Source organism: Qipengyuania marisflavi (assembly GCF_005884405.1).
In the GTDB taxonomy this organism is placed as follows: domain Bacteria; phylum Pseudomonadota; class Alphaproteobacteria; order Sphingomonadales; family Sphingomonadaceae; genus Qipengyuania; species Qipengyuania marisflavi.
Window position 1 is genome coordinate 1 of record NZ_VCAO01000011.1, and the last position, 46,309, is coordinate 46,309.

Consider the following 46,309-nt stretch of genomic DNA (forward strand, 5'->3'; position numbering starts at 1 on the left):
AAATCTCCCTCTCCTCCTTGAGGATCCGGTTCTCCAGGCGCAGACGTTCATTCTCACGGGCCAGATCCGCCTGCGGCGCGGCTACCAGATCAGTGGGCCGATATTGCGCGACCCACTTGCCCAGCGTCGACAATCCCACCCCTAAATCTGACGCAACACGCCGACGCGACAGCCCGCTGGCCAGCGCAATCCGCACCGCTTCCCGCTTGAACTCTTCTGTATGCTTCATCATCTCGTCGGCCTCCTTGATAGAGTGTTAAACTCTCAAGTGACCGGCACAAAACCGTTACAAGTCCACAATGGTGGCGTCCCACGGCGAACAACTACTTTGACCGAGTGGCTAAGGCCCGCACGCTCGAAGCGCTCGATGCCGCCGGCGGTCCCGAACTGGTCAGTCGCTATGCAGCCTCCAAGAAAACCGAACTGGCGAGCGCAGCCGAGCGCATCTTCTCGGGCAACTTCATTGGCGAGCCCGAGGTCAAGGAACGGGCGCAGGCCTGGGTGCCTTCGATCATGCGTTTCGCCGGTGCCGAGCAGGTCGCACCGGTTGCCGCTGAAGGTGACGAGCCGGTCAGCGACGACGCGACTGACGAAATTGCCGAGCAGGCTGCCTGACCCCTCCTGACAGGTCCAGGTCACTCGGCGGGCGGTCCGTCCCAATCGGGACGGGCCGCTTTTTCCATGTCAGAGCTTGGGATGGATGTAGCCAAACAACTATTAGGTAGTGAGCCACGAATAGCTGCCCGCGCAATCGATCATTGCTTTTGTGAAGCCTTGTCCAAGACGGCTAATAACGGGTTCAGATATCCGACTGACTTCATCTGCATGGCTCGCTTCGCATACCCTGATGACCAGACAGCAGACGTTGTCGTAGCACGTGAGAGCCTGGTTAAGCTGTCCACTGCTTGGGACTGTCACACAACCTTGCGTTCTGCTAATCTCGCGTCCAGTTTGCTCGAATGAAGCTGGCGGAAAATCAATATATAATCGAGCAGATGACGGCACTTCTTGAGGAAGTCGATGCCCTCGCTGAAACGGATTTTTCTGGGATCGGCATAATCGTGTCGGCGTCACCAGAGTCTTTGCCGCTCATCGCGTTGCGCCCGACAAGCAAGCTATTGGACGATGCTGCAACTGCAACGGCATTGGCTCGTATCTCGCACCCTTGGCATGAGCTTCACGACGGCTTTCATGTTTTGACACCAGAACTTAAGATTGAGAAAGTCGCCCAATATTTCTCGCCACCGATCGTGCCTTCGGCGCGCATCGATCGCCGAAAGCGCTTCGGGGGACGGTATCTCGCCGCATTATTTGGCTCGATGCTCCCTGGCGTACAGGTGACTGGTATCTCAAGTCGCGATTTCGGCCTGGCAGTTTTTCAAAGGGGAGAAGAGAAGGTCTATCGCGCAGCGCGCGAAGTGCCACTCCGAGCAGAGAGGGCGCCCCGATGATCTTTGCCATGAGTCGAAATTTGGTTATTAGCATTCTGGTGCTGTTAGTCGTGTTGACCTGCGTTGGTCTTCTGCAGTTCGGCTATGCAGAAACTCCCCGCGATCTTCTCGAATGGTCGTCTAAGATTGCACTGGTCATGAGCGGTGCTCTTGTCCTTCTCAGCATCCGGCCAGTCCTTCGCGTGCTGCACCTGATTACGTTCGCGAAATATTGGTGGTTCCCATGGCTCGACGGAGAATGGCGTGCAGAGATCCGGTCGAATTGGCCCAAAGTCGAACGCATGTATTTGGCTGCCAAACGCGAAGTTCCCAAGTTCGATGCGGTTGCTGCACCGCTTACGAGTGACGACGAACTGGTGACGATGGCATCAGTTACCATCGAATCGAGTTTGTTCGATATCTCTATTGAAATTACGCCAGACGGAACAAACAAGGTCAGCCGCACACGTTTTGTGCGATCGCGCTGGGCAAAGCCAGATCGGCCAGAGCTCAGCTATGTCTATGAACAGCTCGACAGCGCGGCTCTCCCACCGACCGATGCGCGGCAACACTTTGGAGCCGGGATTGTCGAGTATTTTGAAAAGACCGACGAGCTTTCTGGACATTACTGGACGAACAGAAAGGCAGAAGCGGCGCTCAACACGGCCGGCACCATAGTGATGCGTCGCGTCGTACCGCCTCCACTTCTCGCACGGCTTTTGCGCCGCGAATCCGCGTAAGATCGACCTGTACGCGTATCGATTGGGGGGGGGAATGCGCCGCTAATATTCGACGAGGCGCAACTGGATGACCGTGCCGCAGCATCACGGGCAATCTGACCCTACGACGGATCAGCCGCTTATTCGATATAAGCCGGGGACAGCACATGCCCTGATGTTCCGTCGTGAACGAGGACCGTCATGCCGCTTGGTGGCGAAAGCTGCCCGACGATGACGAACACGAAGCCGGCGAGGCGATGCCGGGACAGGCGAACCCGGCTTGCCATAGTGGCGTTATCGCGGCCCGAAGGCACGGGACAGCGTTCGGGATGCGTGTGCCAGTCGCCGATATAGTGCAGGTCACGCGCGAATAGGGCCTCAATCTCGACCTGCTCGCTTCCGCGGTCTGGTTCAAAGAATGTTCGTCCGCGCTTATCTTTCGGTCTCGGGCCGGTCGCTTCGCTTACGAGGATTCGATGCCCGTCGATCCGGGCAAAGAGCTGGCCGCCACCTTCGCGATGCCAGCAGCGATGCTGGCGGTTCCGGTCGAAATGGTCGACGACACCCTGCTCGAACTGGATCACCTCGCCCGAGGCACCGACGGGATAGAGCAGCATCAGCGATCGCAGTTTTTGCAGGCGGGGCATACGGGATCGTGCCTCCAGACACGCTCGACCATAGTCGCCGAAGGCCGGTTCTGCGTCGCCGCCCGCCAATCATTGGTCCAAGAGCCGCCGACCCGGCCGATCGCTGGCTCGCGTCCGCTGGCTATCCGGTAAACGCCGTCGCCGGCGCGGTCGAGTAAATGATCGAGAGCCAGGTCAGCAGCCATGCTGGCGATCGCGGTGATCTCCGGCACGCCGTAAGGCTGAAAATAGTTGCCGCAAGCCGCCTCGCGCTGGAGCGTGGACGCGGGAAACTCTGCCGCACAGAACAGAGGTTGCCCAGTTGACGAGAGGCCGCAAGCGAGGCAGCCGCCGGACTTGCCGATGAGGACCGCGTGGCCTGCGGCCGCATGCGGTTCGGCCCAAGCGTAGAGGACCGTTGCAGGGTGCCCGGTCATGAGCTGGCGGACATTGAGTTCGGCCTCGTGTGACCAGCTCCCGATCGTTGAGACCACCAAGTCCGCCTGCGAAAGAACGTCGGTATGGTCGACGGCAAGCTCCTGCCAGCCGGTGGGATGGCCGGTGGCGCGCGAATGGGGAAAGTCCCGCTGAAGACGTTGCGCGAGCGCGGCTGCCTTGCTTTGTCGATACGTGTCCGCACCGAGTATATGACGGCTCGTGTTCTCGAGCTTCATTTGGTCAGGGTCGACAAGGTCGATCTCGCCCACGCCCGCCTGGGCCAGCAAACGGGCGATCGGCGATCCCAAAGAGCCGCAGCCGACCATCACCACGCGCGAAGTGCGGAGCGTCGTGAGATCGGAATTACCATCGCGCCCGTGAACCCACCAAGGGTCGGCGCGCTCGACGCGATGGCGGAGGAGGACGCCGTGGCGCGCCTGCTCCAGAACTACTGCTTGCGGTGCTTTGCCCTTGCGAAACCCTTTAGTCCCATTGGAACGGTTGCGGCCATGCCGCTTCCTGGACAAGACTGTCACCGCTGCGATGCAGGGTCCGTTATCGGCTTCGGCGCCGAGCAAGATTACCCAATCCTGCTGATCGCGTCCGAGAAATGCGTCGAGCGTAGACAATGCTGGCTCTCCGAGCCGCGCCGCCAGGTCGCGCACGTCTTCCGGCGTGTCCGGGTATTCGGACGGCAGCAGCGGCTGATGAAGCCACAGGAGCAACGCGGAAGAACATTCCGCACCGCGCGGCAATCCCTTGCCCGCCCGGTTAGCGAGCCAAGCGTTCAACGTCGCGCGATCCTCGGCGACGAAATAGCCTGCCTTCGAGCGCCACAGCTTTACCCGTCGCGTGCCACCGCACGGATCAACCAGGCTATGGATCGATTTACCATTTGAGGTCGGGTTCCAGTATGACAAAAATTCACTTTGGAACTCCGCTTGATTGGTGCCCGCCATGCCTTGCTCGAGGATTTTGGCCGCGCCACCGAGCACGGCCTTGACGATGGCGATTGGCTGGGAGTGGTCGAGCTCGTCGCTATCCTCTATGATGCAAAGCCGTCCGTCCTCCTCGACGTGCGGATAGCTTGGATAGCCCGGCGGCTCGGCCAGTGCGACCCTTGGCCGGCTGCATGGGAAACGAGAGTCAATAACCAGATCCAGTGCCACTGGATGATCGCATATTGCTACGTCGAGACGCCACCCGCATCTCGCGCCCTTCGTTCTATAGCGCTGTAACTCGGCTTCCTCGAGCGGGCGAGCCCCCGTATTGGTCTCGAGCCACTTACCGACCTTTGTTTCGACGTCCGACTGGGTCGCGCCAGGCGCTTCAGCCATAGCGGCCGTCGCCGCCTTTCTGGACGGCTTCGCGAGCGTCGGGCTCATCGGCGAAGTCTTTGAGGATACCAGACTGGAGGATGGGCGCCGCACCGATCTGCGCTTCGATCACCACGAGATCTTCGTTGTCGGGCAGATACGTGCCCAAGCTCGCGCGAAGATGCTCGATCACCGTGCCGGACTGATTGGACGCCAATGCTACGTCGATCCGCGTCGCTAGGTCGTGTGCCTTGGCGATGAAATCGGCGCGGCATTCGCCCGTCCAGCCCTCGTCGAGATACTGGCCATGTACGACGGGGTTCGGAATGCTGCGCTCCAACAATTCGGGGAGCCGCTTCGCCACCATCTGGAGTGCAAGGTCGTCACGATTCTCCGCGATTGCGGCAGTCGCCTCATCGTATGCGGCCACGACGCAGGCCATCAGGGCGATTGAGCTGAGTCGGCAAGCGGTCCAGTTATGGTCTCGCCAACCTTTGAGGTAGCGGCAGACGCGCCGAAGCTGCTGACCGTGCACGTCTATCGCTTCCTGAAACCAGTCCTCGAGCTTGCGCGGGTCGGACGGCTTCCAGCCTTCGCGACGGTGCGCGAGCATGATCTGGTCAGTTGGCAGACGGGGATAGATTTGCTCGGCAAAGGAGATGTTTTCGTCGCGCATCTTAGTGTCGAATTGCATCGACGCTTCGGCTTTTTCGAGGAGAACCTCGAATTGTTCGTCAGGGATGGCGTAGAGCGCGAGATCGACATGCGCGTCGTCATCAATCTCGACCCGCACGCAGGAAGGCTTGTCAGTGATGAGCGTCCATCCGTTGCGATCGCACATGGGAGCAAGGATGCGCTCGACCGCCGCGAAGTAGCCGGCGCTAGCGACAATGGGATGGGCACCGCCATTCTGACTCAGGAACGATACCGGCAGGAATACGCCATCGTCGAGGTCGATCTCCTGCGGTGGGTTATGGGTAGCCCGGTTGAGCGTGTGGTAGGACCAGCTCCCTTGCATACGGAACTTCGGCCGTAGCGCCAGGTCACTGTCGGTAAGGTAATCCGAGGCGAGCGCGCGCGCTTCGAACAATTGCCTGCGGTCGACGTGGTCGCTCCAGTTGCGCAGGCCACTGCGAATCTCGTCCCGGATTTCGTCACGGGCAACCTGGAGCGCTTCCTTTTCGGGTATGTCGACCGTCAGGGCACGCAGATAGCTGTCGTGATCGCCTGAACTGAACAAGGTCTTGTGAGCGTTCGCCCCCATGTTTATCGCTCCTTAGTTCCGACGCCTGGCGCCCGCTTTGGATAAAGATAGGAACCGCCGAACAAAGAACAAGGGGCGAACAAAGGTTATTCCCAGTCGCGCTGATCGCGCCAGGGAGCCAGCTCCTTAAAACGTCTCTCATCTATCGTTGCGTAAGAGGCCAACGATGGTTCCACGGCTAGAATTTGGCGTGAAAGAGTGGCAGCTCAAAGCAAGGCCCTGACCGACCGCTCTTGGGAAAGCCCACTTAAATCCAAAATGACCGCGTTTGGGGCGCATAGCGGCAGTGATTAATGAGAGGGGAGGGAGCTTTGCTCTTCCTGAGCCGGGACAACTCCGTTCCGGCGATCAGGAGATCTCCCATGACCAAGTCCCGCCGCTCTGTTTCGACATCGCCTGCCCAGCGCATCACCGCCGCCATCATCGAGAAGCTCGAGGAAGGAACAAAACCCTGGGTCAAGCCTTGGCGAGGTGTGCCGGTCTCCCGGCCCTTGCGGTCCTGCGGGACACCCTACCGCGGCATGAACACTTTCTGGTTGTGGATGGTGGCCGATGGCTGTGGCTACGCCTCGCCCTACTGGATGACGTACCGCCAGTGTCAGCAGCTCGGCGGACAGGTCCGCAAGGGTGAGAAATCGACCATCGCGATCTTCTACAAGAGCTACACCAAGGAGGTCGAGAACGCCGAAGGCGAAGCTGACACCGAGAACCGGCGCGTGCTCAAAGCCTATTCCGTGTTCAACGCGGATCAGTGCGACGGCCTCCCCGAGTTCTATCATCCCAAGCCACTCATTGCCGCGCTTGAGCCCGAAGGACGCGAAGACCGCCTTGATGCCTTCTTTGCCGATATCGGCGCAGACCTGCGCCATCATGGTGCCCAGGCCTACTACGAGCCGCAGCGTGACCGGGTCACCATGCCTCCAGCCGAACTATTCGAAGCTTATGACCACTATTACGCGACGCTCGCGCACGAGCTGTCGCACTGGACGGGGCATTCCTCGCGGCTCGACCGCGATCTCAAGAACCGCTTCGGCAGCGACGCCTATGCGGCCGAGGAACTGATCGCCGAACTTTCCTCGGCCATTCTCGGGGCCGAACTGGGTCTTCCCGTTACCCATCTCGACCATCACGCCAGCTACATCGCATCTTGGCTCAAGATCCTCAAATCGGACGAGCGCGCGATCTTGACCGCGGCGGCCAAGGCCGAGGAAGCGGCCAGCCTGTTGCTTGACCTTGGGGGTTACCAATCTCTGGAAGGCGAGCCCGACATCGATCTTGCTGATGCAGCCTGAGGAGCAGTGAGATGGGACGTTCTGTCAGCTATCCAACCGGCTCCGTGGTTGCCTTTCGCCTGCTTGATGAGGGCGAAGACGACGATTTCGACTGGGTCTACCAGTGCTTGGTCGACGAGGTCATCGATACCGCGAAAGTGGCCTTTCCTTCGTTCGAAACCTTCGACGGATGGCGCGGGCGCGAGGATCGCATTCTCCTGCGAAACGCCTTCGCTGATTGCGGCGTTTCAACTTATTGCGGGCTCGCCGCGGTCTGGCTCGCCGAACGCGACGATGCCCGGTACTGGGAGGCCGATTTCTACAACCCACGAACGGCAAGGGCACGACACTGGCTTGGCCAAGTGTCGGATAGGTTCATCGAATTGTTCGGTGAGCTGCGCATGGTCGGTCGGTTCTCGAATGGCGAAGCGATCTTCGAGCGCTCCCGATCCACCTGTGACACCGAGTCATGATCCTGCCTCATCCCTGACCGCCGGGAGAGGCCCTTGGGCCGGTCGGGGCGCGCCGCAACCTGCGGCCCGTCGGCCCGTGTTGCCCGCGCCAGCCTAGGGCCGCAGGTTTCCCGCTACGCGGTGCGTCGCGCCCCTTGTCCCGGCCCTGATCGGGCTCCGGCGGACAGGGTCGAGGCAATGGTGCCTCCTCTCCTTGTCCCCGCGATCAGGAGACACCCCATGTACGACAGCTTCATCGACCAGTTGAGCGGCCTCGACCTCTCAGGGCTCAGCATCAGGCCAGCTCCCTTCAACGAAACCGACTTTCCCTGCGAGGACGCGATCGAGCAGACCCTCGCTGCAGTCTGGTCCGATCTTTTCGCGATGTTTTCCGACACGGCCCTGGAGGCCGATGCCGAGGACATTGCATGGGGCGTGGTCAATCTCTTTCACCGTGCCGCCAGTCGGAAGTCCGCTCAGCTCGACCGGGCCAGCGACGAGATCCGGGTCCTCCTCGCATCAGCCGATGGCTCCGAAGTGCACTCGAGCAATCTGGAAGAGCAGGTCGAACGCGCGCAGGCTGCCGAAGCCAGTATGCTGGCCTTCGAGCAGATGCGCGAGGCTGCGGCAGCACTCTATCGCTACGAGACCGGTTCCTCGTGGAAGCCCGTTTCTGGCTCGCGTACGGGCCATTCGCGCCACCTTACTTCGGCTGTGATCGATGCCCGCGATTTCCTCCGCGCACGTGCTGAGAACCGGCGTCACGCTCTGATTCCGGAAGGAACTCCGGTCGTTTTCGCCGGTGGTCGCCAGAGCTTCGAGAGCGCCGAGGATGCGCGTGTCTACGCCGACAATATCTGGGCGACGCTCGACAAGGTTCGCGATGTGGTTCCCGATCTCTTCCTGGTCCATGGCGGCGACGGCAAGGGTGCCGATCGACTCGCCGCGAGCTGGGCTGAACGCCGCGAAGTCCAGCAGCTGACCTATTCGCTCGATCGTCGGCTTGGTGCCCGCGCCGGCTTCAAGCGCAACGAGCAGATGCTCTCACTCAATCCGCGCTACGTTGTCGCCTTTCCGGGCAATGGCGTGACCGAACGGCTCGTCATCGATGCCAAGGCGCGCCGGATCACCGTGGTCGATCGTCGTGGCCACTTGGGCACCTCTCCCGGGTCCTGAGGGGCCCTTCATCATCTGCATGAGAATTGCCTGGATGTGCATTCGGCGCCGACCCGACTATGCATGAGGTCATGCAACTTGACGATCTGCTGCAGCGCTACTTTGCTACCACCGACCTCTCCGCGGTTGCTCCCGACACATTTGCAGCCGGCATCGAGCATTGCCGGGTCGATTTCGGCCTTGAGGAGGACCGGGGCAAGCGCTTTGCACTGTGGTCGTTCCTGCACATGTTCGGGTCCGCCCCCGACCTCGATGTGGCGTTCGAGAACGAGGAAGACCGGGAAGCTGCGCGCAACTTTATGGATCTCCTAGCGGCATCGGAAGACGATGGGGCAAGCTGATTGCATTGGGAACACGCGAGCCTTCAGACCCGCACCCGATACCCATCCGGCTTTTGTCGCGAACAGTCCTGAACCAGGCCAGCTGAGGACAGCAACCCGTTCCTTTGACGGCCGTGTTGTCGCGCTTCGCGCGCCTGCCCGCACCACCCGTCATGAACAGGTTTCCCTTGGAGCTTCGCTCCTGCGGTGCAGTCCTCCCATGTCCTGCTTCTTCTGGATGTTCGCAAGCCGGAGATGGTCTCCGGTTTGAGGAACTGAAGGACTTACACCATGACCAATATCGCAATCCTCACCGGCCGCATCGCTCGCGATCCCGACACCCGCGAGACCAAAGGCGGCACCAACGTTGCCGGGATCACAGTCGTCACCGATCGTCCCGCACGCGACAAGGACGGCAAGACCTACAAGGACGAGAACGGCTACACCGCCAAGGAAAGCGAGTTCCACCGGGTGACCTGCTTCAACGGCCTCGCCAAGACCGTCGGCCAATACTGCTCCAAGGGCCAGCTCGTCAGCGTCCAGGGCCGCATCCACTACACACAGTGGGAGGACAAGGACGGGGTTACCCGTTACGGAACCGAGATCCTCGCCGACAAGGTCGACTTCCTCTCCCGCGGCAATGGGTCGGCCGACGAGAACGACAACACCGACGCTCCCGATATCGACTGAACTCTCCCGTCGATCTCCCTCCCGAAGGGGTCCTGTCCAACCGGACAGGGCCCCTTCTTGCTGTTCCTACTCTCCGGATGGCTGTTCGGTGCGAGGAGACGAGCGAGCCGGTGGAAGCAGCTTCTGCAGAGACGCCTCTTCACCGAGCTTTCCGAGCTCTCCGGCAACTCTTGCGAGCGCCTTCTTCGAGAAGGTCTCAAGCCCCGTTCCCAGGATGATGCGTCCCAGTTCTAGGGCGGCTTGAGCTTCAAGTAGCTTCTGGCGCTCGGCAAGTGCCAGCCGGTCGGCCTCGAGTTTCCGGAGTGCTGCGACAGCGCTTCGTTTGGTTGGCATCGGGGTTCCTTTCCTGCACCCCTCGGTGGTTCCTCCCTTCGATCAACATGCACCCGGGCACAGCCTGTAGGAAAGTCCAATCGCGCTGGTCGTCCCTTGCACTACGTAACGGAGCGGGGGAGGGGGCTGGCTCACCGAATTCCAAGGGTGATGGGCATGGGGCCGGCGCGTCAAGGACGGCGGGGCCCCACCATTTTGCCTCCCCTGCGCTTTGCTCCGGTCCGACAAAATCGTTGCCCCCACCGCCGCTTCGCGGTCGCCCTCGGGGCGATCCCTGACCCGCCGGCCCCATGCCCCTCCGCCTGTTTCCTGTCGTCTCAGCGACAGGTTTCAGGAGGATATCATGACTACACTCAGCACCTTGGACATGAACGCGCACAGCTATTTCGAAGCGCTTGCAGTTGCCGAAAGGCGCGCCCAGCACAGTTTCTTCGACCAGCACGTGGTGGAAGATGAAGACCTGGGCTACTTCGCCCTGGACGAGGGTGACTACAACGCACTGCCTGCGCATCTCGCCAGCCGCGTGGTGCACACGGTCCATGGAGCCATGCTGGACGAATACTGACGACCATACGAGGGCAGGAGTCGGTGACGGTTCCTGCCTTTTTTCGTGTTCGCTGGCACTGGAGCGGGACGAAAAGCGGAGCGGGGCTGGGGTCGCGCTCGGTCCCGCCCCGCCTTCGGCGGTGCTCCTGCGGGCGCGGCCTTCTTGTTCTGGGCCCCGCACGCACGCCCGAACGACAGCGGGTCGGACCGGCGCGGTGCCGCGGGAACCGACAGGCCCCGGTCCCGGGCACCGCACGCGCTCCTTTGCCGCCGCCTTTGCGGGGTGTGCGGTCCTTGTGCGTGGTATTCATTCAAACGCAGATCAGGCTCAATTACGGTCGCGAACTGGATGCTCGCGCCTCCGAGGGCTCAGTTGGAAAATGCCTTAGAGAAAGGAGCGACCATGATCACTGGATTTCGCCGCACAATGGGGAACAGAATTGGCACACCGGACGCAGCCTAAGCTGCATTTATGGAGCAAAACCTAGTAAAAACAGATAGTTCGAAATTTCTAACCCACCGGCAATCTGTGGGTGGGCAAGGCACAGCCGTCACCCACAAACGCCAATCCAATAAGCTGAAACTGACCGGTCATGTGGCCCGTCGAGCCTCACTTCCGCTCGGGATTACATGGGATAATGAACTGCCTGGCTTCGGACTGCGCAAGCGCAAGTCCGGACACCTTAGCTGGATAGTGAAGTACAGGCCCCGAGGCGTGCAGAGGATGGTGACGCTGGGACGCGCGGGAGTGGCGGCAGGTGCGCTGGGCGCTCCCGCCGCGCGCGCTGCCGCGCGCAGATTGCTCATCAGGGCTACGCTTGCCGACCTGCCGTCTGCGCCCGAGCAGAAAAAGGTCCCGCTCTTTGTCGACTTCGCCGAGGAATTCTGGACCGACTATTCGCCGCACTGGAAGCCGTCGACCAGGACGAGCTCGCGCTCGCGCATCGATCAGCTGCTCATTCCGCATTTCGGCGAACTTCCGGTCGACATGATCGCACGGTCAGACATCAACCGCTGGCGCGACACCATGACAAAGAGGGAAGGGAGCTTCAATCGCACCATCCCGATCATGTCTGTCATGATGCAGTATGCGGAAAAGCTCGGGTATCGCGCCAAATGCTCCAACCCGTGTCGCGGTGTGTCCCGCTTCAAGCGCGAGCTCCCGGAGCGCTACCTTTCCGCCGACGAATACCGCAGGCTCGGGCGCGCGTTGGCCAATCACGAGTTTGCGAACCCGTTCGTGATCCCCGCGCTTCTCTTGCTCGTTTACACGGGTGCACGTGCTTCGGAGATTGCGACCTTGCGCTGGCGCTACGTCCAGATTCCTCGACTTGCGCTACCCGACAGCAAGACCGGCCCGAAGACCATTTATCTCAACCCGCAAGCGATCGAAATTCTGAGTGGCCTCGACCGCCGGGCCGACGACCAGCTTGTCTTTCCGGCGTTGCATCGGGAGGGACCAATCAATCTTGGAGAACACTGGATCAGGATCAGGCGCAAGGCCGCTCTTCCCGATGTCCGGCTCCACGATCTTCGCCACAGCTTTGCCTCAGCGGCCATTGCCAAGGGCATTCCACTCGCGACCATCGGCAAGCTGTTGGGGCACGCGCTTCCCGAGACGACCGCGCGCTATGCGCATCTTGCAGACGACATCATCTCGGAGAGCGCCGACCGGATTTGTTCGAGCCTCGCCGGTGCGCTGGGCATCGCGGCGTGACCGGATACGATCTGAAGCATATCCTGGCCGAGGAACTCGCGCGCGTTGTTCCGGGAGAGGCTGGGAAGCGCCGGACGAGGTTTGACTACGTGCTTCCGGGCTTTGGCGAGCGCATCCACCGCTCAGGACGCAAGAGCTACGTCCTCCAGCGGACCATCGGTGGCAAGCAGCGGTTGATAACGATCGGCGATGCCGCCATCCTTACCGAGCGCATCGCGAAGGATGTTGCCCGCCGGCTGATCCTCCGGATCGAGCTCGGGCAGAACCCGGCAGACAAGAAGAAGCGCGGCACTAAGACGCCGACCTATGCGGCGTTCCTTCAGTCGTATTGGGATGTGGCGGCACCGACCTGGAAGAAGTCCACGCGCGAGATCCAGGACATCTACCGCCGCACCCATCTCGACCATGCGTTTGCGGGCAAGTTCATCGACGAGATCGATCATGCCGATGCGGTGCGCTGGCACGCGGAGGTAACGCGCTCGGCAGGGCCGGGCGCGGCAAACCGCGCCATGGAAATTCTGAAAGCCATGTTCGCCAAGGCCGAGGCCTGGGGCTATATTCCGGAGCATTCAAACCCCTTTCGAGGCGTGAAGAAGAACAGGGGGCGCAAGATCGAACGGTTTCTGAGCGACGCCGAGATGGCGCGGCTCGGGAAAGCCCTTGTCGACCGACGCGCTGACCAGCCCGTCGAGGCGGCGGTAGTCACACTGCTCACGTTGACGGGATGCCGACGCGGCGAAATCCTCAACCTCACCTGGGGCGAGGTTCAGGGGCGGAAGCTCAAACTGACCGATTCCAAGACAGGTCCGCGCATCGTCTGGCTTGGCCAGGAGGCGAGGGCGGTGCTCGATGGATTGCCGCGTGGGAAGAAGGATGAGCTAGTGTTTCCGTTCAAGGGGCAGTCGGTTTCAGCGATCGACTGGTTCTGGCGCAAGCTTCGGCGTGATGCCGGTCTGGATGACGTCAGGCTCCACGATCTGAGGCACAACTATGCCAGCCTGGCAGCGCGATCATCCGAGACTTTGCCGATGATTGGAAGCCTCCTTGGCCACAGGCAGGTTTCGACAACAGCTCGGTATGCACACTTGGATGATACCTCCCTCCTTGAGGCTGCGACCGAAATTGGTGATGAAATCGCGTGCAGACTGGCGCTATCCGAAGCCCCCTGGCGTCAGTGAGATTTCGCGCTCCAGAGATTCGAATTCAATGTCGTGGGGTCTAATTCGCTTGGCAGCAATGCGCCCTAATAGCGGCCATAAAGTCAGGCGAGGACAAGCCTGAAAGCTGCCGTTCCATAGTTTCGTCTGATTGAGGAAAATAAGCCTTCAATCGCAATAGGTCGAAAAATTTTTTTCGCGATGCGTCTTGGTCGCTGAAGTGCGGCGTATGAAATCCTCATTAAGTTCGGCTTTGCCGTAACGTGACCGTGCACGAATTAAGTTGCTCCTTCATTATGATTTTCGGATGAGCACCACCCCAGCAATCACAAGCGCGCCGCCAGCCAGAAGCCAGGATTGATCGACAAGCAATGCGCTAGCCACGATCAATGCGGCAGCTAGAGGGCCTTTCAAGGACTGACGCTCATTGCGAAGTCCTGCGAGTTGCTCGATACTGAGCGGATCGAGCTGAACCGGCACATATCCTGACTTTGCGATCGAGTTCGCAGTGGCAAGTATGTCGGGCAAGGACGCCGACAACCCCAGCAGCTGACCGCGAAGTTTCTTCAAACCCGACCGAGCGCTAGCGAGCGAGAACCGCTCGGCGAAAAGCTCCGTCATGATCGGCCGGGTGTCCTCGGCAATGTTATAGTCGGGTGCCAGTGATCGGACGACACCCTCTGCCGTAAGCAAGGTACGCAGAAGGATGGCCAGATCGGGTGGCAGGACCAGTTGATAATCCCGCAAAAGATCGAAAACGCGGGAAAAAATTTGCGAGAACTCGATTCCAGAAAGCACGGTCCCCCTGAACTCTCCGATCAAATGATCGAGATCCACCGCGAGCGCATCGCGATCCACCTTCGGCGCCCCCGCCCATGCGAGCAGGACATCCGCGACTTCGCTCGTTTCCTCGCCAGCGATCGCAAGCACGAGCCGAACGATCTCGTCGCGCCTCGTCTTGGTGAGCGTCCCGACTGATCCGAAGTCGATGAAGCCGACATCCTGCTCGCCGATCAGGAAAACATTGCCGGGATGAGGGTCGCCGTGGAATTCGCCGTTCAGGATGATCATGCGCAGGACAGCGTTGGCATAGCTTTTAGCGAAAGCCGCCACCGGCGGGTCGCCGGATGGGCTGCCCAGCGAAGACGCGGGCCTGCCGTACAGGCGTTCCTGAACGTTCACCCGCAGCCCGGTCAGTTCCCAATGGATGGCCGGGGTCCTGACGCCGATGGTATCGAGATATGCGCCGATCCGCTCGCAGGCTCGGGATTCCGCAGCGAGGTCCATCTCCCAGGCTAGATTGCGGCCGAAGGTCCGCAGAAACTCGACTGGCCGGTAACGCGCGATGTCAGGCGAGCGTGCTTCTGCGATCTCGGCAAGACGCACAAGCAGGCGCACATCGGCTTCCATGCGCGCGGCGGTGCCCGGGCGGCGAACCTTCACGATGACCTCGCTACCGTCCTGTAGCTTGGCGGAATAGGTCTGTGCAATCGAGGCGGACGCCAAAGGCTGTTCGTCGAACTGCGCAAAGTCGTTCCGCCAGTCCTCACCCCAGCTTGAAGCAAGTACGGGCTCGATATCTGCGAAGCGCACTGGCGACACCTGATCGTGCAGGGTTGAGAATGCCGTGATCCAGTGTTCGGTAAACAGATCGCTTCGGGTGGCGAGGAGCTGCCCCAGCTTTATACCAACTGGCCCGATGTCACGGAGGAACGCGACAACTGCGGCCGGACGAAATTCGCGAGGATCGATGACATTGCTCGAAGAGGGAATAAATCCGAGGGCTCCGGCGAGATTTTTCGCGCCGTGCCTCATTAGGATTTGGCCGATCTCCGCGGCGCGAGCGATGCTGCCGATAGGCTTATCCGGGGGCGATGCCATGATTTTACTCAGCCTCGGCCCGGAGTTGGTCCAGATTTTTCGATACCCTTTCAAGAATCTGCTGCAACGTTCGCTTCTCGTCGGCGGCAATGTCGCGCCAAAGAAGATCATGAAGCCCATCCGCGGAGCCTCTCAGTTCGGGCAGCAGATCGTCAAGCTGCTCCGTGAGGATGAGCTGCCACGCTCGCCGATCCGTCTCAGCTCGAAGCCTTTTCATCAGCCCGCGTGCGCAAAGACCTGCAACCGCCTGGCCGATGGTCGCCGATTCCAGTTCCAGTTTCTTGGCGATTTCAGCCTGCGTAAGGGCAGGATCGCGAAGAAGTTGTCCGATGATCCTCCACTGTGTCTGATTGAGACCGATCCTGGCGACCCTCGCATCGTACACTCTGCGCGCGCCGCGACTGATCTCGTCCATAAGATAGAGAATGCGGTCATCATCGGTGATGACCTTCTGCCGACGCTGAGACCGTGACATGGTATCTGGTTTTTCATCCATAGCGCTGTGTAGTCGGATAGCCTCGGATGCCCAAATGCAAACTGCTAAACGCCTTTACTATTTGACTCACGGCTCATAGGGCGCGAGACGCGTTCACCTTTTACTGAGGCTGCCGAAAGAATCAGATGACCGATAACTCCAACCAACCGGAGCAGGAGGGCACAACCCCAACGAAACCGCAATCGCGGCGTGGCTTGCGCATCGTGCTAATCATCGTTGGTCTTGCCGTGCTGCTTGGCGGGATCTGGTGGTACTACCGGCACGTAACCTACGGACAGTACATGCAGTCGACCGATAACGCCTATGTCGCTGCCGACAGCGTCGTTATCTCTTCCAAGGTAGCGGGATACGTCGAAGAGGTCTTCGTGGGGGAGAACGAGCAAGTTGCTCGCGGCGGAGCCCTCGTACAACTGGATCTGCGGGATTATCAGGCGCAAGCGCAACAGGCGCGCGCACAGATCGCTGCGACCCTGGCCGGTGCCGACACAATCCGTTCTCAGGTAGCCGAACAGGATGCAGCCATTCGCCAGGCGCGGGGCCAACTCGCCGCCGCGCGCGCAGCACTCGACCTCGCGAACGACCAGGTGGCGCGATATCGGCCCCTTGTCGCGACAGGAGCCGAACCGCGGGAAAAGCTAGACCAGTATGAGGCGCAGGCGCGGCAGGCGCGGGCCGAACTCGCCGCTGCGCAGGCGGCGGTGGCTGCCGCGACCGCTCGCCGGGGGACCCTGTTCGAGCAGATCAGCCAGACCCAGGCGCAGGCGGACGCTGCTCGCGCTCAGCTGGAAACAGCCGACCTTACGGTTGAATCGACCTTGCTGCGCGCCAGCAAGGCCGGCCGCGTCGGCGATCTCTCGGTGAGGGTGGGCCAGTTCGTGCAACCGGGTCAACGTTTGATGACGGTTGTTCCGGTGAGCGCGATCTACGTGACCGCGAACTTCAAAGAAACTCAGGTCGGCCTCATCCGGGCCGGCCAGAGCGTCAGGCTCGAAGTTGACGCCCTGCCAGACCTTGAGATCGCGGGACGAGTGGACAGCATATCGCCAGGAACGGGCGCGGAATTTTCCATCCTCCCCCCCGAAAACGCCACCGGCAACTTTACCAAGATCGTTCAACGGATACCCGTCCGCATCGCTATCGATGCTCCCCCTGAAGTGCGTAGATTGCTCGTTCCCGGCATGTCGGTTGTGGCTGTTGTCGACACCCGGAATGCTGCCGGCGAATTGGAAGAGATCTCGAGTCGGACTCAATGACCGAGATACTGGCAGCGCAGGACACTTCGATCGGGCCGGCCGGGAGCCGAAAGAACGCAGACGCTACCGCCTGGGTCGCTGTGGCCGCGGGCGCGCTTGGCGCCATGCTCGCCACGCTGGACATCTCGATCGTCAATTCGGCTCTTCCGGTCATTCAGGGCGAGATCGGGGCCAGCGGGACAGAAGGAACCTGGATCGCAACTTCGTTTCTTGTCGCTGAAATCGTCGTCATTCCGCTGAGCGCCTGGCTGGAACGGCTGTTCGGTCTGCGAACCCTTCTCATTATAGCGGTCAGCGCGTTCACCGCTTTTTCGGTGCTATGCGGGGTTGCCACCGACCTTACTACCATGATCATCGGCCGCACGGGCCAGGGCTTCACGGGCGGTGTCCTCATTCCGACCGCAATGACTATTGTGGCTAAACGATTGCCGCCGCACCAACAGCCAATCGGAATGGCCCTGTTCGGCATGACTGTGGTTCTTGGCCCCGTGATGGGGCCATTGATCGGCGGCTGGCTGACCGAGAACCTGAGCTGGCACTATGCCTTTTTCGTCAATGTGCCAGTCTGCGCAACCCTGCTGCTCCTGCTGTTTATCGGGCTGCCTCACGAGAAGCCCAAGTGGGAATATCTCACGGACGCCGATTGGGCTGGCATTCTCGGGCTGATCCTCGGACTGGGCGGTCTGACTGTTGTACTCGAGGAAGGGCACCATGAGGAATGGTTCGAGTCCTCACTCATTCGCTGGCTAACGGTGGTGACCATTATCGGCTTTGCCTGTTTGATTTACGGACAAGTGAAAGCAAGCAAGCCGGTCTTGAAACTTCGGCTTCTGCTGAATCGACAGTTCGCCAGCGTCGCGATCATGGCGCTCGCCCTGGGCATGGTGATGTATGGTTCGACCTATGTCATTCCGCAGTTTCTGGCGATCATCTCTGACTTTAATGCTTTTCAGACGGGACTGGTCATCTTCTGGATGGGTGTCCCGGCCTTTCTCCTGATGCCGGTTCTGCCCCTGATGATCCGCAAGGTGGACATCCGCATTGCCGTCGGCACCGGAATGCTGCTGATGGCGATCAGCTGCTTTGTCAGCACGAGTCTGACTGCCGAATCCGGCGGCGCTGTCTTCACTGAAAGTCAGCTTATCCGCGGGGCCGGAATGATACTTGCGATGATGTTTCTGAATCAGGCAACGGTTGCGTCGGTGGCCAAGGAAGACGCGGGCGATGCCTCGGGCATTTTCAACGCGGCCCGCAATCTTGGCGGATCATTCGCCCTTTCGGCCCTCGCTTCGTTCCAGGACCAGCGAATTTGGCACCATACGAGGCGCATGGAAGAAACGCTGAATGCGAACAGCGTTTCGCTGCAGACCTATCTCGACGGACTGGCGCGAAGCCTGGGCGATATGGAACGAGCGATGGCGGCACTCGGCGGCACTCTCCAGCGCGAAGCGTTCATCATGACCTACAATGACGTCTTTCTGGTGATGGGACTTCTCACACTCGCGACGGTCCCGCTTGCCCTGTTCCTCAAGCCGCTCCCGAAAAATGTCTCCCTTTCGATGCACTGAGCCCGAGATTATGCGCCACTTGCTACCTCCGCTTGTCACTTTCGCCTTGCTAGCTGGATGCACGGCAGGGCCCGATTATGCAGGCCCCCCGGAAGTTGTGTCAGCAGACACGGGCGCTCGCTTTGTGCGCGCTGGCAGCGATGTGAGCGCATCTGATCCGGTTGTCGCTCAATGGTGGCTGCTGCTCGGCGATCCCGAGTTGACGCGGCTGGTGGAGGCTGCGCTGTCCGGCAACCCCTCGCTCGCCGCAGCGCAGGCGCGCATTGCTCAGGCACGGGCATCCATCAGGCAAGACCGTGCGGGTCGAATGCCAACGCTTGGGGCACAGGCCACTACCGTGCAGGGCCGGCTTCCTGGTCTCGACCTTCAAGGCGGGGCGCCCCCCCCGTCAGAGCAAACCAATCCTGACGCAGAAACCGATGACTCGCTCAGCTTTTACAATGTGGGCCTTAACGCGAACTGGGAGCTGGAGTTTGCCGGTGGCTCGCGCAGGCGTATTGAGGCCAGCAATGCCCAAGCTGCTGCAACGGTAGCCAATGCAGAGGACGCAAAGGTCCAGTTGACTGCCCAAGTGGCCAGCACCTACGTCAATTTGCGGGAGGCCCAATTCCGCGCAGAGCAATTTGAGGCGCAGATTTCGTTGCAGGAAGAGATCCTGGCGCTGACATACCAACGCTATCAGCGCGGTGCATTGCCGCTTTTCCCGGTAGGCACCGCGAATGCCGAACTGGAGGTGCTCAAGTCACAACTTGCCGAAGCTGAAGCGGATATCGCAGTCCTGTCTGATGCGCTCGCTATACTGACCGGACAGGTGCCGGGATCAGCTGATGCAGCGCTCACGACTGTGCGCTCCATTCCCATGCCGCCAGAGCAGGTCGCGATTGGCGATCCGGCAAGCCTGGTGGCGCGTCGGCCTGACATAAGGGCGGCCGAACGGTCTCTTGCCGCGTCGACGGCGCGGATCGGGGTGGCCGAGGCGGCGCGGTTCCCGAAATTGTCCTTCACAGGGATCCTGGGCCTCGGCGGATCCTCGTTGGACGACGTTGTCGATGTCGGCGAATTCTCCGCACTCGCGATCCCGCGCCTCCAGTGGAATTTTCTGGATTTCGGCAGGGTAGACGCTGCGATCGACCAAACCGGGGCGGCGCGCAACGAAGCAGTCGCCAATTACCAGCAGACGGTGCTTCTGGCACTGCAAGACGCCGAACGTGCCTTGGCTCGCTTCGGCCAGCAGCGTGTTGCGCTCGCTGCCAGTATGCAAATCAAGAAGCAGGCTGACGTCGCGGCGGACCTGAACCGCCAACGTTTTGCTGCAGGAGCGATCTCGAAGGCTGACCTCAACCGGGCCCTGCGAGAACAGCAGCAGGCCTCAGCAGACCTCGTCCGGGCAAAAGGCGCCCTTACGCTGGCGTGGATTGCGCTGCAGAAGTCGCTGGGCCTTGGGTGGCAAGAGCCTGTTCGAGATCAATAGTCCCGCCGCGCTGATCAATTGATCCGGTTGACGAGAAGTAGGCGCCCCTGCCGCTGGCGACCAACTTGCCGTCGGGCTCGAGAACCCGGGTTTCCGCCACCGAAATCTGTCGCCCGAGCTTCACGATCTGTCCGTGAGCAGTGAGAGGTCCTGAGGTTGCAGAACGGTGGTAATTGACATGCAGATCGGCCGTCGCTCTCGCCGCGACGCCCGCCGCAAGCAGAGTATAAAGCCCGGTGAGGTCGACCAGTGAAGCCAGGATCCCTCCATGCGCCGACCCAATCATAGGGTTCGACACGATCTCTTCGCGCCATGGCATGGTGATCGCGATTCCCTGGTCGGAGCATGTTGCAATCTCCAGCCCAAGCCATCGGTGAAACGGCGCTATATGCAGCATTTCCTGCAAGCGCTCTCGATCGATCATAGCTCCCTCGTCCCCTGTGGCTGAGCCGTATCGCGAGAGTGATGGCGCCCTAGGAAATCGACGATAGCGGCGGAAAAGGCATCGTTCGCATCGCCCACGACCATGTGCGTGGCATCGGCAATATCGGTGTATTCTGCATGGGGGACGAGTTGTCGCAGATGCAAAACGGCCTCTTCGGAAACAAGATCGCTAGAGCCGCCTCGGATGAGGTGAAGCGGAAGCGTGAGATTCGCCGCAGCTTGGCTCAGCATTGCCGATTGACGTTCTTGGCTGTCTGGGTCGCCTTGTCTGGCTGACATTATATTACGGATAAACACAGGGTCCCAGTGCCAATAGAAGCGCCCATCCGGCTTCTGCCTCAGATAGTTTTTCAGACCATCGCTCGCGCCCCGCCTGGGACGATGCGGCATGTAGCGAGCGATCACGTCGGCCGCCTCCTCTGGTGAGGCGAAGCCGCTATCGACATGCTCTTCCATGAAACCAACCACGCGCATCACACCGCTAGGCTCCATGCGCGGGGCAATGTCGACCAATGTGAGTGAAGCAAAGCTACCTGGAGCAAGCTCCCCTGCGGCAATCAGTCCGGCGAGCCCGCCCAGTGAAGCGCCGACCAGCGCTGGCTTCTGGTCCAGGCGCGACGCTGCAGCGACCAGATCCGCCGCGAAGTCGCGCATTTCATAAGCTCCGCATGGCGACCAATCACTGTCTCCGTGACCGCGCATGTCGAAGGCGATTGCGCGAAAGCCGGCTTGAGCCAGCTCGCTGACCACCCTTCTCCACGCGCGCCGTGTCTGCCCGCCGCCGTGCGCAAGAAGGACGGGTATGGCGTAGGCATCCCCCTCAGCCTCGGCTGTAAGAGAAATTGCGCCTGCGCCCTCAATCGTAAAGGTTTCTCTCGCCATCACTGGATGGTAGGAAAGGCGCGCTAAATAGTAAACCGATTTACTTTGTGGCTCTCGGCTCCGTATTGGCTGTCCTGCAAGTGCGTTTTAACGACGGCAAAAGTCTATTCCAAGAGGGGTTTCTCCAGACCATTCTCTAATGCACCGGCTTGCGATTCGGTCAGCAGTCGCTGTCCGCTTAATCCGCTCAAAGATATAAAAGCTGCCTTTCCGCTTCCGGCCCCAATTGTGGTCAGGGAGTAGTCTTCTTCCCAACGGCGAGCAGCCGCTCGGGTTTTGCGGGAATACTTTTCTTGATGCCTAATGCCTTCTGGCCGACGATAAAAGCGCGATGGAGGAACACCTCTAGCGATGAGAGCAGTTCGGAAACCTCCTGACTGTCGGGCTCCCAGCCGCGATGCGCAGCCGCATTACCCGCATCCGTAACAACGCCGAGGATGTCCCGCTCAGTTTGCCCGATCCACCCTCCGTTGCGCAGCTCGTTCAGTTTCTCATCAAATGTCTTGGCCGGGTCGATGCCGATGACTTCGGTTGCACGGTCCAGTGCCGTTCTGAGTCCTATCGCCGTGAGGATGTGTGCCTGGTTGTCGTGCGCTACGTACATCTGGCTCAGGATATTGCGCAGCTGGGGGTCAGCCTTTTGCATGGCGTCGAACCATACCGGCTTCGTCTTGGCCTCTGGCTTCGGATAAGTTTGTATCTCCCTCGGATGCTCATACTGCTCCTGCCCCGCCGCATCGTAGTAGTGATCGGTGTCTTCGCTGTTCCAGCTGGAAGTTTCGTAGAAGACCGTCTCGCACCCTTGACATTCGAGCAGAGAGTGGTCGACACCGCCGTTGACCGAATGGCCATATTGCTTGTCCTCCCAGTCCCAAGCCTTGTAGATCGAGCCGTGGATTTCGCAGGTGCGCTCGCCATCGCAGGTGGGACAGTGCCCCTTCTTCGTTGCGTTTGTTGCTGTTGGTGTCGTGGCCATAGAGCCCGATAGCGAGCACTGACGAACTTTTCCAACAGTGTGCGTGTAAGTCGGCGCATCCTAAGTCCGCTTTTTGGGTTTGGCCGCTCTAGAGCCGCCATTCTGCTTCCGGCCCACAGTCAGCCAATGGAGTTCGGTTGCGGAAAGGTCAGGAAGTGCGCCGGTTGCGGACTTTAGCAGTGACAGCAAAAACCTAGAGTAGTTCAGTCACCAGTGTCATCGCTTAGATCTAACCCGGGTGGAGGGGCCAGCGGCATGCGGGGCGGGGCCGTGCGCCACATGAGAGCAACTTCCTCGTCGGTCAGGCCATAGGCGCGCTCGACCATGGCAGCGAGGCTGCGCTCATGGGCCAGCAATTCGATCCGTGCCTGCCGGGCAGGCTCGGCGGTCTCGGCAAACGCTTCGCGCAGCCGACGGAGTTGGGTCGGGGTCAAGCCTTCACGTTTGGGCAGGGCGGCGCGGACCGCTGAGACAAAGCCGTCGCTGTCGAGCTTGCTGGCCTCGGAAAGGGCGGTGCTAGTAACTCTTGGGAACTCGAACCCAAGCCAGTCAGCAATGGCTCGATCCGCTTTTTCCACGATGGCGGTGTTCGTCTTAATGCACTCAACATTATCTTGGAACGCTTCCCGCTTTCCGTGTTCAAGCTGCGGAATTGGGAACTCACGGATATAAGGAATATCAAAAGCGAGCGCCTCATCCTTCTTGTGCGGGAACTTTTTGAATTGGAAATACCAGCCGATCGGTGAGTTGAGGCAGGCGACGATCCATTCATCAACGGTCGGCAGTATCAAAGCTGAGTCATTGACCATGTATTGGCCTTGGTCAGTGCAGACTTGGGCATAGAAAGCGATGCGCCGCAAAAGGACCTTCGGGCGGTCAAAATCCTCAAAGTAGTCGACAGCATCCTGAATCTCATACCAGCGATAACTTCCGGCCTTCCGACCTGGCCATTTCGCATCCTTCTTCGGAGGCTGCCAATTAGCTGGTTTGGGTTCTAGCTGTGTTCGGAAAGACTCGAGATGCCGAAGTACGCTCGGATATTCTTCAATGTCGATACCTCGCCGAGCGAAGATCATCCAGAGCCCGTTCCACTCCGGCAGCCAGCGGCCAATGTCCTGACCGCGCAGGTAGGGCTTGATGATGTCGGCTGCTTTCGGGTCATCGCCAACAAGCTGATCGCGTGTGGCGGTGTCGATCAGAAATGCCTCATTGAAGCCCGTCTTCACGCCGTAAAGCGGACTAGCCCCGGCATATTCCTCAAGCGATACGCCGCGCTCACGAATCTTCTTGAGCAGGGCGGCTACGTCTGGCGGCTCCAGCACCCATGCTTCTTCGGTCAGGTCGGAGCGTTCGGCACGATAGGTCGCGGCGTGGACTGCTGCCGACAGACCCTCACGCGGAACATCGTCACGCGGGATTACCGCAAGATCGTATTGCTCGGGCACAGCGTCTGCATCGGGCTTCTGCACTGCGATGACGCATGGAAAGACGTCGGCATCCGGGAACAAATGGCGCGCGTGGCCGAAATCGGCCAGAAATTCGACCCACACATCCTCGGCGAACATCCGCCGAAGCTTCTCTGCATAGCCAGCCTTCAACCACTTGTTGGTGACGACATAGCCCATTCGCCCGCCGGGCCTGAGCAGCTTGGTCCCCTGTTCGTAGAAATAGACGTAGAGATCGGCGGTGCCGGCATAGGTGTCGAAGGCTTTCGACAGGGCGGGCTTGATCGGGGAGATTTCTTCCTGCCGGACGTAAGGCGGGTTGCCAATGACCGCATCGAACCCGCCTGACCGACCCGAAGAGGACAAGTCGCGCCATACGCCGGGGAAGGCCACTTCCCAGTGGAAGAACCGCTGTTCAGCCGCGATTGCGCGCGCCTCGCGCACTAGGCTGTCTGCCAGCGCGCGGCGGCGATCATCGGGCCTATGGCTCGGCATCAGACTGCCTTGGACCGGCTCTGGTGCATCCAAGCTTAGCTCGGTTCGCGCGTCGGCTGCGAGCACTTCGATTTCACCGCTTGCGATCCGGCTGGGATCGCCGAAGGTTCCTTCGTGGACCAGCTTCATCGCTTCAGCCCGGTCGAACTTGCGTTCGGCTTCGCGCGCCTTGGCGACCGCGCGGTCAATCTTCGCAGATTCCTTTTCGAGCGCGACCCGCGCCTTTTCCGCCTTTGCTTCGTCGGTGCTGTCGGCCAGCGCCTTGCGCATGTCGGCGAGGCGTTTGTCACCATCCTTGCGAATGGCATCAGCCGGTTCGCGGGGTCGGCGGACATTCGTTTCCAGAACGCCCATCAGATCATCCGCCTTTGCCAGATCGAGGATCGCTTCGAGCGGAGCGCTGGCTTCGGAGACGGTGGTGAAGAGGCTTTTCGACTGGTCAACCTGAGCAATGTCGGTGTCGGTCAGCCCTTCGATCTTTTCCATCTCGCGCACGATGTTGGCGAGCGGGGCGAGGTGGCGGTTGGAAATAAGGGCACCGCGTTCTTGCATCCAGTCCATCGTCGGGCGCACCCACGCGCCAAGCACGCTGTTACCGCACCGCAAATGATGGTCGAGGAACGACAACGGCGCACCTACGGTGAAGCTGTGCAACCAGAGCGCGACCTTGGCGAGCTCCACGGCCATCGGGTTGAGATCGACCCCGTGGACGCAGCGCTTGAGTACCATGCGGCGCACGATATGGCGGTCATCCAGCTGGTCTTCGACGATCGGCCAGTAATGCTCCCGCGCGTTGGCGACGATCCCCTCTCGCAACTCGGCAATGAGCTTCACGAGAGGAGAAGTATAATCGCCCTCGGCCATGCTTTCGGCATCGCCGACTGCGGTCAAGACCTTGTCCGAAAGCCAATCGACCAAGCTGACGAGGAAATGCCCGCTTCCCATTGCGGGGTCGACGATGCGGAGCGAAAGCAGTGCCATGGCCGGATCGTGTGCGCGAAGGTCATCACCCTTTGCGCCGCTTGCTAGAGCGGCTTCGAATGCCTCGCGCTTCTCTTCGACGACCGGGCCGACCGTTTTTTCGATGATCAGCGATACGAGCGGTTCTGGTGTGTAATACGAACCCGAGCGGTGCCGTGCCTCGTTGTCCGAGCGCGGTCGGACGGTCCCGGTTTCCTCGATCTCGACACCGTATTCGAGGATCGATTCATAGATCGAGCCGAGCTGCTGAACCGAAAGGTCGCGGTAGTTGATGTAGCGAAGCCGCCCTTCTTCCTCGCGGTGTGAGAGCGGTAATATAGCCTTGGCTAGCGTCTCGTCCGACAGCTTGATGCGACTGAGTAGCGAATTGCCTTCCGCTGCGAACAGGCCGCCGTTGTAGGGCGGAATGCCAAGATCATCGTCGCCTTCGGAAATTGCGCCGAAAATTGTCTCGAGGCGCGACCAGTAGGCAGTGCTGCGGGCGAGCTGTGCTTGCCTTTGCACATGCCGTTCCTTGATCTCCTCTCGAAGACGGGTCAGGCAATAGTCCGCGTAGGGACCGCGCTCGTCGGGGAGCAGATTCCGATCTTCGGCATAAAGCACAAACAATAGACGATAGAGAAGGAACATGGCCGCTTGGCGAACCTGCTCGGCGTAGCCATCATCGAGCGTCTCGGGGCGATCCGGGTCTGCCAACGAGATGGCAGTAATCAGTTCGGGAAAGACGGTTTCGAACACCGTATCTGCCAGATCCTTGCGGACCCTTTCCTCCCACCGGCGCGCATCCTCGATCGCGATCAGGTGAAAGCTGCGGCCCTGCTCGCTCGGACGAAACGCTTCGCGACCAAAAATCAGCACGAACAATCGGAATGCGTAATCTGGATCGATCGGTTCGTCGAGTAGATCCGGTTCGCATCCGGGCAGACCAAAGACCTTGCCCAGGTCAATTTCGAAGAAGTCCTCAGCGACAGAAAGAGCGTTTTGGTAGTAGAGCCGCCAGTGCCGTCCGTTAGTCAGAATGCCCCACGGCATCTTTCCATCTGCCACGACGGCAGCGCGGCGCAGATAATGCATGATTTGGGTCGACGGAACACCCTGGTCGCCTTGCCCTTCGCGATCGAGCGGGCGGTTCCAGCGCTTCGCTTCGACAAGAGCAGCGCCATGACGGAAGCGTTGCCATGGCTCGAGTGTCTTCGCCTTTTCTGCGGCGTCGCCATCGGCGAAAAGCAAGGCATCGGGAACGTCCTTGCGTCCCTTTGTCGTCATGTTCTGTTGAACGGATTTGTGTTGCCAGCCCAGCAATTCGAGCAGCGGATAAATAAGTTGGTCTTCGGTTTCTGCTTCGGTTGGCTTCTTGTGGCCTGAATGTTCATGCAGCAAATGCTGGGCGCTTTCGTAGAGCTGCTCAACTTCACTAATTTCGAGATTCTGCCACTCAGGGGATTCGGTGACCCCTTGCTTCAGCCAATCACGAGTGAACAATGCGCCTTGGAACACTAAGACCCTCCATACCTTGAGTGGAGTAGCCGAACTTACATCGACTTACACCCAAACTGTGATTGTCATGCACAATGAACGACCGCGTCCCACGCCCAAGGTCTGCCTCGAAGCCCAGAGGAAAGGAGCCCGAGCGGGATATGCCACGCCTTGGACCGAAAGCGGACCGTAGCCAGGTGACCCGTTTAGCGATCAGTGCACCGCGCTCGCCGGCTGATCACGGAATTCATCAAGCCACCCGGGATCGAGTGACAGGCGATTCCGGTTCAATTCGATAGCAAACTACTTCCCCCTTGTGTCAGGATGGCCCTACAGTCACCTTCGAGATCTTCGAGCCATTTGAGATAATGACCGCATGCGCCTTGAGAACATTAAGATCCGAAACTTCAGGTTGCTGCGCCGACTCTCAATCGATCTCGCCCAGGACAAAACGACGACCATTTTGGTGGGGCCGAACAATAGCGGGAAAACCTCAGTAATGGAGGCTCTCCGGCTGTTTATCGGGCAAGGAGCCGAGGCTCCTAAAATCTCCTTCCACGACCTCTCTCAGCTTCGCCACCGGGACCTGAAGCGGATCGAGCGAAAGGTTGCGGCTGAAGCTGATCCAGAAAAGAAGATTGAGCTGCTTAGGCGGCTTACACCGCGTATGCGGCTCGATCTGACCTTTTCCTATGGCGAAGATCCCGCCGACCTCGTTGCAGCCACCAAGCTTTTGATGGACCTTACGCCTGGCACAAGCAGAGTGCGCATGCGGATCGACTATCGACTGGAGAACGCGAAAAAGCTTCTCGACGAGTTTGGGGCCAGGCCTCGCAAAGACGTCTCGCTGTGCGACTATCTGAAAGAGACGTTCAGAGATCATTTCAAACGCGTTTTCTTCAAAGTGTCCCCTGACGGCAAAGAAGTGGAACAACTCGAAGACGGCAATTTGCTGAAATCCCTACTGCGCATCGACATCGTGCCCGCTCAGCGGCACGTCGATGACGATGAGGGAAGCCGGTCCGCGAAGCTCTCAAAACTTCTCCACGATCATTACGAACGCTTCTATCGGGTCGATGACGCTGCCGGTTATCAAGCGATCGAAGATGCACTCACGGCGAGCGCAGGCGACCTTACGGGGATGTACGGCAAAGCCTTTGGCCGTTTGACGAAGCGCCTTCAGAGTTTTGGCTATCCGCCAGGCCAAAAAGCGCCGGACCTGAGGGTACGTGCTGAACTGAGCGCAGAAACAATTTACCGTGACAATGCGCGAATATATTATGCCAGCGAACACGCCGAAAAAGAAGGAGTAATGGAGGAGTTCGAGCTGCCCGAAAAATATAACGGGCTCGGCTACAAAAACCTGATTTACATTGTCCTGCAGCTGGAGTCCTTCCGCGCTGCGATCGACGCGACGATGGGCGACAAGCCGCGCGTTCATATAATCGCGATTGAAGAACCCGAGGCGCACCTGCACCCGCAGATGCAGACGGTTTTCATCAGCGAGATTTCGAAGGTTTTGGAAACGGACGGAGGGACGACAGCACAAGTTCTGCTCTCCACACACTCGTCCCACATGATCGCTCATTCTGAGTTCGAGCCCGTGCGCTATTTCCGCAGGGTTGGCCGTCAGGTCGTCATGCAGGACCTTTCGCAGCTACCGCTGCCACCACACAACCCCGACCTTCTCGACTTCCTGCGCCGCTATGTTCGACTGACTCATTGCGATCTGTTTTTCGCGGACAAGGCCATCTTCGTGGAAGGCCAGGTCGAGCGGCTGCTGCTCCCAATGATGATTGAGGAGCAAGCCAAGGTGGCTGGCTGCGAGACGCTCGGAAGTCAGTATGTCAGCATTTCTGAGGTGGGCGGGGGGCACGCCCATAAGTTTAAGCCGATCATCGACTTTCTTGGCATTCCGAGCCTGATCATTACCGACCTGGACTCGGTCGATGACGGAGGAAAAAAATGCCCGGTCGCGACGGGGAAAAGCACTAGCAACGCCTGTCTCCGCAAATGGATTCCCGAGAAGGAAACCGTCGAAGAATTGCAAGCCTGCGATAATGCGGCCAAGACGCAAGGCTGCATTCGGGTTGCCTATCAGGTCACCCAGGACGGGCATTGTGGTCGTTCATTCGAGGAAGCATTCATCTACGCCAACATCACTTGGCTGACTGACAATCATGCCAAGCTCAGCACGACTAAGGCTGCCGTCAAGAAAGCGATAGACGCAGGCCTGACAGCACAAGCGTGGGAGTTGAGCGGCAAGCTCGGGAAGGTCGATTTCGCCCTCGATCTGATGGGCGCACCAGGCTGGGAGATTCCCCTCTATATTCAACAAGGCCTCCAATGGCTGGCCGAGCATCCCGCAAAATGATGACGGAAGCGGACGAAAAAATCCTGGATTGTCTGCACACGCGACAGAGCTTCCTGATCGACGCCGGGGCGGGCTCGGGCAAAACATCGTCCCTCATTCGCGCTCTTGATTTCATTCGAGGACCGGACCGTTCGAGCGTTATCGGGGAAGGCCAGCGTGTGGCCTGCATTACTTTCACGAATGTAGCAAAGAATGAGATCATCGAGCGTACAGAGCACGACCCCTTGTTTGTGGTCTCAACGATCCACGACTTCTTATGGGCCTCGATCAAAAACTTTCAGAAAGAGCTGAGGCCCGCCCTTCTTGCGTTCAATGACCGGTTGCCTGCAAGCAGCCGCAGAAAGCAAGATCAGGAGGAATTGGCAGAAGCTTTAAAGACGGTACCGACGATCGCCTACTCCGATCGCGGCGCAAACTTCTTGGAAGGCCGAATTTTTCACGACGACCTTTTGGGCGTGGCTCACATTATGTTCCACGACCATCCGCTTTTATCGAAAGTGGTCGCCGCTCGATTCCCGTTCATATTTGTAGACGAATACCAGGACACTGATCCGCTGGTTGTCTCCGCCCTGTTGGATCATCTTCTTAAGACAGAGCATCCCCCGCTGATCGGTTTCTTTGGCGACAAGATGCAGAACATCTATTCGGGAGGGGTCGGCGAATTGTCGGCCGATCAGCAGGCACAGCTGGTTCAAATCAAGAAGGAGGAGAACTATCGGTGCTCCAAGGCGGTGATCGACGTTCTCAACAAGGTCCGAACTGACATTCAGCAGGAGCCAGCGGGTGCCAATTTACCGGGGGGCGCGGTGTATGTCAGTCTCACCGGCACGGCTCCGGACGCGGACATTGCCGAACTCGCCGTCCAGAAAGCGCAGGATGTCTTCGGCTGGAGTGTACAGGGCGAGTTGAAGGTTCTATTCCTCACTCACCGCCTTATCGCCCGCAAGGCCGGATATGCCGATCTATTGGCAGCCTTCGCCAGTCGGGGAAGCTTTACGCAAGATAAGTTTCAGAGCGGCGAAGACCCGATTGCAGCCTTCTTCCTTAAAAAAGTCGAGCCATTTATTACTGCTTGGCGTGAAGGGCGGGTGGGGCGCGCTATCAGTTCATTGAAGGAACGCCCGATCCCGATCGCGGGGGCAGCCGAGAAGGCGCGAGTGAAGGCGGCCCTAGATGACCTCATCAAACTAATTGATGCCGGAGGAACGATTGAAGCAATCTTAATGCATCTGCGGGCAGCGCAATTGGTCACACTCCTTGATGACTTGGAAGCGGCCGTGGCAGGCCCTGTGGTGGCTGCCGAGGCAGGATCGCCCGAGGCAGCGCATCAGGCCTTTCTGGATCTTCTTCTGGCGGTGCCCTATCTGGAAGTCAGTCGTTACCGCGCCGTGCTGGAAAACAGCATGCCGTTCTCAACCAAACACGGCGTGAAAGGCGATGAATTTCAGAACGTGATCGTGGTTTTGGATGACGCTGGCGCGAACTGGAACCAATACTCGTTTGGCAAGCTGCTGGCAGGAACCGACACCAGCGAAAGCCGGGAGCGGAGAACCCGCCACCTCTTCTATGTTTGTTGCTCGCGCGCCAAAGACAAGCTGATTGTGGCTGACCTCGGGGTTGGGGCCCAGGCCAAAATCGAGGCGCTTTTCGGGGCCAGCGCGGTAGCCATGTGATCAAGTGGCAGCGCATGTTGGACAGGCCGCTAGTACGAGCCCCAGGTCATCGTTGAACTATGCAGCGATGCGCGTGCCAACCGCGACTTCCGATTCACCAGCAGCGACGGCGTTTTGATCCTGCTCCTGCACTGCGGTCCATCGGCCCGACGGACGACCACTTTTAAGGACGATGCGAGCCATGTCGAAAGGCTACCTAGAGGGCGCAGTACGGACTTATCTGCCTCAAATTACGCTGCCGCTGAGCACTTTGCCCTGTGATCGTTCCTGCACATGTTCGGGTCAGCCCCCGATCTCGATGTGGCGTTCGAGAACGAGCAAGACCGAGAAGCAGCCTGCAACTTCATGGATCTCCTGGAGGCATCGGAGGGCGATGGCGTTAGCTGATTGCAGGAAAGGTCAAGTGAGCCTGCAGACCCACACCCGATACCCATCCGGCTTTAGTCGCGAACAGTCCTGAACCAGGTCAGCTGAGGACGGCAACCCGTTCCTTTCCGGCCGTGTTGGCAGCTGCGCTGCCTGCCCGCACCACCCGTCATGAACAGGTTTCCCTTGGAGCTTTGCCCCTGCGGTGCAGTCCTCCCATGCCCTGCTTCTTCTGGATGTTCGCAAGCCGGAGATGGTCTCCGGTTTAAGGAACTGAAGGACTACCATCATGACCAATATCGCCATCATTACCGGCCGCATCGCCCGCGATCCCGACACCCGCGAGACCAAGGGCGGCACCAATGTCACCGGGATCACTGTCGTCACCGATCGCCCTGCGCGCGACAAGGACGGCAAGACCTACAAGGACGAGAACGGCTACACCGCCAAGGAAAGCGAGTTCCACCGGGTTACCTGCTTCAACGGCCTCGCCAAGACCGTCGGCCAGTACTGTTCCAAGGGTCAGCTGGTCAGTGTTCAGGGCCGCATCCACTACACCCAGTGGGAGGACAAGGACGGGGGCACGCGCTACGGCACCGAGATCCTCGCCGACAAGGTCGACTTCCTCTCGCGCGGCAACGGCAGCGGTGACGATCACGACAACCAGGACGCTCCCGAGATCGACTGAACTCTCACCTCGATCTCGCCTCCCGAAGGGGTCCTGTCCCAGCCGGACAGGGCCCCTTCCTCGCGTATGGAACGCCGAAGAACTTTCAGTAATCGTTTGCAAAAGCGGTGCTACGAAGAGCGCCATGACTGACCAGGCGATCGTTTGCTATCCGGGTGAGGCCGCGACTGCAGCCGAGGTTGTGGCACTTGCAAATGAGTATCGGATCGCGGCCCAGCTTCTCGTGCAGAATGGACGGCCCGGAGAACCCAGGTCGCGGGCGCCGTTTCGCATGGTCGCGATTCATGCGGTCGAGCTTTACCTCAACGCATTCCTTCTCCGATCGGGTCACAGCGCGGGCGAGGTCCGGGGTCTCCAGCACAACCTCGCGGCAAGGGCGGACCTCGCAGTCGAGCTTGGGCTGGTGCTGCGGAAGCGGACGCGGGAACACCTGCATGCCATGTCGCAGTCGCGCGAATTTCTTGTGACGCGATACGTGCCCAGCGGGACCAGCCTATCGGAGATCAACCGCCTGCAGGCGACGCTGACAGAGGTCGCGCAGAAGGTCTCGGGAGCTATCTAGCTTGGGACCGGAGGGGAGGGGCCTGGCTCACGTTCTCCCATTCTGATGGCCGTGCAACAGGCGCGTCAAGGACGGCAGGGTCCCACCATTTTGACTCCCCTTCGCTACGCTACGGTCCGACAAAATCGTTACCCCTACCGCCGCTTCGCGGTCGCCCAAGTGGGCGATCCCTGACCCGCCGGCCGCACGCCCATCCGTCCTGCTCCTGCCGTCAACGGCAGACATCAGGAGGATACAATGGCTTCAATTGCTCGGATCAATTCGAACTCGGAACGCTACTTTGCCGCGCTGGCTGTGGCAGAGCGTCGGGCGTTGCACAGCTTCTTCGATCAGCATATCGTTGAGGACCGAGAACTCGGATACTTTGCTTTGGATGAGGGTGACTACAACGCGCTTCCTGCGCATCTTGCAGCGCGCGTGGTGCATACGGTTCATGGGGCAATGCTCGATGAGTTCTGACCGTAGGATCAGGGCGGGGACCGGGAACGGTTCCTGCCTTTTTTCTTGTTCGCAGGGTTAGGAGAGATGGGTATTCCCGATCGTTCTGCACCTCATCTCCATTCGATCTTGGGACAGTCCGGTGATGGCTATCTGGTCCCTATGATCCTCTCAAACGACCGGGCAATTGGCCCGCCTGGGGAATGACCCGCCGAGGGGGATTCTCACATAACTAAGGCCAGTTGGTAGCCCACCGGCATTTTCGCCCTGAATCTCGCTTTTCCCTACGAGGACACAATTGCTCGCGCTCCAAGAATAAGGATTAGAATTCAACCCATTGAACGGAACTCAGGGCCTCCTGAAAAGCCCCGCACACATTGGAACTTGACAGGCACACCGTACGCAGCGGGTGCTGCAATGGAAGGCGCGGAATTGCTTCACGAATTCACGAAAATGCGCTGATACCATCTTCTGTGCCGGATGCGGTCCACTTGCTTTCTCGTCCGTGCCGAGTCGGCACAGATCCGTTTAATCTGCTGAAAAGCGATGTGAATTTTCCGTTTTCCTACACCCCATGCTGCGGCCTAGAGTGGCACTTGCCTTTCGAAGGGTGAGCCAGGTTCTTTGAACACAAGGAACTTGGAAAAATGCAAAGACACCACCGGTTCGTGACCTATGTCACGCCCCTGATCGCCGAATGGATCAGGAAACAAGCAGAAGAGCGCAGGGTCAGCGCGAGTATCGTTGTTTGCGATTGCATCTTCGATGCCTGGCAGCGCGCAACCGAAGCTGATCTGAGGACCCCGGCGACCGATCCAGTGCGCCAGAACATCTTCATCACGGTCGCATTGGATGCGCTGCTTACGCATCATCCCGACAGCACACTGCGCGACAGAACGGTCGCAGCCTACCAGCGCCGGCTGGAGCGCCTCGGTATCGTTGCACCCCGACCCATGGGAGGCGATGATGAAGCATAATCTCGTCAACTTCACCCGTGGCAGCCAGCTCCTCGGGCATTTCGGCTTCATGTTTGCCGCAGGCCTCAAGGGGCCCCTGATCGTGACCCTCCTGGTCGTTCTCGGCCTCGTCTATTGGGACGTAAGCGGGGCGCTAGACGAGTACCATGTCTACCTCCTGTGGATGCATGCCTATGCCTCTGGCTATGCCTTCATGGAGTTCGATCCAGACAAGCTTGTGAACCTCAAGCTGGCCGATGGGAGCCTCGTCGCATTTCCCATTTCCGTGGTGACCGATTACCCGCCGATGCGCGAAGCGGTCGCGCTTTTCCAGAGCGCGGTCATCAGCGCCTTGTGGCTTGCAGGGTTCATTCTTGCGCCGCTCTTCGCGCTCTTCTGGTGGGTTGCCGAACGCTTCGGCGAGAAGTCCAAACAAAAGAAGCATGTACGCGGGGCGGAGCTTGCTACCTTGCGCGACCTTAGCCGCGAGATCGCTGCACACAACCGCGATGCCCGTGCCCGCGAGTATGGCGATGCGTTGGGCTGGCGCTGGCGTCTGGCCGGGTCGGCTTCGCTGCGGGATGCGGGCTTCTATTCTCCCGCGCATCTGGCCGGGGTCAGCTGGCCCTGGCGGCTTGAGCAGAGTCACGCGATGCTTGTTGGCACAACCGGGACAGGCAAGACCGTCGTCCTAACCGAGCTTACCAGGGAGATCCGTGAACGGGGCGAACGTGCGGTCATTTTCGATCTTACTGGGGCCTTTGTCGAAACCTTCTACGATCCCAAACGCGACATCATTCTCAACCCGCTCGACGCGCGTTGCCCCGCCTGGAGCGTGTTCAACGATTGCTCCACGCGTGCCGAATTCCATGCCGCAGCGGAGTCCCTCGTCCCGCACGATGGGGGCGGCGCCGAACAGTTCTGGGTGCTCGCCGCGCGCACGCTGTTCGTCGAGACCTGTCTCAAGCTCGCCGAAGCAGGGCGGGGCACCAACGCCGCGCTCGCCCACGAACTCATGAACGCCGATCTCTCCGATCTGCACCGTCTCGTCGAAGATACCATGGCCGGTCCCATCAGCACGCCGAGCGCGGCGCGCATGGCGGAATCGGTGCGTGCAGTGTTCAATGTCAACGCCAAGGCGCTCCAGATGCTGCCCGAAGACGGGACGCCCTTTTCGGTCCGCGAGTGGGTCAACGGGGCAGGTGAACCGCGCTCTATCCTGTTTCTGTCCGCGCGCTACATCGACATGAGCGTGCTCTCGCAGCTGCTCACCCTGTGGCTCGACACCGCGATCATTACGCTGATGGCGGGCCAGCGCTCGCGGGACATCAGGCTCTGGTTCCTGATCGACGAACTTGGCGCGCTGCATCGCCTGCCTTCGCTCGAGAAGGGCCTCCAGACCGCGCGCAATTTCGGGGGCGCGATCGTCACCGGGATCCATGCCTTTGCCAAGCTCAAGGATGTCTACGGCGAGAACATGGCCATGACCCTGTCCTCGCTTGCCCGAACCAAGCTGATCCTCGGCACAGCAGACCGCGAGACCGCCACCTGGTGTTCCGATATTATCGGCCACCGCGAGGTTCGCGAGATGGAGGAAGGATACAGCTACGGCTACAACAATGCGCGCGATGCGGTCAGCCTGACGCCCCGGCGCCAGGTCGTCCCACTGCTGCTTCCCGACGAGCTGATGAAGCTCAAGAACCTACATGGTTTCATCAAGTTTCCCGAAGGATTTCCGGCGGCACCCGTGGTCCTCGAACCGCGCAACTGGCCTCGGGTGGCCGAAGGCTTCATTCCCCGGGATATGCCTAAGCTACCACCACAGGCCCGCCACGGTGATGACAAAGAAGGAGCAGGTGGCGGTGCCGGAGCAGCCTCTGAAACAGGCGACAATGATGGTGATCCTCGACGGTTGAGGGTCGCGCACGATCGCTCCGACAGCGCTGAAAAGAAAGCCGACCAGGAAGACAAAAAGGAACTGCGCCGGACCCGTCGCAGCAACAAGGGCGATCAGGCTCGACCGGACCAGACAAGGAAGCGTCGCGATCCGAATGCGCAAGAGGAAAGGGGGACATCAGACCCTCAGTGGCCGGCTCAATCCGACCTTCCTCTGTCTTCGAAAGCCGAGGAGCAACGCGGCAAGGAGCAACGGGATGCACCTTCAGCGAGGTCTGACATTCCCGATCCCGCATCGCATCAGCGGGCGCAGGATGCGCGCGGCAAGGCTGACCAGAGGCTCCAGGAAGAGCAGCAGAAGTCGCTGCTTGGCGGTGCAGCGAAGCAGAGTCGCGATGCCGATCAGGGGCAGGACCATGGTCACGATTACGGGGACTTTGATCCGGACATGTGACGCCCAACAGGGGAGGGGACGAGGGCCAAGAGAAAGTGATCCCAGCACATGCTTTCCGTCGCCAATGTCCGCTCGCCTTCGGCCGCGGCGAGCTACTTCGCCTCGGACAATTACTACGCGAGCGCCGATGCCGACCGTTCGGGGCAGTGGGTGGGCGAGGGTGCAAAGCGCCTTGGTCTCAATGGCAAGGTCGAGGCCCAAACGTTCGACGCGTTGCTGAGAGGCGAGCTGCCCGACGGCAGCAGCGTCGGCAATCCCGGGCAGGCACACCGCCCGGGTACAGACCTCACTTTCTCCGTTCCCAAGAGCTGGTCGCTGCTGGCGCTCGTCGGGAAGGATGAGCGGATCATTGCCGCCTACCGCGAAGCCGTCCTCGAAGCGCTGCACTGGGCTGAGAAGAATGCGGCCGAGACCCGGATGGTCGAGAAAGGCAAAACCGTCACACAGGCCACCGGGAACCTCGCGATCGGCCTGTTCCAGCACGACACCAACCGTAACCAGGAGCCGAACCTCCATTTCCATGCGGTCATCGCCAATGTCACGCAAGGCAAGGACGGCAAGTGGCGAACGCTCAAGAATGATCGGCTCTGGCAGCTCAACACCACGCTCAATTCTATCGCAATGGCGCGCTTTCGCGTCGCGGTCGAGAAGCTTGGCTATGAGCCGGGACCGACCCTCAAGCACGGCAATTTCGAAGCGCGCGGTATCACCCGCGAACAGGTCATGGCGTTCTCGAGCCGCCGCCAGGAAGTGCTCGATGCACGGCGCGGTTCTGGTCTTGAAGCGGGCCGCATCGCCGCGCTCGATACGCGCGCGAGCAAGGACGGGATCGAGGACCGCGAGGCCCTCGGCATGCAATGGAGCGACACCGCGAAATCGATCGGGCTGGACCTCGCGCCCTTGGTCGAGCGGGCGCAGACCCGCTCACTGAAACAGTCGATCGAAACTGGCAGGTTCGGCTCGCTTGTCGAGCGCGGGCGCGCATGGCTGGGACGCTTCGTCGCGCATGTCAGGGGCGATCCGGCTGATCCGCTTGTGCCCAAGTCGGTCCTCAGACAGGACCGTGAAACGATCGCAGCGGCACAGGCCGTCGCTTCGGCGGTGCGTCATCTTTCGCAGCGCGAGGCTGCCTTCGAGCGCACCGCGCTCTACAAGGCTGCGCTCGATTTCGGGTTGCCAGCGACGATTGCTGATATCGAGAAACGGACCCGCGCCTTGGTGCGCTCTGGCGATCTCATAGCAGGGATGGGAGAGCACAAGGACTGGCTCGCCTCGCGTGACGAGGTGCTGACCGAGCAGCGGATCGTGTCCGAGGTTGCCGCCGGCAAGGGTGCGAGCTCATCTGCAGTTGAGCCGGAAAGCGCGACTGATCGTGTCCAGGCCGCTGCAATGACAGGGCAGGGGTTCCGTCTCAACGAGGGTCAGCTCGGGGCGGCGAAGCTGATCCTGACGTCCGAGGATCGAACGATCGCGGTCCAGGGAATTGCCGGTGCCGGCAAGAGCAGTGTTCTGAAGCCAGTCGCTGAGGTGCTGCGCGACGAGGGCCACTCGGTCATTGGCCTCGCAATCCAAAACACTCTCGTCCAGATGCTCGAACGCGACACCGGTATCGGCTCGCAGACGCTGGCCCGCTTTCTTGGTGGCTGGAAAAAGCTGCTCGACGATCCCGGCAACGCGGCGCTTCGCGCGGAGGCAAAGGCGGCACTGAAAGACCATGTGCTGGTGCTCGACGAAGCATCGATGGTCTCAAACGAGGACAAGGAAAAGCTCGTCCGTCTCGCCAATCTGGCTGACGTTCACCGCCTGGTCCTGATGGGGGACCGCAAGCAGCTCGGCGCAGTCGATGCGGGCAAACCCTTCGCGCTCCTGCAGCGGACAGGCATGGCGCGCGCTGAAATGGCGACCAACCTGCGCGCGCGCGACCCTGTCGTTCGCGAGGCGCAGGCGGCAGCGCAGGCGGGCGATGTGCGCACGGCGCTGCGTCACCTGCAGCCGCACACACTCGAGGCCAGGGGCGATGGCGCGCTGGTCGCGGCTAACACCTGGTTGGCGCTCGACAAGGACACCCGCTCGCGCACCTCGATCTACGCTTCGGGCCGCGCCATCCGCTCTGCGGTCAATGCTGCCGTCCAGCAGGGACTTCTCGCCAATGGCGAGATCGGACCGGGCAAGGCCGAGCTTGGAGTGCTGGATCGCGTCAACACGACCCGCGAAGAACTGCGACATCTGTCAGCCTACCAGCCTGGCCGGGTGCTCGAGGTCTCGAGAAAGCAACAGGCCCTGGGACTGTCAGCGGGCGAGTATCGTGTCCTGGGACAGGACCGGAAGGGCAGGCAGGTCGAAGTTGCGGACAAGCGCGGCAAGCGGTTCCGGTTCGACCCGGCACGGATCAGGGCAGGGAAGGGCGACCAGAATCTGACTTTGCATGAGCCGAGGAAGCTCGAGATCCATGAAGGCGACCGGATCCGATGGACCCGCAACGATCATCGCCGCGGCCTGTTCAATGCCGACCAGGCCAGGGTGGTTGCCGTTGTCGGCGGGAAGGTCACTTTCGAAACTTCCAAGGGAGACCAGGTCGAGCTCAAAAAGGACGATCCGATGCTGAAGCGGATCGATCTTGCCTATGCGCTCAACGCCCACATGGCGCAGGGTCTGACATCCGATCGCGGCATAGCCGTCATGGACAGCCGCGAGCGCAACCTGTCGAACCAGAAGACGTTCCTGGTGACGATCACGAGGCTGCGCGATCACCTGACACTGGTCGTCGATAGTTCGGACAGGCTCGGAGCAGCCGTGGCACGCAACAAAGGAGAGAAGGCCTCGGCCCTCGAGGTCACCGCACAGGTGGCCCCGACAGAAAAGAAAAACGGCGAACTTGATCAGCTGAAACCGGAAGAGGCCAACAAGGCCGAAAAGGAAATCGCCCGAAGCAAGAGCAAGACACTGGATTTCGGGATTTGAAAGGCCGCCTTGCGCAGCAAATTTCAGACGCGTTGGGTCCGGCAGTACTTTAGGGTCGTGCCCGCGCGCGAACGGCCGGATTTCGGAACTACTCTCAGATCGCAAGAGTCTTGCGATGCCTCTCAATCGCGCTTCGCACATCGTCGGGGAAGGGCAGGTGTCCGCTTTCGCTGCTCCAGGCGTCATCGAACCGTGCAACGACATCCTTCGCTGTCGCGGTGATCAGCCTTGCAGGCAGCCTTGCCTTGTCGGCGATCGCCTCGAGTACATCATAGGTGTAGGACGCCCACTCGCGCGAGCCATCAAATTTGAGCGCAGCATCGTCGCCTGGGATATAGGCGAGCGTCGAAAGCAAGTCATAGGCAGGTGCCAGCAGCGCGTTGCGCCGGTCCGGATAAATCAACGACCAGTTCTTGAGGTGCATGTCGCCATTACCGATCAGCACCGAGTAGGTGAGCCGGCGGACGAATTCGACCACGCTTTGCTCATCGGTCTCGATCGCCAGCACATTGAGGATCTGGCGGTAGCTCGCATTCTCGTATTTATCGTCTGCAAAGACACCGAACACTTGGGCGAAGTCTTCGGTGTGCACTGGTCCTTCTTCCCCCCGGTCAAAGCGCCGGATGGCAAAAGCGGACTCTCCGTAACGGGTGATACCTTCGGGTATGCCATCGATCTGATCGAGGGACAAAAGGTCGATTTCAGGTACGTCGATCCCGATCTTTGCCGCCAGTTTCATCGCTGCGAATTCAGCCTCGGGCACGTCCGGATGTCTCGCAGAGGGCAGCTTGACGATCCAGTCGCCGCCGCTGCCTGTGACCGGGATCGTCAGTCCGCCATTCTTGCCCTGGGCTTTGACCGCCGAGAATTTGAGTTGCACGCCGGCAAGCGAGAAGCGCAGCGCGCGCTCTGCCTGCTTCTCCGCGGCTTCTTCATCTAGCTCGTCGGCCTCCGTTTCCTCGGCATCGACGGCGACGGCGCGCACTGCGCCGGGAAGATCGTGCCCGAGCTGTGCGAGAAGCTTGTACTCGCGCACGGCTTTCACGCCCGCGCGGCGAGCCAGGTAGTCGCGAAGCGTTCCTTCGGGAAGGAGGTTGGAGAAGAACGGCTCGATCTTCGTTCGATAGCTGCGTGTCTCATCAATGATCTCGCCATTCGCGTCCTTGTAGGCGAGCGACAGCGTTGGCCGATTCTGGTCGGCAAGGTAGACTTCGTCGAATGTGAAGATGCTCGCATCTCCATCGAGCCGTGCGATGGTTCCAACGCGCGTCTCACCCAGAAAGATATCGAGAGCCGCTGCGTTGATCATGTGGCGTCGTCCTCAAGCCGGTAAGCAGGCAGTCTGTGGGCACTATCTCGATCGATTGAGTGAACCTGCAGGTTTCTGACGTGCCGTAGGGCACGTGTGGATGCCGCGATCTGCTGGGCGAGTTTCTTCGTTCCTTCTTTTTGCTCAAGCGCCCAGCCGAGGTCCTGAAGATGCTTTTTCAGATGAGCGACGGGCTGCAAAGCCTGCTGGATGGCTTTGAGCGTTTCGGGAGTGAAATTAATGGTCTGGATATCTTTCAGGGCGCTTTGAAACTCATTCACCTCGGTGACGCTCGGATAGCTCTGCCGTAGTCGCTCAGCGAACCGGTTGGTTTCGGCAATCGTTGCGAGCGTTCGACTGGCCTCGCTTCTTTCGCGCTGTGAGCGAACAACGCCTTCGATCGCCGGTACGGTCCTTCGAGGCACTAGCTTCAGTTCGAGGTCGAGCGCGCGCGCTATTTCGACAAGGCTGGAAATCTGTAGGTCTACATTCCCGCCTTCGATTTTGGAGATGTGGCTTTGAGGCAAGCCCACCCGCTCACCCAGCTGTTTCTGGGTAAAGCCTTTTGCTATCCGAGCCACTTTGATGCTTGCGGCGATGTCTTCGATTGCCGTGCTCATAAATATGTTTCTGCATATGTTGATCGACGTATATATGTTTTAGCATATACTCTTATTTGTGAGAGGGGCAACAGAAATATGTAGAGGCATAAATTTCTGAATCCTCATATGTCATCGCATATTATGGGCGGAGATTGACGGCGACAAAGCGCGGGCAGTCGTCACTTCGCAGAACTTTTTCCAGCCTTTTCATCGGTCTTTCGATGACGGAGCTCTCGTCCAGAGATCTGCCGATCAGTCAGGCAAGCCATCGGCGGAAATGCGCCCTCATTTCGGACATTAAGTCGACCTTGAGCAGCTCCCAAAAGCTGAAGTTCGGCAAGACATGCGCTGAATGTAGCCGCGAACCTGTTTCTCTGTATTTCAGAAACGTCTCGCGCCAATCCTAACGCCACTTCACCCGAAATTCGCGTGCACTCGCTAGGATCTTTCCAATGCGAGGTCGCGGTATGCTCTGAATTTACTGATAGCAGCGGTTCCGAGCTTGAGCAGATCCGAAGACAACTCGGCGTAGCCTTTCGCATCCAAGAGACTGTCGGGTAGATTCGGTATCTCTGTCTCGAGCTTGCTTCCACGGATTGGTAGCAACGGAAAATCGCCCGGACTGAGTTTTTGGTGATATATGGAGAGGCGCATTGCTAGCACACCAAGTGGTACGTGCTCTTGGGCGAGCGCTACATATGCCTCGCGTTCAGTCTCAGTAAGCTTGTCGAACCATGCTGGAGCGAATGGTTCAGTGTAAGTCATGAGGGCATCGAGCTCAGTCGTAATTGTCGGTGCGAAGAACGTATCGAGCCAGGTTGTCTCAAACTCGTCTTGGAATTCCTGCCATGTCACAAGGCGCAAATTAGTGCGCTGGACCGCCTCATGAGCGCCGGACTGAAAGCCGCTTAGCGCGATAATGTAGCCCGCATTGGCTCCGACATCGCTAGTGACGGTCCGAAACGCATGCACGATTTGCTGAGGTACCGCTGCTTTCCAATATTTGCATTCGCATATGATCCGGTTGAGCCGGTCGCGATGCGTTTCCTCGGCATATACGTCGATTTCCGCCCTGCCTCGCCCGAGCTCAATGACTCGCTCCAAGTCCACATTGAAACCACACTGGCTGAGGATCTCAGCTACGCATGCTTGGAGATCGCGCCAGTTTTCGGGAATGCTCTCTGTAATCATTGCGCCGTCTTAACCTCACGTTCTGCTTCATAGAAGCACTCGACCACAGCAAGCATCGATTTACGTTCTTCGGATTTCGCCCTAATGCCGCACATTCCTTCCCAAAATAAAATCGCCTGAGAGACGACTTTCAAATGAAGTCAAATCCAATATTCTCAAGAGAGAATTTCTGTGCTTTGATTCCGTCCGCGCTAGAATTGGCATATAGCGGCTGCTGATAATTCGGCGCCATGGGGGGTGGATGAGTGACCAAAGTAGTTATTTGAAGACGATCTCGCACGCGGAGGACGCAGTCGCAAATGCGATTTTCGTTCACGGGCTCAGCGGGGACGCTTCTGAAACTTGGCAATGCGGCAAGTCGGATGAGCTTTGGCCATCTTGGCTCAACGAACTATTCCCGCGTCTCGGCGTTTACAGCCTAGGCTACCCGGCCAGCAAGTTTGCAAAAACGGAGCAGGACTTGTTCGAGCGGGCCGCGAGCGTTTTGGACTATCTAACGTCGAAAGGCTTTGGAGATCGGCCGCTGATCTTCGTGGCGCACAGCCTGGGTGGCCTTCTCACTAAGTCCGTATTGAGGAAGGCGCGGGATTCTAGCGATTCCGGGCACAAGACTATTGCTGAGTCCACTAAGCTGGTTGTCTTTATCGCTACACCCCACGAAGGAGCATCGCTCGCCACCTTGGGCAAAAAGGTGCTTCCTCGATTGATCTCCAACAAGATTGAACTCCTTGCCAACAGCATGGGTGTGTTGAACGATCTCAAACAAGCCTACCGCGACCTTTGTGACGCGAGTACCGAGCTCAAAACCGTCACCTACTACGAGACCATTCCTGTTTTCGGTCTTTTGGTTGTCAACCGCAGCTCGTCCGATCCTGGTGTTGGAAACTGTGTCCCTATCGGAGTCGACAAGGATCATATCACCATATGCAAACCAGACGATCGCGACGACCAGGTGTATCTTGGTGTCGCAAGACATGTCGGGCAGGTTGTGGAGAAGGCCGAAGCTGAATTTGCCGCTCAAACCCAATCATTTGAGACACCAGATTTCAGCGTTGCTTCGGAGAATGATCGTAGATCATTGCTCGACAAGATGATCGATGCGAACCGAGAAGACGAATACTCGATCGCGAATGACTACCAAAATCAGTTCGCTCAAAGCTTTTATCGCCAAGGTCTCTCAGGGAGTGCTCGTCGTGACCACGACCTGCTGCTCAGCGACGTCGAGCAAAGATTCATCACCAACATCTATCTGAAGCATATCTGCAAGGGGGCTTCCGACGATCAGGTGCAGGTCGCGCTGCAATCTGACGTGATCGACCCGATTTGCGCGAAGTATGCCGAGGACTCTTCGGTCACGGGAATCACGGTCCTTCAGGCTCTGTACTTTCTTACCGAGCAGTGCCGAATTCGCTGGGATGCTGAGTAATGGCGCATCGTATCTGGTATCCTCAGCTTGACGCGTTCGATTGCATACGCCGGATGGTGGCCATACTTTCATTTGCCGATGACGAAGGGCTTTCGATGGAACGCGCCCAGATGGCAGATTTGTTCCTCTCAAGTCCGCCGTTACTGCACTCCGTTACAATGCCCATGCAGGTGAGGTCCAACTTCAGAGAGCTAGGCATTGCGCGACCCGAAAAGAGTTTCCTAAGTTATCCGGCTGCGCCGCTCCTCTTTCATAAGATGGAGCCGGTGCAGCGACGCGCAATTCGCGCGATGGTAGGAAAGAATCTGATCGATCTTCGCCTCTACGAGAAACGCGCATTGAGCTTGACGGACGATGCTCGCAGTCTTCTGGACACGCGCCTCAAACATTCGGTTGCTGAACTCAAGCTCGCGCAGTTTATCGTCTCTGATATCTTGGCAATCGGTGAAGACAATATTGAAGAGCTCAGGAAGCGGACAGGTCTGAGGAGGCTGGCTGCATGAGCGAGATCGAACAGGAAAAAGACGAGATCGCGTCGCGCGTTCCAACACTTCAGCTACGCCGCCTTCGCGTGTTGAAATCCGGCCGCCCGGTTTACGATCAAGCGTTTCACGAGGGCGTGAACATCATTCGTGGAGACAATGGGTCAGGCAAGTCGTCGATCGCAGACTTTGCCTTCTTTGTACTCGGAGGCGAGTTCGACAACTGGAAGAAGGTCCCCGCGCAATGTGACGAGATTCAGGCTGAGATACTCACCAGCCAAGGGCGATTAGCGCTCAAGCGAAACACAGATTCCAAGACCTCTCCGATCCGCGTTTTCTTCGGCACGCTCAAAGAGGGTGTTGAAGCTGGATCGGACGGCTGGGAGCGATTCCCCGTCCATCGACAAGGGGACCATGAAAGCTTTTCGCAACTCCTCTTCAGGTCCATGTTGATCCCAGAGGCAAAGAGCGAAGGCGCATCAAACATCACAATGCACCAGATTTTGCGCCTCTTATACTCTGATCAGCATACACCCCCCGGCAGATTGTTCCGCTTTGAATCCACGTGGGACACGAAGACCATGCGAAGCGCCGTTGGCGATCTGCTATGCGGTGTGAATGACTACGAGGGCTACGAAATCAGTCTCGAAATTCGTGAACTGGAGCGGCACTATGACGAGGTGAGTCGGCAGCTTTCGGCGCTACTCTCGATCCTCCCATCTGATGAAACTCTGAACAAACCCGCTACTTTGGAAATGGAGATACGAGAGCGTGAGGCAGAGAGAGAAGCTGCGCTTCAACGGATTTCGCAGGTTGATGATCTGATTGACGGCGATGAAGTCAAAGAATTCTTGGCGAAAAGCCGAAGCATGCGCGACCGAATTTCGAAAAGCGCTAAGCAGATTGGCGCGCTCGAGCGCGAAGTGTCGCAACTCGGCTACCAACTGGGTGATCTGGAGGAATATCTCGATTTTCTCTCAGAGATGATCGAGAAGGTCGGCTTGGCTGAGAGCTCGCAGCTTGCGATTGGGGACATCGACTTCACGCACTGCCCAGCTTGCTTGACCGACCTTGCGCCGACTGTTGATGGGCATACCTGCCACGTCTGCAATTCCGAGATTGACCCCGAAGACAAACGCTCCCGTTACAATGCAATCCGCGTCGATTTTGAGATGCAGCAACGGGAGGCGCGCCAGCTCAATTCGCAAAAGGAAATGCGGCTTTCTGCGGAAAAAGCAAAACTTAGGAAAGCCCGTGCGGAACATTCGAGACTGATCGCAGAGTTTGCTGCTGGCTACGACAATGGCTCGTCACCGCGAGAGGCCTTCCTGGCTGAGCAAAACTTGCGCATTGGGCAAATTGCTCGTGAAATCGACTATCTCGAAAAGTCGCTTGTGACCGCATCGCGCGTGAAAGAGCTTTCGGAAGCGAAGGCTGACGCTCAAGCAGAACTGGACAAGCTGAAGTCTCGGCAAGAGGCCCTCGAACTCAGTGCCGCAAAACGCAGATCAGTTGCGCTGTCACGCGTTTCCCGAATTGCCGCCTCTGTGCTTCGCGCAGACAACATGGATCAGCCGGAATTCATGACCGCTCAGGATGTCAGCGTGAATTTCTCCGACGATGCAATGTCTGTCGACGGGGATCTCAATTTTGCTGAAAGCAGCAATGTGATCTTGAAGAATGCGTGCATTTTGAGCCTTCTCCTCGCGGCGGGAGAAGACCAGAAATTTTTCCACCCCAGGTTTGCCCTGTTCGACAACATTGAAGACAAGGGAATGCAGACTGAACGCAGCCACAACTTCCAACGTATTGGACTTGTAACGGTTTTGTGCCGGTCACTGATCTCATTATGCCACTTTGGCTTCGAATGCGAGCGGGCTGATGCCGCCCAGATATGAATGGCGGCGGCGGGTATTGTAGAACCCGTTGATGTACTGGAAGATGGCGGCCTCGGCTTGTCGCCGTGTTGGCCAGCTCTGCCGCCAGATTAGTTCCGCCTTCAGGCTTTTGAAGAATGTCTCGACAGAGGCGTTATCATAGCAATTACCCTTGCCGCTCATCGATGGCCGCAGGCCGTAAGCCTGCAGCATCTTTTGATAATCGTAGGA

Annotated in this window: 39 protein-coding genes and 1 pseudogene; 25 read left to right on the forward strand and 15 right to left on the reverse strand. The window is 59.2% G+C overall.

Annotated elements, in window-relative coordinates; translation table 11 throughout:
- Positions 1-232: transposase (locus tag FEV51_RS12425; RefSeq protein ID WP_222927442.1), on the reverse strand; the 232-nt coding region annotated here is incomplete at its 3' end.
- A gap of 65 nt (positions 233-297) precedes the next feature.
- On the opposite strand from FEV51_RS12425, the pseudogene FEV51_RS12430 reads away from it, so the two are divergent.
- The 3 genes and pseudogenes from FEV51_RS12430 to FEV51_RS12440 form a co-directional block, all read left to right on the forward strand.
- A pseudogene (locus tag FEV51_RS12430) lies at positions 298-615 on the forward strand (chromosome partitioning protein ParB); the annotation flags it as partial.
- Positions 616-959: 344 nt separating this feature from the next.
- Entirely contained in the window at positions 960-1,451 is a 492-nt protein-coding gene (locus FEV51_RS12435) for a hypothetical protein (protein WP_010412469.1), read from the forward strand.
- Positions 1,448-2,170: a hypothetical protein gene (locus tag FEV51_RS12440; protein WP_138619416.1), complete on the forward strand. Its 723-nt coding sequence runs from the start codon at positions 1,448-1,450 to the stop codon at positions 2,168-2,170. The genes FEV51_RS12435 and FEV51_RS12440 overlap by 4 nt, the downstream gene beginning before the upstream one ends.
- A 119-nt stretch (positions 2,171-2,289) precedes the next feature.
- Here the strand turns inward: FEV51_RS12440 and FEV51_RS12445 are convergent, their stop codons facing one another.
- Genes FEV51_RS12445 through FEV51_RS12455 form a run of 3 tightly spaced genes read right to left on the reverse strand, consistent with a single transcriptional unit; the run spans position 2,290 to position 5,793 of the window.
- On the reverse strand, positions 2,290-2,766 hold the full coding sequence (locus tag FEV51_RS12445; RefSeq protein WP_138619418.1) for a Mov34/MPN/PAD-1 family protein: 477 nt from the start codon (positions 2,764-2,766) through the stop codon (positions 2,290-2,292).
- Entirely contained in the window at positions 2,766-4,598 is a 1,833-nt protein-coding gene (locus FEV51_RS12450; protein ID WP_010412478.1) for a ThiF family adenylyltransferase, read from the reverse strand. Before FEV51_RS12450 ends, FEV51_RS12445 begins: the two co-directional genes overlap by 1 nt.
- Positions 4,543-5,793 (reverse strand): CBASS cGAMP synthase, encoded by a 1,251-nt coding sequence (locus FEV51_RS12455; protein WP_010412482.1) that lies wholly within the window; start codon positions 5,791-5,793, stop codon positions 4,543-4,545. The genes FEV51_RS12450 and FEV51_RS12455 overlap by 56 nt, the downstream gene beginning before the upstream one ends.
- A gap of 362 nt (positions 5,794-6,155) precedes the next feature.
- On the opposite strand from FEV51_RS12455, the gene FEV51_RS12460 reads away from it, so the two are divergent.
- The 5 genes from FEV51_RS12460 (at position 6,156) to FEV51_RS12480 (ending at position 9,702) form a co-directional block, all read left to right on the forward strand.
- On the forward strand, positions 6,156-7,085 hold the full coding sequence (locus tag FEV51_RS12460) for an ArdC family protein (protein WP_029140016.1): 930 nt from the start codon (positions 6,156-6,158) through the stop codon (positions 7,083-7,085).
- Between the two features lie 11 nt (positions 7,086-7,096).
- Positions 7,097-7,537 carry a hypothetical protein gene (locus FEV51_RS12465; RefSeq protein WP_029140017.1) on the forward strand — a complete coding sequence of 147 codons (441 nt, stop codon included), beginning with the start codon at positions 7,097-7,099 and terminating at the stop codon, positions 7,535-7,537.
- A gap of 219 nt (positions 7,538-7,756) precedes the next feature.
- A complete protein-coding gene (locus tag FEV51_RS12470) occupies positions 7,757-8,692 on the forward strand; it encodes a DUF2493 domain-containing protein (RefSeq protein ID WP_010412495.1) in 936 nt (311 codons plus the stop codon).
- Positions 8,693-8,763: 71 nt separating this feature from the next.
- On the forward strand, positions 8,764-9,033 hold the full coding sequence (locus FEV51_RS12475) for a hypothetical protein (RefSeq protein WP_090481660.1): 270 nt from the start codon (positions 8,764-8,766) through the stop codon (positions 9,031-9,033).
- Between the two features lie 270 nt (positions 9,034-9,303).
- A complete protein-coding gene (locus FEV51_RS12480; RefSeq protein WP_010412500.1) occupies positions 9,304-9,702 on the forward strand; it encodes a single-stranded DNA-binding protein in 399 nt (132 codons plus the stop codon).
- Between the two features lie 66 nt (positions 9,703-9,768).
- Here the strand turns inward: FEV51_RS12480 and FEV51_RS13265 are convergent, their stop codons facing one another.
- Positions 9,769-10,035, reverse strand: coding sequence for a DUF6437 family protein (locus FEV51_RS13265; protein WP_083825588.1), 267 nt, complete (start codon positions 10,033-10,035; stop codon positions 9,769-9,771).
- A gap of 343 nt (positions 10,036-10,378) precedes the next feature.
- On the opposite strand from FEV51_RS13265, the gene FEV51_RS12490 reads away from it, so the two are divergent.
- The 3 genes from FEV51_RS12490 (at position 10,379) to FEV51_RS12500 (ending at position 13,476) form a co-directional block, all read left to right on the forward strand.
- Positions 10,379-10,600 (forward strand): hypothetical protein, encoded by a 222-nt coding sequence (locus FEV51_RS12490; protein WP_029140018.1) that lies wholly within the window; start codon positions 10,379-10,381, stop codon positions 10,598-10,600.
- 705 nt (positions 10,601-11,305) lie between these two features.
- Positions 11,306-12,298 carry a tyrosine-type recombinase/integrase gene (locus FEV51_RS12495; RefSeq protein WP_054522880.1) on the forward strand — a complete coding sequence of 331 codons (993 nt, stop codon included), beginning with the start codon at positions 11,306-11,308 and terminating at the stop codon, positions 12,296-12,298.
- The gene (locus FEV51_RS12500; protein ID WP_054522892.1) at positions 12,295-13,476 is read left to right on the forward strand and encodes a site-specific integrase; all 1,182 of its coding nucleotides are present in this window, start codon (positions 12,295-12,297) and stop codon (positions 13,474-13,476) included. The genes FEV51_RS12495 and FEV51_RS12500 overlap by 4 nt, the downstream gene beginning before the upstream one ends.
- Before the next feature lie 273 nt (positions 13,477-13,749).
- Here FEV51_RS12500 and FEV51_RS12505 read toward each other — a convergent pair whose 3' ends face one another.
- Together FEV51_RS12505 and FEV51_RS12510 are read right to left on the reverse strand one after the other, a co-directional pair.
- Positions 13,750-15,336 carry an ABC1 kinase family protein gene (locus FEV51_RS12505; RefSeq protein ID WP_138619420.1) on the reverse strand — a complete coding sequence of 529 codons (1,587 nt, stop codon included), beginning with the start codon at positions 15,334-15,336 and terminating at the stop codon, positions 13,750-13,752.
- 4 nt (positions 15,337-15,340) lie between these two features.
- Positions 15,341-15,832, reverse strand: a complete 492-nt coding sequence (locus tag FEV51_RS12510) for a MarR family winged helix-turn-helix transcriptional regulator (RefSeq protein WP_054527105.1) — start codon at positions 15,830-15,832, stop codon at positions 15,341-15,343.
- 125 nt (positions 15,833-15,957) lie between these two features.
- Between FEV51_RS12510 and FEV51_RS12515 the strand changes: the two genes are divergently transcribed.
- From FEV51_RS12515 to FEV51_RS12525, 3 genes are read left to right on the forward strand one after another with little or no spacing between them, the layout of a single operon-like run.
- Positions 15,958-17,085 carry an HlyD family secretion protein gene (locus FEV51_RS12515; RefSeq protein ID WP_054527104.1) on the forward strand — a complete coding sequence of 376 codons (1,128 nt, stop codon included), beginning with the start codon at positions 15,958-15,960 and terminating at the stop codon, positions 17,083-17,085.
- On the forward strand, positions 17,082-18,653 hold the full coding sequence (locus tag FEV51_RS12520; protein WP_054527103.1) for an MDR family MFS transporter: 1,572 nt from the start codon (positions 17,082-17,084) through the stop codon (positions 18,651-18,653). Before FEV51_RS12515 ends, FEV51_RS12520 begins: the two co-directional genes overlap by 4 nt.
- Positions 18,654-18,663: 10 nt before the next feature.
- On the forward strand, positions 18,664-20,124 hold the full coding sequence (locus FEV51_RS12525) for an efflux transporter outer membrane subunit (protein WP_082400327.1): 1,461 nt from the start codon (positions 18,664-18,666) through the stop codon (positions 20,122-20,124).
- On the opposite strand, the gene FEV51_RS12530 is transcribed toward FEV51_RS12525, so the two are convergent.
- From FEV51_RS12530 to FEV51_RS12545, 4 genes are all read right to left on the reverse strand, one after another.
- Complete coding sequence (locus FEV51_RS12530; protein WP_082379178.1) at positions 20,054-20,548, reverse strand: hotdog fold thioesterase; 495 nt, start codon at positions 20,546-20,548, stop codon at positions 20,054-20,056. The genes FEV51_RS12525 and FEV51_RS12530 overlap by 71 nt on opposite strands.
- Positions 20,545-21,450, reverse strand: coding sequence for an alpha/beta fold hydrolase (locus FEV51_RS12535; RefSeq protein ID WP_054525565.1), 906 nt, complete (start codon positions 21,448-21,450; stop codon positions 20,545-20,547). Before FEV51_RS12535 ends, FEV51_RS12530 begins: the two co-directional genes overlap by 4 nt.
- Before the next feature lie 232 nt (positions 21,451-21,682).
- Positions 21,683-22,426, reverse strand: a complete 744-nt coding sequence (locus FEV51_RS12540; RefSeq protein WP_054522875.1) for a DUF4145 domain-containing protein — start codon at positions 22,424-22,426, stop codon at positions 21,683-21,685.
- Between the two features lie 203 nt (positions 22,427-22,629).
- Entirely contained in the window at positions 22,630-26,844 is a 4,215-nt protein-coding gene (locus FEV51_RS12545) for an Eco57I restriction-modification methylase domain-containing protein (RefSeq protein ID WP_138619423.1), read from the reverse strand.
- A 355-nt stretch (positions 26,845-27,199) separates the two neighbouring features.
- Between FEV51_RS12545 and FEV51_RS12550 the strand changes: the two genes are divergently transcribed.
- From FEV51_RS12550 to mobF, 8 genes are all read left to right on the forward strand, one after another.
- Positions 27,200-29,197, forward strand: a complete 1,998-nt coding sequence (locus FEV51_RS12550; protein ID WP_054525567.1) for an ATP-dependent nuclease — start codon at positions 27,200-27,202, stop codon at positions 29,195-29,197.
- Positions 29,194-30,870: a UvrD-helicase domain-containing protein gene (locus FEV51_RS12555; protein ID WP_054525568.1), complete on the forward strand. Its 1,677-nt coding sequence runs from the start codon at positions 29,194-29,196 to the stop codon at positions 30,868-30,870. The genes FEV51_RS12550 and FEV51_RS12555 overlap by 4 nt, the downstream gene beginning before the upstream one ends.
- Positions 30,871-31,525: 655 nt before the next feature.
- A complete protein-coding gene (locus FEV51_RS12560) occupies positions 31,526-31,924 on the forward strand; it encodes a single-stranded DNA-binding protein (protein ID WP_054527752.1) in 399 nt (132 codons plus the stop codon).
- Between the two features lie 124 nt (positions 31,925-32,048).
- Positions 32,049-32,486 carry a hypothetical protein gene (locus FEV51_RS12565; RefSeq protein WP_054527753.1) on the forward strand — a complete coding sequence of 146 codons (438 nt, stop codon included), beginning with the start codon at positions 32,049-32,051 and terminating at the stop codon, positions 32,484-32,486.
- Between the two features lie 237 nt (positions 32,487-32,723).
- Entirely contained in the window at positions 32,724-32,945 is a 222-nt protein-coding gene (locus tag FEV51_RS12570; protein ID WP_054525571.1) for a hypothetical protein, read from the forward strand.
- A gap of 647 nt (positions 32,946-33,592) precedes the next feature.
- Positions 33,593-33,901, forward strand: a complete 309-nt coding sequence (locus tag FEV51_RS12575) for a hypothetical protein (RefSeq protein ID WP_010412507.1) — start codon at positions 33,593-33,595, stop codon at positions 33,899-33,901.
- Entirely contained in the window at positions 33,891-36,230 is a 2,340-nt protein-coding gene (locus FEV51_RS12580) for a type IV secretion system DNA-binding domain-containing protein (protein ID WP_138619431.1), read from the forward strand. The genes FEV51_RS12575 and FEV51_RS12580 overlap by 11 nt, the downstream gene beginning before the upstream one ends.
- 48 nt (positions 36,231-36,278) lie before the next feature.
- Complete coding sequence (mobF, locus tag FEV51_RS12585) at positions 36,279-39,191, forward strand: MobF family relaxase (protein WP_010412510.1); 2,913 nt, start codon at positions 36,279-36,281, stop codon at positions 39,189-39,191.
- A gap of 94 nt (positions 39,192-39,285) precedes the next feature.
- Here the strand turns inward: mobF and FEV51_RS12590 are convergent, their stop codons facing one another.
- The 3 genes from FEV51_RS12590 to FEV51_RS12600 all read right to left on the reverse strand — a co-directional run bounded on the left by FEV51_RS12590 (position 39,286) and on the right by FEV51_RS12600 (position 42,293).
- Positions 39,286-40,500: a type II toxin-antitoxin system HipA family toxin gene (locus tag FEV51_RS12590; protein WP_010412513.1), complete on the reverse strand. Its 1,215-nt coding sequence runs from the start codon at positions 40,498-40,500 to the stop codon at positions 39,286-39,288.
- Complete coding sequence (locus tag FEV51_RS12595; protein WP_010412533.1) at positions 40,497-41,120, reverse strand: helix-turn-helix domain-containing protein; 624 nt, start codon at positions 41,118-41,120, stop codon at positions 40,497-40,499. Before FEV51_RS12595 ends, FEV51_RS12590 begins: the two co-directional genes overlap by 4 nt.
- Before the next feature lie 420 nt (positions 41,121-41,540).
- Entirely contained in the window at positions 41,541-42,293 is a 753-nt protein-coding gene (locus FEV51_RS12600) for a restriction endonuclease (protein ID WP_010412535.1), read from the reverse strand.
- Positions 42,294-42,534: 241 nt separating this feature from the next.
- Between FEV51_RS12600 and FEV51_RS12605 the strand changes: the two genes are divergently transcribed.
- Genes FEV51_RS12605 through FEV51_RS12615 form a run of 3 tightly spaced genes read left to right on the forward strand, consistent with a single transcriptional unit; the run spans position 42,535 to position 46,099 of the window.
- Positions 42,535-43,719 (forward strand): ABC-three component system protein, encoded by a 1,185-nt coding sequence (locus tag FEV51_RS12605; protein WP_138619425.1) that lies wholly within the window; start codon positions 42,535-42,537, stop codon positions 43,717-43,719.
- The gene (locus FEV51_RS12610; RefSeq protein WP_010412541.1) at positions 43,719-44,222 is read left to right on the forward strand and encodes an ABC-three component system middle component 5; all 504 of its coding nucleotides are present in this window, start codon (positions 43,719-43,721) and stop codon (positions 44,220-44,222) included. The genes FEV51_RS12605 and FEV51_RS12610 overlap by 1 nt, the downstream gene beginning before the upstream one ends.
- Positions 44,219-46,099, forward strand: a complete 1,881-nt coding sequence (locus FEV51_RS12615) for an AAA family ATPase (RefSeq protein ID WP_138619427.1) — start codon at positions 44,219-44,221, stop codon at positions 46,097-46,099. The genes FEV51_RS12610 and FEV51_RS12615 overlap by 4 nt, the downstream gene beginning before the upstream one ends.
- Here the strand turns inward: FEV51_RS12615 and FEV51_RS12620 are convergent.
- The coding region (locus FEV51_RS12620; RefSeq protein ID WP_138615238.1) for an IS3 family transposase at positions 46,049-46,309 on the reverse strand (261 nt) is incomplete at its 5' end. The two genes, FEV51_RS12615 and FEV51_RS12620, sit on opposite strands and share 51 nt — an antisense overlap.

What these genes read in the sequence shown, in the direction of transcription:
- FEV51_RS12570 (WP_054525571.1), top strand. Translation starts at nt 32,724, where the DNA reads ATGGCTTCAATTGCTCGGATCAATTCGAACTCGGAACGCTACTTTGCC.
- FEV51_RS12520 (WP_054527103.1), top strand. Translation starts at nt 17,082, where the DNA reads ATGACCGAGATACTGGCAGCGCAGGACACTTCGATCGGGCCGGCCGGG.
- FEV51_RS12530 (WP_082379178.1), bottom strand. Translation starts at nt 20,548, where the DNA reads ATGATCGATCGAGAGCGCTTGCAGGAAATGCTGCATATAGCGCCGTTT.
- FEV51_RS12560 (WP_054527752.1), top strand. Translation starts at nt 31,526, where the DNA reads ATGACCAATATCGCCATCATTACCGGCCGCATCGCCCGCGATCCCGAC.
- FEV51_RS12450 (WP_010412478.1), bottom strand. Translation starts at nt 4,598, where the DNA reads ATGAGCCCGACGCTCGCGAAGCCGTCCAGAAAGGCGGCGACGGCCGCT.
- FEV51_RS12440 (WP_138619416.1), top strand. Translation starts at nt 1,448, where the DNA reads ATGATCTTTGCCATGAGTCGAAATTTGGTTATTAGCATTCTGGTGCTG.
- FEV51_RS12460 (WP_029140016.1), top strand. Translation starts at nt 6,156, where the DNA reads ATGACCAAGTCCCGCCGCTCTGTTTCGACATCGCCTGCCCAGCGCATC.
- FEV51_RS12510 (WP_054527105.1), bottom strand. Translation starts at nt 15,832, where the DNA reads ATGGATGAAAAACCAGATACCATGTCACGGTCTCAGCGTCGGCAGAAG.
- FEV51_RS12465 (WP_029140017.1), top strand. Translation starts at nt 7,097, where the DNA reads ATGGGACGTTCTGTCAGCTATCCAACCGGCTCCGTGGTTGCCTTTCGC.
- FEV51_RS12505 (WP_138619420.1), bottom strand. Translation starts at nt 15,336, where the DNA reads ATGGCATCGCCCCCGGATAAGCCTATCGGCAGCATCGCTCGCGCCGCG.
- FEV51_RS12540 (WP_054522875.1), bottom strand. Translation starts at nt 22,426, where the DNA reads ATGGCCACGACACCAACAGCAACAAACGCAACGAAGAAGGGGCACTGT.
- FEV51_RS12615 (WP_138619427.1), top strand. Translation starts at nt 44,219, where the DNA reads ATGAGCGAGATCGAACAGGAAAAAGACGAGATCGCGTCGCGCGTTCCA.
- FEV51_RS12445 (WP_138619418.1), bottom strand. Translation starts at nt 2,766, where the DNA reads ATGCTGCTCTATCCCGTCGGTGCCTCGGGCGAGGTGATCCAGTTCGAG.
- FEV51_RS12470 (WP_010412495.1), top strand. Translation starts at nt 7,757, where the DNA reads ATGTACGACAGCTTCATCGACCAGTTGAGCGGCCTCGACCTCTCAGGG.
- FEV51_RS12605 (WP_138619425.1), top strand. Translation starts at nt 42,535, where the DNA reads ATGAGTGACCAAAGTAGTTATTTGAAGACGATCTCGCACGCGGAGGAC.
- FEV51_RS12525 (WP_082400327.1), top strand. Translation starts at nt 18,664, where the DNA reads ATGCGCCACTTGCTACCTCCGCTTGTCACTTTCGCCTTGCTAGCTGGA.
- FEV51_RS12610 (WP_010412541.1), top strand. Translation starts at nt 43,719, where the DNA reads ATGGCGCATCGTATCTGGTATCCTCAGCTTGACGCGTTCGATTGCATA.
- FEV51_RS12535 (WP_054525565.1), bottom strand. Translation starts at nt 21,450, where the DNA reads ATGGCGAGAGAAACCTTTACGATTGAGGGCGCAGGCGCAATTTCTCTT.
- FEV51_RS12555 (WP_054525568.1), top strand. Translation starts at nt 29,194, where the DNA reads ATGATGACGGAAGCGGACGAAAAAATCCTGGATTGTCTGCACACGCGA.
- FEV51_RS12565 (WP_054527753.1), top strand. Translation starts at nt 32,049, where the DNA reads ATGACTGACCAGGCGATCGTTTGCTATCCGGGTGAGGCCGCGACTGCA.
- FEV51_RS12515 (WP_054527104.1), top strand. Translation starts at nt 15,958, where the DNA reads ATGACCGATAACTCCAACCAACCGGAGCAGGAGGGCACAACCCCAACG.
- mobF (WP_010412510.1), top strand. Translation starts at nt 36,279, where the DNA reads ATGCTTTCCGTCGCCAATGTCCGCTCGCCTTCGGCCGCGGCGAGCTAC.
- FEV51_RS12435 (WP_010412469.1), top strand. Translation starts at nt 960, where the DNA reads ATGAAGCTGGCGGAAAATCAATATATAATCGAGCAGATGACGGCACTT.
- FEV51_RS13265 (WP_083825588.1), bottom strand. Translation starts at nt 10,035, where the DNA reads ATGCCAACCAAACGAAGCGCTGTCGCAGCACTCCGGAAACTCGAGGCC.
- FEV51_RS12600 (WP_010412535.1), bottom strand. Translation starts at nt 42,293, where the DNA reads ATGATTACAGAGAGCATTCCCGAAAACTGGCGCGATCTCCAAGCATGC.
- FEV51_RS12550 (WP_054525567.1), top strand. Translation starts at nt 27,200, where the DNA reads ATGCGCCTTGAGAACATTAAGATCCGAAACTTCAGGTTGCTGCGCCGA.
- FEV51_RS12475 (WP_090481660.1), top strand. Translation starts at nt 8,764, where the DNA reads ATGCAACTTGACGATCTGCTGCAGCGCTACTTTGCTACCACCGACCTC.
- FEV51_RS12595 (WP_010412533.1), bottom strand. Translation starts at nt 41,120, where the DNA reads ATGAGCACGGCAATCGAAGACATCGCCGCAAGCATCAAAGTGGCTCGG.
- FEV51_RS12580 (WP_138619431.1), top strand. Translation starts at nt 33,891, where the DNA reads ATGAAGCATAATCTCGTCAACTTCACCCGTGGCAGCCAGCTCCTCGGG.
- FEV51_RS12495 (WP_054522880.1), top strand. Translation starts at nt 11,306, where the DNA reads ATGGTGACGCTGGGACGCGCGGGAGTGGCGGCAGGTGCGCTGGGCGCT.
- FEV51_RS12490 (WP_029140018.1), top strand. Translation starts at nt 10,379, where the DNA reads ATGACTACACTCAGCACCTTGGACATGAACGCGCACAGCTATTTCGAA.
- FEV51_RS12590 (WP_010412513.1), bottom strand. Translation starts at nt 40,500, where the DNA reads ATGATCAACGCAGCGGCTCTCGATATCTTTCTGGGTGAGACGCGCGTT.
- FEV51_RS12480 (WP_010412500.1), top strand. Translation starts at nt 9,304, where the DNA reads ATGACCAATATCGCAATCCTCACCGGCCGCATCGCTCGCGATCCCGAC.
- FEV51_RS12455 (WP_010412482.1), bottom strand. Translation starts at nt 5,793, where the DNA reads ATGGGGGCGAACGCTCACAAGACCTTGTTCAGTTCAGGCGATCACGAC.